Raw genomic sequence first — 49,095 nt, forward strand, 5'->3', positions numbered from 1 at the left:
AGCCTGTGGAGAGGAAGGCACTGGCTTGGGTCGTAAGACCCGAGTGAAACCAGCCTCTGTGAAGCAGGAAGCAATCGGTAGATTTAATCAGAAATGATTAGATTTGCGTAGGTATTGCAGAACGGTAATCGTTGAGGTTTCTCATGCTTCAAGCTCCACTGACCAAGGCCAAAAATTTCTTCAGATAAATCGGCTTTACTGGGCGATGCGCTGGCACTGGCAAAGTTTTGCCGTCCGCGCGGACGAACACGCAGTGGCTGGAGCCTTCGTGCCGCCAAATCAGTCAACGTAAATTTGGCATCCGTCGCTGAAGGACTGAAACCCAAAGAACAGCGCCTTATGGTGCATAAACGCCCCCAGTTCCCCAGACTGTGCTACATTGTTTGCCCATGTCGATAGCACGCGCTTTTTATTTTTGGTCTTATTTCTCTGTCCTGGGCGGATGAGAGAGCTAAGCGCGCAAGCACCTAGACCCTGTTCACACACCGCCGCCGCTGCAAAGCCCGGCGGTTTTTTGCTTTCAAAACCTTCACTTTGACTTACCCAAAGGACGAAAAACATGAGCCCCCAAACTACCCCTGCTACTGAACCTTGGTACCAACATGTCGAGAAAACCAGCCAAACCGACGACGAACGCATCAAGGACATCACCGTGCTACCCCCTCCCGAACACCTGATTCGCTTTTTCCCTATCCGGGGTACCAGTGTAGAAACGCTGGTAACGCAAACGCGCCAAAGCATCCACAACATCATGGCAGGCACCGATGACCGCCTGCTGGTCATTATTGGCCCTTGCTCCATCCACGACCCCGCTGCCGCGTTGGACTACGCTCGCCGCCTGCAAGCCGTGCGCGAGCAATACAAAGACACGCTAGAAATTGTGATGCGTGTCTATTTTGAAAAGCCCCGTACCACCGTGGGCTGGAAAGGACTCATCAACGACCCCTACTTGGACGACAGCTACCGCATTGACGAAGGTCTGCGTATGGCGCGCCAGTTGCTGATTGACATCAACCGCTTGGGCGTGCCCGCAGGTAGCGAGTTTCTGGACGTGATTTCGCCCCAATACATTGGCGATTTGATCAGCTGGGGCGCGATTGGCGCACGCACCACCGAAAGCCAAGTGCATCGCGAGTTGGCCTCGGGCTTATCGGCCCCGATTGGTTTCAAAAACGGCACCGACGGCAACATCCGTATTGCCACCGATGCCATCCAGTCGGCCAGCCGTAGCCACCATTTCTTGTCGGTACACAAAAACGGCCAAGTGGCGATTGTCGATACCGCTGGCAATCCCGACTGCCATGTCATTTTGCGTGGCGGTAAGGCCCCCAATTACGATGCCGCCAGCGTGGCCGCCGCCTGCAAAGACCTAGAAGCCGCCAAACTGCCCGCTACGTTGATGGTCGATTGCAGCCATGCCAACAGCAGCAAGCAGCACGAAAAGCAACGCGACGTGGCCCGCGATATTGCCGCGCAAATTGCGGGCGGTTCGCGCAGTGTGTTTGGCGTGATGATTGAGAGCCACATCAACCCCGGCGCGCAAAAGTTCACCCCCGGCAAAGACGACCCCTGCACCTTAGAGTACGGCAAGAGCATCACCGATGCCTGCTTGGGTTGGGATGATTCGGTGCAATCTTTGGCCGATTTGGCCGCTGCCGTGCAGGCGCGTCGTACCCGCTGATAGATGGGTTCAAGGGGTGTAAGCTGGTGTAAGCTAGAGGTGGCGCAAGCAGCGCCATCGGGCAGCGGAGACACTGCCCTTTCTCCTCTTGATTAGAAAGACAAATTCATGCACAGAGAAGTTACCGTCACCCTAGCGCAAAACCTAGAGTTTCGCTTCGACTTAGAACATGCCGAGCCGATGGCCAACGAAGAAGCCCGCCGCTGGCTGGATGACGAGTTCATTCGCCTAGAGTGTGAGCCGCTGCGCGCCAGCGGCAAAGTGTTGCTGGCCGACAAGGTCCTGACGGTGGCCACAGCAGCCGGTGCGCCGCTGCTGTCGGATGCCGTGTGGTTTGCCCAGTTTGCCCGCGCCACCTATGCTGTGTTGGTCAAGCCCATCATCCATGTGGATGTGCCGGCCATGACCATCAGCTACTAAAAAAGCGCTATTCAGCACCGTCTGCCAAGGCTTGCAGCAGCAGGCTGTGGATGCCGCCAAAAGCGCCATTGCTCATGCACAGAATGTAATCACCCGGCTGTGCTGCTTGGGTGATTTGCGCCACCAGTGTGGCAATATCGGGCGCGGTGTGTGCTTGTGCCCCTAAAGGGGCCAGCGCGGCAGCGGCATCCCAGTCTAGCCCGGCCGTGTGGCAAAACACTTGATTAGCGTTGGCAAGCGCCCAAGGCAATTGGGCCTTCATGGTGCCCAGTTTCATGGTGTTGCTGCGTGGCTCAAAGGCCACCAAAATGCGTGCCTGTGGGCCGACGCGCTGGCGCAGGCCGTCTAGCGTGGTTCGCATGGCGGTAGGGTGGTGGGCAAAATCATCGTAAACGGTGATGCCGCGCACCACGCCGCGCTGCTCCATGCGTCGGCGTACATTCTGAAAACTGCCCAAGGCTGCTGCCGCAGTCGCTGGAGTCACGCCCACATGCGCTGCTGCTGCAATGGCGGCCAAGGCATTGAGTTGGTTGTGTACCCCATCTAAGGCCCACTCGACCCGTGCCACCTGCTGGCCGCGCTGTAATACATCAAAGGCATGGGGTGGGCCTTCGGCCGTGAAATCACTCACCGCTGCGCCAAAACTGCTGGTGCTGCTCCAGCAGCCGGTATGCAGCACCCGGGCCAAGCTTTCTTCCAACCCATTGAATACCACTTGCCCAGAGGGTGGCACGGTACGCACCAGATGATGAAATTGGCGCTCAATGGCGGCCAAATCATCAAAAATGTCGGCATGGTCGAACTCTAGGTTGTTCAAAATGGCCGTGCGTGGCCGATAGTGAACAAACTTGCTGCGCTTGTCAAAAAAAGCGGTATCGTATTCATCCGCCTCTATCACAAACAAGGGTGCGCTGCCCAGGGGGCCAGGGCCGGGTTCGGGCCGGGTAGCTGCACCCAAACGGGCCGAAACGCCAAAATTGAGCGGCACCCCACCCACCAAAAACCCCGGTTGCAGACCGGCACATTCCAGCACCCATGCCAGCATGGAGGTGGTGGTGGTTTTGCCGTGCGTGCCCGCCACGGCCAGCACATGGCGGCCTTGCAAGACGTTTTCGGCCAACCACTGTGGTCCACTGGTGTAGGGCAGTCCGGCATCCAAAATGGCTTCCATCAGTGGGAACTTAGGGCTGCCATCGGCCAGCCGGGCGCGGCTGACCACATTGCCCACCACAAAGATGTCGGGTTTTAAGGCCAATTGCTCGCTGCCAAAGCCTTCCATCAACTCAATGCCCAAGGCGCGCAATTGCTCGCTCATGGGGGGATAAACGCCAGCATCGCAGCCGGTAACGCGGTGTCCGGCCTCGCGGGCCAATGCGGCTACGCCGCCCATAAAAGTGCCGCAAATGCCTAGGATGTGTATGTGCATGGGCGCAGATTCTACGGTTGCAGGCCACAATGCCGCTTGGAAGCCATACACCATGCAAAACACCCACCTTGCCACTGAAATTGCCCAAGCTGCCGCCCGTCTGGTGGTGGATGAGGGGCTGGACTACGGTCCAGCAAAGCGCCGCGCTGTACGTGATTTGGGCCTGCCAGCACGCACCGCCCTGCCCGATAACGACCTGCTAGAAGCTGCGGTGGCCGAGCATATCGCCCTGTTTTGCGCCGATACCCAACCACAAGAGTTGCGCGCCTTGCGCGAATTGGCCCTGCTGTGGATGGAGCGCTTGGCCGAGTTTCGCCCGCACTTGGCCGGGGCGGTGTGGCACGGCACAGCCACCCGCTTGTCGGATATTTACCTGTCTTTGTTTTGCGACGATTCCAAATCGGCTGAAATTTTGCTGATTAACCGGGGCGTGGATTACGATGCCCAGATGGTCAACGGCTTGCATGGCGAGCCGGTAGAGGCCCTGACCATCGGCCACCCGCTGCCCGAGTTGGAAATCGTGGTGGGGGTGCATCTGCTAATTTACGATTTAGATGATTTACGCGGTGCCTTGCGCCCTGACAGCCAAGGGCGCACACCACGCGGCCACACCGAGGCGCTGCGCCAGTTGCTGGCCAGCAGTGGTACAGCTACCAGCACAGCGCCATGAACCTGCCCACCACGGCCACCACGGCCACCACGGCCACCACGGCCACCACGGCCACCACGGCCAACGTCCCCGCTCCCAGCCCGTCGCGCCGCCTGCTGTTGGCTGGTGCTACTGCCAGCGTAGCCATCGCCGCTGGCGCTGGCTGGAGCTGGTGGCAAAGCCAGCGCCCCGCCACCGTGCCCGGCACGCCCGATGGCGTACCAGATTTTTGGGATAAAACTTTTGCCAGTTCTGCTGATGGTCAAACCGTGGCACTGCGCCAGTTTCAGCACCAACCGCTGCTGCTGAACTTTTGGGCTACTTGGTGTCCGCCTTGTGTGGCCGAAATGCCGCTATTGAATGCTTTTTTTCAGCAACAACGCGCCAAAGGCTGGCAAGTGCTGGGTATCGCCATCGACAAACCAGCGCCAGTGCGCCAATTCTTAGCCCGCCAGCCGGTGGATTTTCCGGTAGCACTGGCCAGCACAGAAGGTAGCAACTTGGCGCGCACGCTGGGCAATTTGGGCGGCGGCTTGCCCTTTACGCTGCTGCTCGATGCCCAAGGCCAAGTGCGACAACGTAAAATCGGCCAAGTGACGGCGCAGTTGCTACAAAGCTGGAGCAGCCTGCGCTAACACCTGACACTGGGGCACCTTAGAAGATGGCCTCTATTTACCTCAGATATACCAAAAAGACCGCAGTAGCGTGAAATTAGGGTAAATTCGCGCCCTGTTCAGTTTTTAGCTCTTGGAGCCTTGCATGGATTTGCGTAAACTCAAAACCCTGATTGACCTCGTTTCCGAGTCAAATGTGTCGGAACTGGAAATCACCGAGGCCGAAGGCAAAGTCCGCATCGTCAAAGGTGGCGGTGCGGTGATGCAGCAGTTTGTCGCCGCGCCCATGCAGGCGGCCACTGCTGCCCCGGTGTCGCCTGCTGCCGTGGCCGAATTGCCCGCCCCCACCGAGCCAACCGGCCACATCGTTAAATCACCGATGGTGGGCACGTTTTACCGCTCCTCCAGCCCCGGTGCCAAGCCCTTTGTCGAGTTGGGCAGCCAAGTCAAAGAGGGCGATACCGTCTGCATCATCGAGGCCATGAAAATTCTCAATGAGATTGAGGCCGATAAATCTGGCACCGTGACGCGCATTTTGGGTGAAAACGGCCAGGCGGTAGAGTACGGCCAGCCCCTGTTCGTCATTGAATAAAGCACTGCGATGCTCTCCGCTTTCGAGTCATCCGCTCCCAGAACACCCATGTTCAAAAAAATTCTAATCGCCAACCGTGGCGAAATCGCCCTGCGTATCCAGCGTGCTTGCCAAGAGCTGGGGGTCAAGGCGGTGATGGTCTATTCTGAAGCCGACCGCGATGCCAAATATGTCAAACTGGCCGAAGAGGCGGTTTGCATTGGTCCCGCCCCCTCGCCGCTCAGTTACTTGAATATGCCGGCCATTATTTCGGCGGCTGAAGTGACCGATGCCGAGGCGATTCACCCCGGTTATGGCTTTTTGTCCGAAAACGCTGATTTTGCCGAGCGGGTAGAAAAAAGCGGCTTCCAGTTCATTGGCCCCACGCCCGAGAATATCCGCACGATGGGCGATAAGGTCTCGGCCAAGCAGGCCATGATTCGTGCTGGCGTGCCCTGCGTGCCCGGCTCCGAGGGCGAGTTGCCCGACGATCCAGTGCAAATCAAGCGCATTGCCAAGGCCATTGGTTACCCGGTGATTATCAAAGCCGCTGGCGGTGGTGGTGGGCGCGGAATGCGCGTGGTACACACCGAGGCCGCACTGGTGAATGCCGTGCAGATGACCAAGGCCGAAGCCGGAGCTGCCTTTGGCAATCCGGCGGTGTATATGGAAAAATTTCTGCAAAACCCGCGCCATATTGAAATCCAAGTCATGGCCGACAAGCACCGCAACGCCGTTTATCTGGGCGAACGCGATTGCTCCATGCAGCGGCGCCACCAAAAGGTGATTGAGGAAGCCCCTGCGCCGGATATTTCGCGCCGCCTGATTGACCGCATTGGCGACCGCTGCGTCGCTGCTTGCAAAAAAATTGGTTACCGGGGTGCCGGTACCTTTGAGTTTTTGTACGAAGATGGCGAGTTCTACTTTATCGAGATGAACACGCGCGTGCAGGTAGAGCATCCCGTCACCGAGATGATTACCGGCGTGGACATTGTGCGTACCCAAATCATGGTAGCGGCGGGTGAGAAATTACCCTTCACCCAACGCCAAATCAACGCCCAATTGCGCGGCCACGCCATCGAGTGCCGCATCAACGCCGAAGATGCGTACAAATTCACGCCGTCGCCGGGACGCATCACCACTTGGCACGCGCCGGGTGGGCCGGGGGTGCGGGTGGACTCGCACGTCTATACCAACTACTATGTGCCGCCTAATTACGACTCGATGATTGGCAAAATCATTGTGCATGGCGACACGCGCGAGCAAGCCTTGGCGCGGATGCGTACCGCACTGGCCGAGACGGTGATTGAAGGCATTAACACCAACATCGCCTTGCACCGCGAGTTGATGGTCGATGCCAAGTTCATGGCCGGTGGTACCAACATCCACTACCTCGAAGAATGGCTCTCGCAGCGCCAGCGTTGAGCCTCTTGCCCTGATAGGGGCCTGCGCCAAGCACCGGGCGCGGGCCTGTTTTTTTTTGATTGCTGTGCCAAAGGCCCCCACCAGCCATGTATGAATTGAGTCTGATGAGCCCGCAAGACCGGGTCGAATCTTTGAGCGATGCGCTGGACGCACTCGATGCCCTGAGCGTCTCGGTAGAAGATGCCGATGCCCAAACCGATGCCGAGCAAGCCCTGTTTGGCGAACCCGGTATGCCACCGCCCCAAGACGGCTGGCAGCGTAGCCGCATTGTCGCCCTGTTTGCCAGCCAAGCCTTGGCCGAAGAGGCGCGCGATTTACTGCAAGCGCAAGAATTTTTTGACGGTTGTAGCGTGCTGGGTATCAGCCCCTTAGAAGACCAAGACTGGGTGCGCCTGACGCAAGCGCAATTTACCCCGGTGGACATCACCCCCGATTTTTGGATTGTGCCCACTTGGCACGAACCACCAGCCCAAGCCACGCGCACCATCCGCCTAGACCCCGGTTTGGCCTTTGGTACTGGCACGCACCCCACCACCCGTATGTGCCTGCGCTGGATTGCACGCCAGCCCGAAGGCAGTTTGGGCCGGGTGCTGGACTACGGTTGTGGTTCGGGCATTTTAGCGATTGGCGCGGCCAAGTTTGGTGCCCAAGACATTGACGCGGTGGACATTGACCTAGCGGCCGTAGAGTCCAGCCAGCAAAACGCCCATGCCAATGGCGTACAGATGCGTTCGGGCCTACCAGAATTGGCCCAAGGAAGCTACCAAACCGTGCTGGCCAACATTTTGGCCACGCCCCTGCGCGTGCTGGCCCCGCTGTTGTGCGCCCACGTGGCCGCTGGTGGCCATCTGGTGCTGGCTGGCATTTTAGAGCGCCAAGCCGACGAGCTGAAACAAGCCTATGCCCCCTATCTGCCGCTGCAAGTGGCCGATACCCAAGAGGGTTGGATTTTAATGACCGCACAACGCTAAAAGCGCCAGCACCGCCCGCCTACTCGCCACCGCCGATGAGCCAAATCACCCGTTGCCCATCTTGCACCACCTCGTTCAAGGTGGTTCCGGATCAACTTCGCATTTCCGAGGGCTGGGTGCGCTGCGGCCATTGTCAGCATGTATTTGATGCCACACTGCATCTGCAATCTGTACCGGCATCATCTGGTGCCAGCGCGGCCCCCAATATATCTGGCACTGCCATAGAAGAGGCAGCAGCACCAGCAGCAGCGGCTGTAAGCCCAGCGTCTTCTGCTGCTGCCAGTGCGGATCCTTGGGAAATACCACTGCCGCCGCCCCCAGCGCCCTCGACACCAGAAGATACGGCCACCGCTGCCTCCGAGGCACTCGATTTTGCGGCCCCTGAATTAGCGCTGGAACTAGACTTACCAGCAGCAGCCCGCCCCACGCCTGTGGCCATCCCTGCCAACTTGGCCGTGCCAGCAGCGCCGCCAGCCAGCCCCGATAGCGCGGCCAGCGTAGAACTCGATTGGCCCGAGCAAGCAGTGCCTGCGCCGATGGTGGCAGCCCCGGCAGTGGTAGCGCCACCCCCCCCTCCCCCGGCAGCACCAGCGATACCGGCGGCACCGGCACCGATTCCGGCCTCTAGCATCCCCACGGATATTGATTGGCCCGAACCCGCCTTAGAGCCAGAACCCGACCCAGCGGCCAGCACCGCACTGGCCAATGGCAGTGCCAGCGATGCCCCCGCAGAGCCGGTGATGCCCGAGTTAGACTTAACCCCCAGTTTGGCCCCTTTGCCCCAGCAGCCGCTGGCGGCCACGAGCAGCGATGAGCGCATTGAACCCAGTTGGTCTTCCGCTCCCCCTGCGGCCAGCCCCCCCCCGATAGCTGCCCTTGCTCCCTTCGATGAGGAGGATGCGCCCGTCCGCGCGCCGCTACCGCCCGCCGCCGCAATTCCAGCCGCAGCCGCCGCAGCAGCAGCCGACACCAGCGCCGATGCCTCCACCAGCGCTGCGCGCAAGCACCCCCATGAGCCGTCTTTTGTGCGCGCTGCACGGCGCCAAGCGCTGTGGCGTCAACCAGCGGTACGCCTAGGCTTGGCTTTGTTGGCTTTGTTGTTGTTACTGGCGCTCATCGGGCAAATTTTGCTGCACGACCGACACCGCCTAGCGGCCGCGCATCCCTCTTGGCGGCCCATGCTAGAGCTGCTGTGCGCCCCCTTGGATTGCAAGGTGCAGCTACACCGGCAAATTGGCGCGGTGGTGGTAGAAAGCTCCTCCTTCAATCGGGTGGATGGCGGTGTTTATCATTTTGCCGTCACGCTCAAAAATCGCTCGGACTTGGTGCTAGAAATGCCCGCCGTTGAGCTGACCCTGACCGATGCCAACGAACAGCCAGTGTTGCGGCGCGTATTCACCCCGCAGCAGCTAGGCGCAGGCCACACGCTGGCCGCCCATGCCGAATCCAGCTCTACCGTGCTGGTGCGTATTGCAGCCACCGGCAATGCACCGATGGCAGGTTATCGGGTGCTGGCGTTTTACCCTTGAGGGGGCTGTCCACACCAGCGTGGACCAGCGTGGCCGAGGACAAGATGGTAGCAGGCACGGCGATAGCTGGGGCCGCTTGCCAAGGTTGGCACAGCTCTCCAGATGGCCACAACTTACCGGGGCCAGCGCTGTGCCAGTGTATCGAACAGCCAAGCCACACACCAACACAGCCAGCCTGTCCAAAGGGTGTGGCTCATAAAGTGGGCACCGCGCGCTTGTTGCGCGAACCCCAGCACCAGCCCGGCCACCAAGCTGGCCACCAGCCAGTAGCGCGCTGCCTGAGGCTGGTGCGGGCGCAGGGCAAAAAAGCCGCCCAAAAAGGCAAACCCAGCACTGGCATGGCCTGCTGGAAAGCAACGTCCGACACCACCGTCCGCCGTGCCCCAAGCCCAGTGCGAGACATAGCGCGCCACGCCGCCAAACTCTTGCAAGTCCCACGGGCAGCTGGTGCTGCTGCTGTACTTGAACAGGTTAATTAGCAGCAAAGAGCATAAAACACTCAGCACCAGTTGTACCCGTTGCTGGCTGTGCAAGCGGCGCAAGACCCCAAAGGGCCACCAGATACCCACCGTCAACACCAGCAGCAGCAGCCAAGCGAAGCGGCGTGCGCCCTCGTGCATGATGTGGAGCAAAAACCAATGTTCGCGCAAGGCAAACCCATGCTGGCTGCCAAACGCATGTGCCAGCCAACGGTCTTGGCCAGAGGCATCCCACAGCACCAAGCCGAGCAGGGTGCCCAAAGTCAACAGGAGCAATGAACGGGTGTCAGAGCGTGGCGGCGCGTAGGCCAAGGCAGAAGTGTGCATGGCCTTGCACGATAAATGCTGCCACTTAACCGGGTCTTAACCAGCGACGGGACAGGTTTAGCCATCTGCAACCGCCTTTAGACCCTTTAGACCAAAATATCGAAATGCCGCTGCACCATGTCGGTCATCAGCTTGCGTGTGGCCGGTTCGTCTAGCCCTTGCAGCTGTTGGTGCAGTTGTGGTGCCAATGGGGTAAAGGTGTCCAGCACCAGCGGGTCAAAATGGCTGCCCCGGCCTTGCTGCAAAATCGCCATGACCTGCTCAAACGGTAAAGGCTCTTTGTAAGGGCGGCGCGAACTGAGGGCATCAAACACATCGGCCACCGCAAAAATGCGCGCTGACAGCGGAATGTTCTGCCCAGACAGCCCACGCGGATAGCCCGAGCCGTCCCATTTTTCGTGGTGGCTGCCCACCACAGCGCGTGCGCCATCGAGCCAGCCCGCCCCGGTGACAATGTCCTCCCCCAAGGCCACATGGGTACGCATAATCTCCATCTCGGCCTCGTCTAAGCGCCCCGGTTTGAGCAAGATGGCATCTGGGATGCCAATTTTGCCCGCGTCGTGCAAAAAGCTGCCCGCAATCAATGCTTGCATGGCCGCACCTTGCAAGCCTAGCACCTCGGCGGTGCGAGCCGCCAGCCAAGCGACACGGTAGTTGTGTGCGCCGGTGTCGGAGTCGCGTTTGGCAATCGCCCGGCCCAGCGCTTCCATCATGGCAATGTGCGAATCCAGCACCTGTTGTGCTTTGTCTTCGTTCTCTTTGGCCAGATGCACCACCACTGGATAAATTACCGCACCACACACCAAAGAGGCCAAGCACACCATCAAACTGACGATAAAGGCATCGGACAAAATTTGCTCGCGCTGCCATTCGGGGATGGTGCGTACCCCCTCAAAATAGCCAGTAATGGGGCCAGCGTCGGTTTCGCGCAGCGGCACAAACACGCGCATCACCCATTGGCCATTGGGCAGCGGCAGGCTTTCGTAAGAGGGCTGGGTGTAGCGTGGGGTGCCGTGGCGTGGCAGTTGAGACTCTACCAAATGCCCAGCTGGTGTGACCGACTCGGCCAGTTTGCGGCCATCGGGGCCATAAATTTCGGTAATTTCAAACAAGCCACCTGTGAGCAGTTGTGCTGCTTGTTGCGCTTGGGTTGCTGCTTGCGGCCCATCTAGGCGCACACTGCGGTGCGCGCTCAAGACGCGGCGCGATTCTTCTTGCGCGAAGGCCACCACCTCCTGCTCGGCGTTTTCACGCGAGACCAGCCAGGCCAGTGGACTGGCGCAGGCGGCCATCAAAAGCGTAACAGCGGCAATGCGCCCGGCGGTTTTGCGTTGGAATGTCTGCATGGGTTTCACCTTGGGGGAAGGGTATCACTATGCACCGCTGCGCTGAAGCCCATCTGAATGCCATAATCGCCCCTGTGAAGCACGCCAGACCGCCGCTGGTGCAATTTGGGAAACCAAGCACTGGAGGAACGTCCGGACTGCACAGGACAGCGTAGCAGCTAACGGCTGCCCACCGTAAGGTGAGGATTAGAGCAACAGAGACGAGTTCGGCGGGCGTACCGCAAGGTAAACCAGCCGAGGTGAAACGGGCAATCTCTACGCGCAGCAATACCAAGTAGGCCAGCGTTGATGTGGTTCCGCAGAGCTGGCGGGTAGGTAGCACCGAGCCGGGTGGGTAACCCCCGGCCCAGAGTAATGGCGGTCACATTGCGGCCTGCCGCAATGCACAGAATCCGGCTTACCGGCGTGCTTCACACTTTTTCCTTCAGCCACCGAATAGCGCGAGGGGCTCCATCCATTTGGGTTGGCCGCTTGCGGCCTAGAGGCAAAGCCGCCCCCATTGGCTGGAGGGGTAAGCGCGCCGCCAGCCGCAGGCTGGCTTCAGTCGTCCGGCCTGTCCTGCTGCTGGTGCCAGTCTTGAGTGCATTGAAGAACTCAGCCAGTGCCGCCGTAGGCGGCAACTGTGTAGCTTGCTTAATTGCATGATGAAGGTATAGTAACCAATTATGAGCGAAGCCCGCAACCTGCGCAAAACAACCTATCGGCTGTACCCAACGCCGAAGCAGGCCGTTGCGCTCGATGCCCTGCTGCGCTCACACCAGCAGCTTTACAACGCGGCCTTGGAGGAACGCATCAGCGCTTGGAGCAAGGCGGGCAAATCAATTTCTTATGCCGACCAGTGCAAGGGCCTGACGCTGCTGCGCCACGACCTGCCCGAGTGGGCTGATGCAGCTAACTGTTCTAGCCAGCAGATGACGCTGCGCCGCTTGGACAAAGCATTTGCTGCGTTCTTCAGGCGCATCAAGGCGGGCCAAACACCGGGCTTTCCGCGCTTCAAGTCGCTGGGGCGTTTTCCCGGCTTCAGCTTCAAAAGTCATGGTGATGGTTGGCGCTTCACACCCGAAGAAGGCTGGAGGCATGGCAGCCTGCGCCTATCGGGCGTGGGGCAAATCCGTGCCCGTGGTCAAGCCCGTCAGGGCGGCGATATTCGTGCCAGTGACATCCTGCACCGCGATGGCCGCTGGTATTTGTCACTGACCGTGGCCGTGGCCAGCCCAGAACGCACCCGGCAAGCCGATGGCGCACTGGCCTATGACTGGGGCGTGGAGAGATTCCTGTCGGGCGTAACGCACAGCGGCGAGCTGGAGAACATTGACAACCCGCGCTGGTGGCAACAGGAAAAGGAGCAGGCCATCCGGTTGCAGCAAGCTGTCTCAAGCAAGAGCAACAAGCGCTCTAACCGTAGAAAGAAGGCCGTGCGCCGCTTGGCCGCTGCTCGGGCCAAGGTAGCGCGCAAGCGGTTGGACTGGGCACACCAGCAAACGGCAGCGCTGGCAAACAAGTATGCCTTGGTAGCAACGGAAGAACTCACGCTCAAGAACATGACCCGCAGTGCTGCTGGCACTGTGGAAGAACCGGGCAAGCAGGTAGCGCAAAAGGCGGGCCTGAACCGGGAAATACTGGACACCGCTCCGGGGCTGTTCACTTCACTATTTCGCTACAAAGTGCTGGAAACTGGTGGCGAATGGGTGGATGCTCCAACCCGCAAGCTTAAACCCAGCCAGCGCTGCCCCCAGTGCTGGCATGTGGCCAAAAAGCAGCTCTCACAGCGAATGCACTGCTGCGAACAATGCGGGCACCAAGAGAACAGAGATACGGCTTCAGCGCGTGTAGTGTTGCGCTGGGCTTTGGAATCCATATCCGGTCAGGAACTGGCCGAGACGGGAGTTTATGGCTCCCGTGAAACTCCATCCTTTGCAACGCATAGGGTGGAGTAGTTCATTGGATATACACCATGCACCGCTGCCCCCCTTGCCTTGGGCCTTCCTGGTACGAACGGCCCCGTTCTCGCTTTGCCCGCTGGCTGCTGGCTTTGTCTATGGCCACCGCTGCTGCGTTTATCGTTGGCTTGCTCGCCCCAGCGCAGGCACAAATGCAGCCCAGTGTGGGTGCGGGCCGCAATTTTCCCCAAGCCGCTGTGCGTGGCAGTTTGGTGATTACCGGGCAAAACATGGCCGAAATCAACGGCAAGGAGATACGCATGGCCCCCGGAATGCGCCTGTTGAATGCAGAAAATGCCTTGGTGATGTTGCACACCGTTATCGGGCAAAAATTGACGGTCAATTATGTGATTGAACCCAGCACCGGCCTGTTATGGACGGCTTGGGTGCTGAGTCCCGCCGAGGCCGCCCAGAAACGCTAAGGCGCATAGTAGCGCCCGTATTTTTTCCGTTTGAAAGCCGTAGCGCCGCTAGGGCACGATGTTCCCCATGTCTAAAAAAGTCTTTATCAAAACCTTTGGCTGCCAGATGAACGAGTACGACTCGGACAAAATGGCCGATGTGCTGGGTGCGGCCCAAGGCTACGAAGCCACCGACAACCCCGAAGAAGCCGACCTGATTTTGTTCAACACCTGCTCGGTGCGCGAAAAAGCGCAAGAAAAAGTGTTCAGCGATTTGGGGCGCGTCAGGCACTTGAAGGAAAAAGGCGTGCTGATTGGCGTGGGCGGCTGTGTCGCCAGCCAAGAGGGCGAAGAAATCATCAAGCGCGCGCCCTATGTCGATGTGGTGTTTGGCCCACAAACCCTGCACCGCCTGCCCGAGTTGCTTTTGGCCCGTGCCGCCAAAGCCAAGCCGCAGGTAGATATTAGCTTTCCAGAGATTGAAAAGTTTGACCACCTACCCCCAGCGCGGGTAGAGGGGGCGAGCGCTTTTGTCTCGATTATGGAAGGCTGCTCCAAGTATTGCAGCTACTGCGTTGTGCCCTATACGCGGGGCGAAGAAGTGAGCCGCCCGCTGGACGATGTATTGCTAGAAATAGCCGGTTTGGCCGACCAAGGCGTGAAAGAAATCACCCTGTTGGGCCAGAACGTGAACGCTTACCGGGGTGCAATGGGCGACACCGCCGAGGTAGCCGACTTTGCCTTGCTGCTGGAATACGTGGCCGAAATTCCGGGCATGGAGCGCATCCGCTACACCACCAGCCACCCCAATGAGTTCACGCCGCGCCTGATTGAAGCCTACGCCAACATCCCGCAATTGGTCAGCCACCTGCATTTGCCAGTGCAGCACGGCAGCGACCGGATTTTGATGGCCATGAAGCGCGGTTACACCGCAATGGAATACAAAAGCACCGTGCGTAAGCTGCGTGCTATCCGCCCCGACATGGCCATGAGCAGCGACTTTATCGTTGGTTTTCCGGGCGAGACCGAAGATGACTTCCAAAAGATGATGAAGCTGATTGACGATGTGCGATTTGACAACAGTTTTAGCTTTATCTTCAGCCCACGCCCCGGCACGCCAGCGGCCAGCCTGCCCGACGACACGCCACACGATGTCAAACTGCGCCGCTTGCAACAACTGCAAGCGGTGATTAACCAAAACATCAAAGACATCAGCAATGAGCGCGTGGGCACGGTGCAGCGCTTGCTGGTAGAAGGCGTAAGCAAGCGCGATGCCACTGAACTGATGGGCCGCACCGAATGCAACCGGGTAGTCAACTTTCCGGGCCATGCGCGCCTGATGGGGCACATGGTGGACGTGCGTATCACCGAGGCCAAAACCTACACCCTGCGCGGTGAGGTGCTGCTGCACGACTAAAAGAGTAGATGTCGAGTCTAAAAGACTACACGCGAATGTACAGACCGTGTTCAACGCCTCCTTCAGCATCAAAACAATGTTTCACTACATCGTAGAAGCTGTTGTCGTTGTGTTCATAAAACCGAAATAGAGCGAACGCCACCAAGTCGGCTAACTGGATGAGTCTTGAAGCCTTGGAGTCAAGAAAAACGGGTACTTCTGCGTAATTTTTTGTACGACCCCAGCTATGTCCTTCGTACTTGAATTCGCGTGCAAGGGTTTGAATCCGATTCTCGGTGGAAGACTTGTCCAGCAAGATCAAGCCACGTTGGGCATCGTTGTGCTTGTTAAAGAGCCGTTTCAGGAATAAGTCGTAGCGACTTGTGAGCTGCTCAAATGCCAACTCAACTGGATCCTGACCTGCAACAGCAGCTTTTTTGATTACCGCTCCAAACAAGCGCACGTTTCTTGACGAGCGATCTGCCACACCCACTTGCAGCGCATCTTTGATGGCTTGAAATCTATCGTCTTTTGAATGGCGACGCCAAGCGCCATTACCGCTACGCATAGGTGAGCCATGTAATTCCACCGAATGGGGGTCTGTGGGCGCGAATCGTTGTGCTATGGCATTGAGCTGCTGTTCGACCCAATGAGCTTCTCGTTCAAACACGGAAACGCCAGCTAGGACAAAATACTGTTGACTTGGATCGCTTGCAGAGCCGGACTCATCTAGGTAAAGCAGATGCACGCTTCTCTCCAAAAATGAAACAGGCCGCTTGAGGCGGCCTGCAAAAATGGGTAAGCCAGGTGAGGTAAATCCTCAAAACACTAAAAAGGTAAGCGTCATCCCGACTCGACTACAACTCTATCACAGAAAAAGATGTGCCGTAAACCCTTCCGAGGCCAAAACCTACACCCTGCGCGGTGAGGTGCTGCTGCACGAGCGCGCCTAACCCCGCGCTGGCCCTTAGGCGGGCTGCTCTAGCCCGTCTTCAATCTGAAAGCGCCGCAACAGCAACCGTGAAGCTGGTGGCATGTCGCCGTTGGCCAGTTGCAGGCACTGGTCTAGGTGGCGCTCGGATGGAGCCAGCAAGCGGCGGTAGATTTCTTTGCACAGCAGGCGGGCTTGGCTGCCCGGCCAGTGGGCGGGTAGCAGCACGTCCGGCAGCTCGGGGTCACGCAATAAAAAACGCCGAAAATCGTGGATGAGCAGGATGCGCGCCAAACAGGCCAACTCCTCATTGACATGGTCGCTCGGGTCTTGGCGTAGGGCATCCAAAATGGGTTGGTAGCGCGCTACAAAGCCATCGTAAGCGCTGGCCAGTCCATCCAGATTCCAAGCCCGTTGCACCAAGCTGGCATCGTCGGCGCTGGGGCTAAGTTTGGGGTTCAGGGCGACCAGTGGCAGCAAGTGTGGCAGGACATCGGCCATGCCATCGGCGGCCAAAGCGTCCAAGGCGACATCCAACTCGGCACTGGGGTGGACAAAGCAGCCCGCGCCGGTATCGCCAAAACCTTGCCAATACAGCGCTTGGCGCAGGCGTTCGCGCTGGCGTGGTTCCAATTCACCCACCACCATGATGAGGCGCCAACGCCTATCCCATAAGGGCGGTTCGGCGGCGTAAATTTGGCGCGAGGCTTCTTCAAACCGGCGCTGGCCAGAGGGAGTGAGCCTGTAATCGGTGCGGCGGCCCACGGCTTCGGTTTGCAGCCATTCATCTTTTACCAGCCGAAACACCGTGGTGCGTACCAAGCGCTCGTTGATGTCCAGCGGTTGCAACAGCTTAATCAGGCTGCCCAGCCAAACCCGGCCACCACGCGGCAGGATGGCATCACCAAAAATCGAGGTGATGAGGGAGCTGGCTTGGACGCGGCTTTTCTGGCGAAAGTTCTCTAAAAGGGCCTCAATGGCTGCTTGTGATGCGGTGTGTTCTTGCATAGGTGCCTGATGGTAGCGCTGCGCCAGCGGTGCTGGGGGCGTGGCATGGAGTCTTTCGTGCAAAGTGATACATACAGAAGTGTTTTGTCTCGGTCTGTGTAAGCCTCTAGGCGCTAAATTGTTTACCATTTTTTAAAAAATTTGGCTTGTCTTCTGGGCAACAGAATAGCGCCGTATGGGGAAAATTTGGCCAATTTCTGCGCTAAATCAAACCATTTTGGGGCTTCGGAGCAATTTTTGCGAACTTTTTTCTAGGGATTACCCTTGTTTTTGCCCTAAAACGAGATACAAAAACCAGAAAAAATTGCAATTTGGGTATCATGACGGTCGCGCACAACGATGCTGCGCCAGACACTTTTTTCCGCCCCCTGCCGGGCAGCGCCAATGCCTGCCTTTTCAGAATCCATTACGGAGACACCACCTATGCTGTTGCCGCTACACGGTCGCCACGCCTGCGCGATGCCTGGGAGAGATGACTGATGCTCGCCGAATTTTTACAATTTTTGTTCTCGGGTATCACCGTCGGAGCCACCTACGCCTTGGCGGCGTTGGGCTTTACGCTGATTTACAACGCCAGCAATGTGATTAACTTTGCCCAAGGCGAGTTCATCATGCTGGGTGGCATGTTGGCGGTGTTGTTTGCCCAAGCGGGCCTGCCGATGCCGGTGGTGCTGTTGCTGGCGATTGCCATTCCGGCAGTGGTGGGCGTGGTGATGGAAAAGGTGGCGATTGAGCCTATCAAGGGTGCCGAGACGGTCTCGCTCATCATCGTCACGATTGGTGCTTCGTTGGTGATTCGCGGCCTGATTCAAGTCTGGTTGGGCAAGGGCACGCACAGCTTGCCCGCCTTCTCGGGCGATGAGCCACTGCAAATTTTGGGTGCTACGCTGCTGCCACAAAGTCTGTGGGTGCTGGGTGTCACGGCGGTGGTGGTGGTGTGCCTGTGGTACTTCTTTAACCGCACCCTGACCGGCAAGGCCATGCTGGCCACTTCGTTCAACCGCACGGCTGCCGAGTTGGTCGGTATCAACACCAATTGGGTGCTGTTCATGAGCTTTGCGATGGCCGCTGGTTTGGGCGCGTTGGGCGGCATTCTCATCACCCCCATCACCATGACCTCCTATGACGTGGGCATCATGCTCGGCCTCAAGGGCTTTGTGGCCGTGGTGGTCGGTGGCTTGGGCAATGGCTTGGGCGCGGTGGTCGGTGGCTTGTTGGTGGGCGTACTGGAGGCGATGGGCGCGGGCTATATCTCCTCGGCCTACAAAGATGCGATGCCGTTTGTGCTGATTTTGTTGGTGCTGTTCTTCATGCCGCGCGGTTTGTTCGGTGGCAAATCGACCGATCGGGTGTAAGTATGCAAAAAAGTTCTGCTATCGGTCTGGGCCTGTTGGTGGCCGTGTTGCTGGTGCTGCCGTGGGTGGTGCCCAACAGTTATTACATGGATTTGGTGATTCGCATTGGCATTAACGCCATCATCGTGATTGGCCTGAACCTGCTGATTGGCTTTGCTGGCCAAATCAGTATGGGCCATGCCGGATTTTTGGGCATTGGCGCTTACGCCTCGGCGGTGTTGCCTACGCATTTTGCTTGGCACCCCTTGCTGGCGATGGCTGCCGGTGCGGCCTTCACCGCCTTGATTGCTGGTTTGGTGGCCCGGCCCATTTTCAAGCTCAAGGGCAACTATTTGGCGATGGCCACCTTGGGGTTGGGCATCATCATCAACATTGTGCTACGCAATGAAGCCCAATGGACGGGCGGCCCCGATGGCATGGCCGTGCCTGCGATGTCGGTGTTTGGTTTTGAACTCAGCAGCGATAAACATTGGTACTGGGTGGTGGCGGCCATGTTGGCCTTCAGTGTTTGGGCTTCGCTCAATATGATTGATTCACCGTTTGGCCGCGCGCTGCGTGCGCTGCATGGCTCTGAAGTGGCCTCGCAGGTGGTGGGCGTGAACATTGTGCGCTACAAAGTGACGATTTTTGTCATGTCGGCCGCCTTTGCCAGCATCATGGGCAGCATCACCGCGCATTACATGGCTTTTGTGACACCCAATTTTGCTGATTTTTTCCATTCGGTCGAGTTGGTGACGATGGTGGTGGTGGGCGGTATGGCCTCGGTGTTTGGCTCCATCATTGGGGCGGTGCTGCTCACGGCCTTGCCCCAAGCTTTGGCTACCTTTGAGGGCTGGGAAACCGTGGTTTTTGGCGCCGTGCTGATGCTGTGCATGATTTTCCTGCCCAAGGGCCTGGTGCCCACGCTGGCGGCTAAATTTGGCAAGGGAGACTGAACATGGCCCTGCTAGAAGTCAAAGACCTGTCTATCCACTTTGGTGGTGTCAAGGCGGTGCAAAACGTCTCGTTCAATATTGATGCGGGCATTGTGTATGCGGTGATTGGCCCCAACGGTGCGGGCAAGACCACGCTGTTCAACCTGATTACCGGGGTTTATAAACCCACCACGGGTGAGATTCGTTTGGATGGCGAGCCTATCCACGGCAAATCGCCCAACGAGTTGGCCGAACGCGGTGTGGCGCGCACCTTCCAAAACCTGCAAATCTGCATGAACATGAGCGCCATCGAGAACGTGATGGTGGGCGCACATTTGCGCCTAGACCGCAACTTGTTCAAAGCGGCACTGCGCTGGCCCAGCCTACGCAAGCGCGACCGCGAATTGCGCGAAGAGGCCGCCGAGCTGATGCGCTTTGTTGGCCTAGAAAGCTACATCAACGCCCGCGCCGACACCATGTCTTACGGCGTACTCAAGCGCTTAGAAATTGCCCGTGCGCTGGCCATGAAGCCACGCATGATTTTTTTGGATGAGCCAGCTGCTGGCCTGAACCCGAAAGAAACCATCGAAGTGGACCAGCTGGTGCGTAAGGTGGCCGACTCGGGCATCACTGTGGTGCTGGTAGAGCATGACATGAAGATGGTGATGAACCTGTCTGACCGCATTTTGGTGTTGGATTACGGCAAAAAATTGGCCGAAGGCACTGGCGCAGAGGTGCGTAAGAACCCCGATGTGATTGCTGCCTACCTCGGTGGCCACGGCTAAAACGAAAGCAGGAAAAATGGAAACACTGCGTATCATTACCGAAGAGCATCGGAGCTTCTGGCGCATGGCGATTGCGCTAGAGCAGGTGGCCGATGATTTGGATGCGGGCAAGCCGGTGGACCCGGCCTTCTTTCAGGCCGCGTTTGAATACATCGAAAAGTTTGCCGACCACGCGCACCACCGCAAAGAAGACGATTGCCTGTTCCCGCTGATGCGCCAGCGCTCCGCCGATGCGGTGCCCTTGGTCGAGGCGCTGGAAGAAGACCACCGCCAAGCCATCGTCCACTTGGAAGCGATGCGCCAAGCCTTCGCCCAAGTGAAAGCTGGCCAGCCACCGGGCGCTTTGGTGCAATCCTTGCGCGACTATTGCAAGCGGCTGAAAAACCACATCCACACCGAAGAATCCAAGGCGCTGCCCTTGGCACGCAAAATTCTGACGGCAGAAGATTGGCAGAAGATTGATGCCCGCTTCCAAGAAAACAACGACCCGCTGTTTGGCCCCGAGGCCCAAGCCGAGTTCCAAGAGCTGTACCACCGCGTGGTCAGTTTGGCCCCTGAGTCGATAGGCTTGGGCGCGCACAGCGGCGGCGTATTAAAAACCCCCATGCCCGCCAGCGGCGGCGATGTGCTGCTCAAAGTCACAGGCTTAGAGAGCAGCTATGGCCGTATCAAGGCGCTCAAGGGGCTGAATTTAGAAATCCACCGGGGCGAAACCGTCGCGCTGGTGGGGGCCAACGGTGCGGGCAAAACCACTTTCCTGCGTACCTTGTCGGGCGTACAACCAATGGGCGCGGGGCAAATTTGGTTTGATGGCGAAGACATCTCCAAAGTGCGCGCTGACCAGCGGATGCGCCGGGGTATTTGCCAAAGCCCAGAAGGGCGCCAAGTGTTTGGCCCACTGGCGATTGAGGACAACCTGCTGCTGGGTGCTTACACCCAGCCCAAGCAGCAAGTACCCGAAGACTTGGAAAAAGTCTATGCCATGTTTCCGATTTTGAAAGAAAAGCGCAAGCTGCCCGCTGGCACTTTGTCGGGCGGGCAGCAGCAAATGCTGGCGATTGGCCGCGCCCTGATGGGCCGCCCCAAGCTGCTGCTGCTGGATGAGCCGTCGATGGGTTTGGCCCCGCTGCTGGTGCAAGAAGTGTTCAACGTGGTCAAGGCGCTCAAGGCGCAGGGCATGACCATCATCTTGGCCGAACAAAACGCTTTTGCCGCACTGGCGCTGGCCGACCGGGGCTATGTGCTAGAGACGGGCGAAATCACCCTGACCGGCACCGGCCAAGACCTCATCCATAACGAGCAGGTGCGCGCTGCCTACCTGGGTATGTGACATAAAAATTTATTTTTTGCCCTAGATGTTTATCGTATTAAGGTTTTCCCTCTAAGCAAAATCTTTTTTTAAGTGATACACTTTTTTCTGTTGCCGTGAAAACTGTGTGTTGCTTGTCGTCGAGCAAAGCAGCGCTGGCTTCGCTGTTTTGCCTGCAAGTTTCAGCCGTATCTCTTTGGAAAAAGCATGTCCCATCCTTTGTTTGAACAACACCGCGCCACCCTCGATGGTGCTTTGCAAGCCATTGCCACCCGTGGCTACTGGTCGCCCTACACTGAGATGCCCAGCCCCAAAGCCTATGGCGAGACGGCTGCTGAAGAGGGCAAGCGTGCTTACGAAGCCCATTTGGGCCAAAATTTTGAACTCAACCAACCCGGCCAAGATGGCTGGACGGGCAACGAGGTTTCGCCTTACGCCGGTGCCTTGAACGTGCGCTACCCGCTGTGCGACCACGAAGCCCTGATTGATGCCGGTTTGGCCGCCATGAAAGGCTGGCAAGCCGTGGGCGCCGCAGGCCGCACCAGCATTTGCTTGGAAATTCTGGCGCGTCTGAACCGCCAAAGCTTTGAAATCGGCCACGCCGTGATGATGACCACCGGCCAAGGCTGGATGATGGCCTTCCAAGCCGGTGCCCCCCATGCCCAAGACCGTGGCTTAGAGGCGGTGGCCTACGCTTGGCGCGAACAAAGTTTTGTCCCGGCCGAAGCCACTTGGGAAAAGCCCCAAGGCAAAAATCCCGCCTTGGTGATGAAGAAGCATTTTGAAGTGGTAGGCCGTGGCGTTGGTTTGGTGGTCGGTTGCGGCACCTTCCCCACTTGGAACACCTATCCGGGCGTATTTGCCACGCTGGCCACCGGCAATGCCGTCATCATCAAGCCGCACAGCAATTCCATTTTGCCCGCTGCCATTACCGTGCGTACCATCCGTGCCGTGCTGGCGGAAAACGGCATCGACCCCAACTTGGTCACCTTGTGCGTGACGGACAAGCGCAGCACCACCCAAGCCTTGGCCACACACCCCAGCGTTAAATCGGTGGACTTTACCGGCAGCAATGTGTTTGGTCAGTGGCTGATTGACAACTGCAAGCAAGCCCAAGTCTATGCCGAGCTGGCCGGTGTGAACAACATCGTCATTGACTCGACCAACGCTTACAAAGCCATGTTGGGCAACTTGGCGTTCACGCTGTCGCTGTATTCCGGTCAAATGTGTACCACCTCGCAGGCTATTTTTGTGCCCGCTGGCGGTATCGACACCGACGAAGGCCACAAAACTTACGACGAAGTGTGCGCCGATTTGGGTAAGGCCATTACCCGCTTCCTGTCCAAGCCCGAAGTCGCCTTTGCGGTGCTGGGCGCGATGCAATCTGATGCCACCACCGAGCGCGTGGCCTATGCCAACAGTGGCGAATTGGGCACCGTAGTGCTGGCTTCGCAAAACCTGAGCAACCCCGACTTCCCCGCCGCCCAAGTGCGTACCCCCGTGCTGCTGGCTTGCGATGCGTCGGACGAAGCCGCCTACATGGAAGAGCGCTTTGGCCCCATCAGCTTTGTCGTCAAGGTGGCCGATACCGCCGCCGGTATCGCCCTGTCGGAGCGCGTGGTGCGCGAGCATGGCGCTTTGACGGTGGGTCTGTATTCCACGCGCCAAGAAGTGATTGACGCGATGACCGAAGCCACTTGGCGCGGCAAGGTGGCGCTGTCTATCAACCTGACCAGCGGCGTGTTCGTCAACCAGTCCAGCGCCTTCTCGGATTACCACGGCACCGGCGGCAACCCAGCCGCCAACGCCTCGTATGCGGATTCGGCCTTTGTCGCCAACCGCTTCCGCGTGGTGCAACGCCGTTACCACGTTTAAGGAGTCGCAGCGATGGCTTATCAACATATTCTGTTCGAGGTCAGCGAGAGCGGCATGGCCCGCCTGACGCTGAACCGTCCGGACAAAATGAACAGCTTTAACGCGGCCATGCACGCCGAGTTGCGCGATGCCTTAGACAGTATCCAAACCAACCCCGCCGTGCGCGTGTTGGTACTGACCGGCGCAGGCCGGGGCTTCTGTGCGGGCCAAGACCTGGCCGATGCCGAAGTGCGCTTTGTGCCCGGCGAAACCCCGCCCGATTTGGGCGATGTGGTCGAGCGCCATTACAAGCCACTCATCCTGCGTTTGGCCAACTTGCGCGTGCCGACCGTGGCGGCTGTCAATGGCGTAGCTGCTGGCGCTGGGGCCAGCTTGGCGCTGGCTTGCGATATGGTGATTGCCAGCCAAGTAGCCTCGTTCATGTTGCCGTTTGCCAAGATTGGCCTGATTCCTGATACCGCCTGCTCTTGGTTGGTGCCGCAACGCATTGGTCATGCCCGTGCTTTGGGCTTGGCCATGATGGGGAACAAATTGCCCGCGGCCAAGGCTGCCGAGTGGGGCCTGATTTGGGAAGCCGTGGCTGAGGATGCCTTTGCCGAAAATGTGCAAAAGCTGGCCGAACAACTGGCCGCCATGCCCACCAAGGCCTTGGTGCGTACCCGCCAAGCCATGCAAGCGGCACAAACCAACACGCTAGAGCAACAACTCACGCTCGAAGGCATGTTGATGCGCGAAATGGGCCGCAGCAGCGACTATGTCGAAGGCGTGGCCGCCTTCTTGGAAAAGCGTGCTCCACGCTTTACCGGAGCATGAGCATGGCCGTGAATGCACTTCCCCTGTCCGCTGTGGTAGCGGTGATTGGCACCGGCGCAATGGGTGCGGGCATTGCCCAAGTGGCTGCTGTTGCTGGCCACCCGGTGCGCTTGTTAGACAACCGCCCCGGTGCGGCGCAACAAGCCGTCGAGGGTATCCGCGCCCAACTGAACAAGCTGGCCGACAAAGGCAAGATGACAGCCGATGCAGCCCGCGCTGCTGGTGAGCGCCTCCAAGCAGTGGAGAGCGTAGCCCAATTGGCCGATGCTGGTTTGGTGGTCGAGGCGATTGTCGAAAACCTCGAAGTCAAGCGCGCCCTGTTCCGTGATTTGGAAGCCGTGGTGGGTGCACATTGCATTTTTGGTACCAACACCTCGTCTATTTCTGTCACCGCCATTGGCGCTGGTTTGCAAAATGCCGGTCGTTTGGCTGGGCTGCACTTCTTCAATCCAGCCCCGTTGATGGCGCTGGTCGAGGTAGTGTCCGGCTTGGCTACCGAGCCTGCGGTGGCCGAGACGCTGTTTGCCACCGCCGCCGCGTGGGGCAAAACGCCAGTACATGCCAAATCAACCCCCGGCTTCATCGTGAACCGGGTGGCGCGTCCGTTCTACGCCGAAGGTTTGCGTCTGGTACACGAGGGTGCCGCTGATTGCGCCACCATCGATGCCGTGGTGCGTGAGGCCGGTGGTTTCCGCATGGGGCCATTTGAACTGATGGACATGATTGGCCACGATGTCAACTTTGCCGTTACCCGTTCGGTCTGGAATGCTTTCTTTAACGACCAGCGTTTCTTGCCCTCGCTGATTCAGCAAGAGTTGGTCGATGCGGGTTTCTTGGGGCGCAAAACAGGCCGGGGTTTTTACAGCTATGCCGCTGGCGCTGAACGCCCCGCCGCACAAACCGCTGCTGCTTGCACCGCACCAGCGCAAATCACGGTGTATGGCAACACGGCGCTGGCGCAAGCCTTGGCCAGCCGCTTGCAAGCTGCTGGGCTTGCCTTCAGCCAAGCTGCCGAGGCTGCCGATGGCCGCGTGGCCGAAGCTGCCGAGGCGGTGTTGTACCAAACCGATGGCCGCACTGCCACCCAGCGCGCCCAAGCCAGCGGCGTTGCCAACACCGTGTTGGTCGATTTGGCCTTGGACTATGGCAAAGCCACCCGCTTGGCCGTGGCCGTAGCCCGCCAAACCTCCAGCGTGGCACGCGATGCCGCAGTCGGTTTGCTGCAAGCCGCTGGTTGGGCGGTGTCGCAGTTCAACGATGTGCCCGGTTTGGCGGTGATGCGTACCGTGGCCATGTTGGCCAACGAGGCCGCCGATGCCGTCAACCAAGGCGTGTGCGATGTGCGCGGTGCCGATGCCGCCATGCGCTTGGGTGTCAATTACCCCTGCGGCCCGTTGGCTTGGGCCGATGCGGTGGGCGTGGCACAAATCCATGCCGTCCTGAAGAATTTAGGCCAGTTCTACGGTGAAGACCGCTACCGCGTCTCGCCGCTGATTCAGCAAGCCGTTTATGCCGGAAGCACCCTCCATGTCTGAAGTTGATACCTCTGCCTTGACCCCCCAAGAATTGGCTACGGCCGCCAGCGATGCCATGTGGCAGCGCGATGCTACCGCCCAAGCCTTGGGCATGGAGCGTCTCTCGGTCACGCCGGGCCAAGCTACCCTGCGTATGGCGGTGCGCCCCGATATGGTCAATGGCCACCACATTTGCCACGGTGGGATGATTTTTGCGCTGGCCGATACCGCCTTTGCCTATTCCTGCAATAGCTACAACCTCAACACCGTGGCCTCGGCCTGCCATATTGATTTTCTCTCGCCAGCGCGTGAGGGTGATGTGCTTGAAGCCGTGGCCGTAGAGCGCTCCGCTGCCGGTCGCACCGGCGTTTATGACGTCACCGTGAGCGTCGTAGGTGGAAAAACCGTAGCGCTGTTCCGTGGCAAGAGTTACCGTATCAAAGGCGAAGTGACTGCCAGCTTTGCCACACAAGATTGAGCGCCAGCGCCATCTTGCAGCCCCTTTTGTAAAAAATTCTGGATGAAAGAGACCAATCCATGACCGTCAAGCAACCCGCTCCAGGTGATTTGGAACCCATCGAAACCGCCAGCCGTGATGAAATCTCTGCGCTGCAACTCGAACGCCTGAAATGGTCGGTGCGCCACACCTACGACAACGTGGCCCCTTACCGTGAAAAGTGCCTGGCCAAGGGCGTACACCCCGATGACCTGAAGACGCTGGCCGATTTGGCCAAGTTCCCCTTCATGACCAAGTTGGACTTGCGCGACCACTACCCGTTTGGCCTGTTTGCCGTGCCGCGCCAAAAAATTGCTCGTCTGCACGCCTCCAGCGGCACCACTGGCAAATCCATTGTGGTGGGTTACACCCGGCAAGATGCCGACAACTGGGCCGACTTGGCTGCCCGCTCTTTGCGTGCTGCCGGTGTACGCCCCGGTGATATGGTGCAGAACTCCTATGGCTACGGTATGTTTACCGGCGGTTTGGGCGCCCACTTTGGTATTGAACGCTTGGGTTGCACCGCCGTGCCTATGTCTGGTGGCCAAACCGAAAAGCAAGTCCAGCAAATCATGGACTTCAAGCCCGATGCCATCATGGTTACGCCCTCGTACTCGCTGGTGATTGCCGAAGAGTTTGAACGCCAAGGCATCAAGCCCGAAGAAATCTCGCTCAAAGTGGGTATTTTTGGTGCCGAGCCTTGGGGCGAAGGGATGCGCGCCGAAATTGAGAAAAAACTCGGCATTGACGCTATCGACATCTACGGCCTGACCGAAGTGATGGGGCCGGGCGTGGCCTGCGAGTGCATCGAGACCAAAGACGGCCCGGTGATTTGGGAAGACCATTTCTACCCCGAAATCATCAACCCCGACACCGGCGAAGTGTTGCCCGATGGTGAACTGGGCGAACTGGTGTTTACCTCGCTGACCAAAGAAGCCTTCCCCGTTATCCGCTACCGCACGCGCGATTTGACCCGCCTGTTGCCACCCACAGCGCGTTCGTTCCGCCGTATGGGCAAGATTACCGGTCGTTCGGACGACATGCTGATTGTGCGCGGTGTCAACGTTTTCCCCACCCAAGTGGAAGAGCAAATCCTGCGTGACAACCGTTTGTCGGGCAACTACCAAATCCACCTGAGCCGCGACGGCCACTTGGACAACGTAGAAATCCGCTGCGAACTGCAACAAAGCCTGAGCGGCCAACTCAGCCCAGCTGACATCCAACAGGTCGCCAAAGAGCTGCAACACCATATCAAGACCATCGTTGGCATCTCGACCAAGGTGAACGTGTTTGAGGCCAATGCCTTGCCGCGCACCCTGACCGGCAAAGCCCGCCGTGTGTTCGACGAGCGTCCTAAGCAAGCCTGAGGAGAAACTGCATGACCCAAGCCTTTATTTGCGACGCTATCCGCACCCCCATTGGCCGTTACGGTGGCGCACTGTCTTCGGTGCGTGCCGATGATTTGGGCGCTGTTCCGCTCAAGGCGCTGATGGAGCGCAACCCCCAAGTGGACTGGCCCGCTGTGGATGACATCATCTACGGCTGTGCCAACCAAGCCGGTGAAGACAACCGCAACGTGGCGCGCATGTCTGGCCTGTTGGCTGGCCTGCCGGTGCAAGTGCCCGGCACCACCGTCAACCGCCTGTGCGGCTCTGGTATGGATGCCATTGGTTTGGCTGCCCGCTCTATCAAGGCCGGTGAAGCCAGTTTGATGGTTGCTGGTGGCGTGGAAAGCATGAGCCGCGCCCCCTTCGTCATGCCCAAGGCCGATAGCGCTTTCAGCCGTAGCAACGTGGTCTATGACACCACCATCGGCTGGCGCTTTCCCAATCCCTTGATGAAGAAGCTCTACGACACCCACTCGATGCCGCAAACGGCCGACAACGTGGCCGCAGAGTTCCAAATTGGCCGTGCCGACCAAGATGCCTTTGCCTTGCGTTCACAACAACGTTGGGGCGCTGCCAACGCCGCTGGTCGTTTTGCCGATGAGTTGGTGTCCGTCACCATCCCGCGCAAAAAGGGCGACCCGCTGGTCGTGACCACCGACGAGCATCCGCGCCCCGAAACCACGCTAGAGATGCTGGCCAAGCTCAAAGGTGTGAACGGCCCCGATTTGAGCGTGACTGCTGGCAATGCCTCGGGTGTGAACGATGGCGCTTGCGCCCTGCTGTTGGCCTCCGAAGATGCGGCAAAGCGTTATGGCTTGACCCCACGCGCCCGTGTGGTCGGCATGGCGACGGCGGGCCTGGCTCCGCGCATCATGGGCTTTGGCCCGGCTCCGGCAGTCCGCAAAGTGCTGGCACAAACCGGCCTGACGCTGGCGCAAATGGACGTAATTGAGCTGAATGAAGCTTTTGCCGCCCAAGCCTTGGCGGTGTTGCGTGATTTGGGCTTGCCCGACGATGCCGCCCACGTCAACCCCAACGGCGGCGCGATTGCAATGGGCCACCCGCTGGGTATGAGTGGCGCCCGTTTGGTCACCACCGCCAGTTACGAACTCGCCCGCCGGGGTGGCCGCTACGCACTTTGCACCATGTGCATTGGCGTGGGCCAAGGTATTGCAATGGTTATCGAGCGCGTTTGAGCGTTATAAACAAAAGCTTATTCACTAGGAGACAAAGTAATGAAATTTCAACTCAAGCAAATCGCCATCGGCGCTACGCTGGCTCTGGGTGCTTTGATGGCACAGGCGGCTGACCCGATCAAAATCGGTGCCGTGCTGTCCGTTACCGGCCCCGCGGCCTTCTTGGGTGACCCTGAGCTGAAAACCCTGCAAATGTACGTCGAAGACCTGAACAAAAAGGGCGGCGTGTTGGGGCGTCAGTTGGAACTGGTGCATTACGACGATGGCAGCGATGCCAACAAGGCCAACGGCTTCACCAAGCGCCTGATTGACAACGACAAGGTCGATGTCGTGATTGGCGGCACCACCACCGGTGCCACCATGTCGATGGTGCCGCTGGTCATGAAGGCCGAAGTGCCCTTTATCTCCTTGGCTGGTGCCGTGGTGATTACGGAGCCGGTCAAGAAATGGGTGTTCAAGACCCCCCACACCGACCGCATGGCTGCTGAAAAAGTGTTTGAAGACATGAAAAAGCGCAACCTGACCAAGGTAGCGCTGCTGTCGGAAACTTCCGGTTTTGGCCAGTCGGGCAAAAAAGAAACCGAAGCTGTGGCCGCTAAATACGGCATTACTTTGGTGGCCAACGAAACCTACGGCCCCAAAGACACCGACATGAGTCCCCAGCTGACCAAAATCAAGAACACAGCCGGTGTGCAAGCTGTGTTTGTGTTTGGTTTGGGCCAAGGGCCAGCTATCGTGACCAAGAACTACAAGCAGTTGGGTGTGAACCTGCCGCTGTACCAATCGCACGGTGTGGCCTCGGACGAGTTCCTGAAGCTGGCTGGCCCAGCAGCTGAAGGTGTGCGCCTGCCCTCGCCAGCCCAGTTGATTCCGGAGCAACTGCCCGCCAGCGACCCCCAAAAGCCCGTGGTAGCGGCTTACGACTTGGCCTACAAAACGCGCTACAAGTCTGACGTATCCACCTTTGGCGGTTACGCCTACGACGCTTTGATGCTGACGGTAGATGCCATGAAGCGTGCCAATGGCACCGACAAGGCCAAGGTGCGCGATGCCCTCGAAGCCACCAAAGGCTTTGTGGCCACCAGCGGCACCTTCAATATGTCGGCCACCGACCACATGGGCCTGAACCTGACCGCCTTCCGCCTGTTGGAAGTCAAGGATGGCAAATGGAGCCTGTTGCAGCAATAAACCCCTGAAAAATTTTGACCACGAGCCACCTTCACCATGTACCAAACCCTGAGCATTGAGCGCCAAGACCGCGTCGCCACCATCTGGATGGACCGTCCCGATGTGTTCAACGCCTTTGACGAACAACTGATTACCGACTTGGGCGCGGCCTGCGCCGAACTGGATGCCGATGCCTCGGTGCGCGTGGTGGTGTTGGCTGGCCGTGGCAAGCATTTTTCAGCCGGTGCCGATTTGAACTGGATGAAGCGCGCATCGGCCTTCACCGAGGAAGAAAACCGCGCCGATGCGCGCAAGTTTGCCCACATGTTGCGCGCCTTGTCGGGCATGTCCAAGCCCACCGTAGCCCGCGTACAAGGGGCTGCTTTGGGCGGCGGCACCGGCTTGGCCGCCGCTTGCGATATGGCCGTGGCCAGCAGTGATGCCAGCTTTGCCACCTCCGAAGTCAAGTTCGGCATCATCCCGGCGGTGATTAGCCCCTATGTGCTGCGCGCCATTGGGCCGCGCCATGCACTGCGCTACTTCCAAAGTGGCGAGCGCTTCTCGGCCCAGCGCGCCTTGGCGATGGGCTTGGTAACCGAAGTATGCGAGCGCGAGCAGTTGGATACCACCATCGCCGCCCTGATTGAGCCGCTGATTGTGGGCGCACCACTGGCCCAAAAAGCCGCCAAAGATTTGATTGCTGCCGTCGCTGGCCACCCGATTGACGATGCCGTCAGCGAAGAAACCGCCCAGCGCATTGCCCGCCAGCGTGCCACCAGCGAAGCCAAAGACGGCATCAGCGCTTTTTTAGAAAAGCGCACGCCCGCTTGGTTGCTCTGATTTTTTCCCCACCGTATTGGCCTCAACCTTCAAGGAGTTAATCGCCATGTACACGCAATCGTTCAGTGTGCCGGATGAGCCCGGCCAAAAACACATCAAAGCTGTGGCACCTGCCGAGCCAGCAGAATTGATGGCCAAATTTGATGCGCGCATCGATTCCGATGGCCGCATCGAGCCGCAAGACTGGATGCCCGATGCCTACCGCAAAACGCTGGTACGCCAAATCAGCCAGCACGCCCACAGCGAAATCGTGGGGATGCTGCCCGAAGGCAACTGGATTAGCCGCGCCCCCAGCTTGAAGCGCAAAGCCATTTTGATTGCCAAGGTGCAAGACGAAGGCGGTCACGGCCAGTACCTGTACAGCGCTGCCGAAACCTTGGGCGTGAGCCGCGCCGATTTGCTGGATGCCCTGCATTCGGGCAAGGCCAAATACAGCTCCATCTTCAACTACCCCACGCTCAATTGGGCCGACGTAGGCACGATTGGCTGGCTGGTCGATGGCGCTGCCATCATGAACCAAGTGCCGCTGTGCCGCTGCTCTTATGGCCCTTACTCGCGCGCCATGATTCGCGTGTGCAAGGAAGAATCGTTCCACCAACGCCAAGGCTACGAAGCCCTGCTGGTGATGATGAAGGGCACCGACGAGCAAAAAGCGATGGTGCAAGATGCCGTCAACCGTTACTGGTGGAAGTGCTTGGCCATGTTTGGCCCGCCCGATGCCGACAGCCCGCACAGCGCGCAAGCCATGCGTTGGGGTATCAAGCGTGTCTCTAACGATGACCTGCGCCAAAAATTTATCGATGCCACTGTGCCTCAGGCCAAGGTATTGGGTGTCACCCTGCCCGACCCCGACCTGAAGTGGAATGAAGAACGTGGTCACTACGACTACGGCCAAATCGATTGGGACGAATTCTGGAACACGGTCAACGGCAACGGCCCGTGCAACAAAGAGCGTCTCTCGACCCGCGTGAAAGCGCACAACGACGGCCAATGGGTGCGCGATGCCGCCCTGGCCCACGCCCGTAAACAGCAACAACGCGCAATGAAGGAAGCAGCATGAGCACCCCCGCACTGAAAGATTGGCCCCTGTGGGAAGTTTTTGTTCGCAGCAAGCAAGGCTTGGACCACAAGCACTGCGGTAGCCTGCACGCCTCGGACCCTCAGCACGCGCTGCAAATGGCACGCGACATGTACACCCGCCGCCAAGAAGGCGTGAGCATCTGGGTGATTCCTTCGGCCCAAATCACAGCCAGCAACCCCGACGACAAGGGCGAGCTGTTTGACCCAGCGGCTGACAAAATCTACCGCCACCCGACCTTCTACGAAATTCCCGAAGAAGTGGGGCACATGTAATCATGAGCGCAACCGCCAACTACCTGTTGCACTTGGCCGATAACGCCGTAGTGCTGGGCCAGCGCAACGCCGAATGGTGCGGCCACGGCCCCGTGATTGAGGAAGACATTGCGCTGGCCAACGTCAGCTTGGACTTGATTGGCCAAGCGCGCTTGCTCTACCAGCAGGCCGCGAAAGAACTGGGTGGTGATGCCACCGAGGACAAGCTGGCCTACTTCCGCAATGAACCCGATTTCCGCAACTACACCCTGCTGGAACTGCCGCACCACAGCGCCTTGGTGGGTTACGCCAAGACCGATATGGACTATGGCACCACCATCGTGCGTAACTTCCTCTACAGCGCCTTGATGGTGCTGGTCTGGGAAGCCTTGCAGCAGTCCAAAGACGAGCAATTGGCCGCGATTGCTGCCAAATCGCTCAAAGAGGTGCGCTACCACCTGCGCCACTCGCGCGACTGGCTGATTCGTTTGGGCGATGGCACCGACGAATCGCACGCCCGCGTGCAAGCCGCATTGGACCACCTGATGCCCTACACCCAAGAGTTCTGGATTGACAGCAGCATCGAAAGCGCTGCCGTCGCCGCCGGTGTGGGCGTCCATGTGGCCAGCTTGCGCGCACAATGGGATGCTTTGGTCGATGATGCTTTGGCCCAAGCCACCCTCAAGCGTTCTTCCGCCGATGGCTACGTCACCCAAGGTAAGAACGGCCTACACTCTGAGCATCTGGGCTTCTTGCTCACCGAGATGCAAAGTTTGGCCCGCGCCCATCCTAACGCTACCTGGTAAAACACCATGAACACCGTTGTCACCCCCGCCGATGCCATACAGGCAGCTTGGGCTGCCCTAGAAACCTTGGCCGACCCGGAAATTCCGGTAGTGTCGCTGCGTGAACTGGGCATCCTGCGCGATGTGCGTCAGGGTGCCGACGGGCTGGAGGTGGTTATCACCCCCACTTACAGCGGCTGCCCCGCGATGGGCCAGATTGAAGACGATGTGAATGCCACCCTGCAAGCTGCTGGCTTGCAGGCCAAGGTCGTCACACAATTGGCCCCCGCTTGGACCACCGACTGGATGACCGAGATTGCCAAAGAAAAGCTGCGCGCCTATGGCATTGCACCGCCGGGCCACAGCTGCACCCCAGGGCGCGAAGCGGGCGAGAGCGTGTTGCGTTTTGTGCGCGGAGCGGCTGAGTCCGCCCCCGCTGTGCCCTGCCCCCATTGTGGTTCTAGCCACACCGTAGAGTCTTCGCATTTTGGCTCTACCGCTTGCAAAGCGCTGTACAAATGCCTAGATTGCCAAGAACCGTTTGATTATTTCAAACCGTATTAACACCTTATCACCACCCGGAAACGCCAGCATGTCTGCCCCCCATTTCCATGAACTCAAGGTCAAGCGCGTCAGCCCGGAAGCGGCTGGTGCGGTGGCCATCACCTTTGACATCCCGGCCAATCTGCGCGAGGCTTTTGCGTTCGAGCCAGGCCAATTTTTAACCTTGCGCGCCACCATCAACGGCCAAGATGTGCGCCGCAACTACTCTATCAGCAGCCCGCGTAGCCGCCTGACGCAAAAGGGCGAGATTGAAGTCGGTATCCGTGCGGTAGAAAACGGCCTGTTTTCCAACTGGGCTACCACGGCTATCAAGGCAGGCGATAGCCTCAACGTCATGACCCCCGATGGTCGCTTTGTGGTCAAGAAGCAGCGCGCCATCCACCGCGTCGGTTTTGCTGGTGGTTCGGGCATTACCCCGATTTTGTCGATTGCCGCCACCACGCTAGAAGAGCAACCCGAGTCCAAGTTCACCTTGGTCTATGGCAACCGCAACATGGCCACCGTCATGTTCAACGAAGCGCTGCAAGACCTGAAAGACCGCTTTGCTGGTCGCTTCACCATGATTCACATCTTGTCGAGCCAAGCGCAAGAAGTGGACTTGCTGCAAGGCTTGATTGATGGCGATAAAGTGCGCGCCCTGATTGCCGCGTTCTTGCCCGTCAAGAGCATGGACGAAGTGTTCATTTGCGGCCCCGAGCCGATGATGGATGCGGTGGAAAAAACCCTGGTCGAGTCCGGTGTGCCTGCCAACCGCGTCTACAGCGAGCGCTTCAGCGCTGGTGCCCCTGCCGGTGCCCAAGTGGTGAGCATTGATGCGCCCAAAGCCTCGGCTGCGCGCACGGTGCAACTGACGATTGTGGTGGACGGCACCGAACACCACATGACGATGGCCTCGACCGAGCGCGTGTTGGATGTAGGCTTAGATGCCGGGCTGGATTTGTCGTTCTCGTGCAAAGCCGGTGTCTGCTGCACCTGCCGCGCCAAGGTGCTGTGTGGCTCCGTCACGATGGACAAAAACTACACCCTAGAGGCCGACGAAATCGCCCAAGGCTTTGTTTTGAGCTGCCAAGCCCGCCCCACCAGCGAGCAAGTCACCATCAGCTTTGACGAGCGTTAAGCCGGTTTTGCGACCTCAGGGCGTTTGCGCCACCTCAAAAAAGCCCAAAAAGCCGACCTCGTGTCGGTTTTTTGCCCTTCTCAAGGCTTGACCGGCGTTGGTGCTGGCACCCGCGTGGTGCGTACCGTCTCGCCGGTGATGGGGTGCAGGTAGCTTTCGACCACCGTGCCTTGGGCATCGACGGCATAAAACTCGTGGCAATTACCGCTAGAGACTTTGTATTTCACCAGCACATAATCTTGCGCCCGAAAACGCTCGCGCGCTTGCGCTTCGGATGTCCATTGCGCGCGTGGGGCGTTGGTACAAAACACTTTTTCTTTCGGGGCGCTGGCTTGGGCCGGCATGGCCGCCAGCAGCGTGCCAGCGCATAACAGCGCAGCCCAAGCCTTGCCGCGCAAGTTCAGAAAAGACCAAACAGGAGAAGAATGCTGTGTCATGCCAGCTAATGTAGGCCAGATAGATGAATAGTGCCTTAAATTGAGTGGAAGTCTAGGCCGTGGTACGCTTGCCGCCAAGGCATCAACCGGTGGCAAAGATAGACGTGACAGGTACGCCACCACAGCGCCGAAGGCTGTGCTTTCTGCGCTTTACCGCCCCGGCATCGGTGCCGAGGTTTCACGCGCAAACGGATGAGCAGCACGCGCTTTTTGACAGGCATTACCACCACCGGCACGCCCCATTTGGGCAATTTTGTCGGTTCAATCCGCCCAGCAGTGGCGGCCAGCCATCGCCCCGGTGTCGAGAGTTTTTACTTTCTGGCCGATTACCACGCCCTTATCAAATGTGAGGACCCGCAGCGCATCCAGCGCTCTACGCTGGAAATTGCCGCCAGTTGGTTGGCGGCGGGCCTGAACCCGGAGCAGGTGACGTTTTACCGCCAGTCGGATATTCCTGAAATCCCCGAGCTGACTTGGTTGCTTACCTGCGTCACGGGCAAGGGCCTGCTCAACCGTGCCCATGCCTACAAAGCCGCTCAAGACAAAAATGCCGCCGTTGGGCGCGAGCAAGACGATGGTGTCACGGCCGGTTTGTTCATGTACCCGGTGTTGATGGGGGCCGACATTCTGATGTTCAAGGCCAACAAGGTGCCGGTGGGGCGCGACCAAATCCAGCACATCGAAATGGCGCGCGACATGGCCAGCAGTTTCAACCACCTGTATGGCGAGCATTTTGTGCTGCCCGAAGCGGTAGTCGATGACAACGTTGCCACTTTGCCCGGCTTGGATGGGCGCAAAATGAGCAAAAGCTACGACAACACGATTCCGCTGTTTTCGTCGCGCGCGCAGTTGCAAAAACTGATTGGTGGCCTGCTGACCGATTCGCGCCTGCCGGGCGAACCGAAGGAAGTAGAAGGTTCGGCCTTGTTCCAAATCTACCAAGCCTTTGCCACCGAGGCCGAGACCGCCGCACTGCGCCAAGCCTATGCCGATGGCATTGCCTGGGGCGATGCGAAAAAACTGCTGCTAGAGCGCGTGGACCAAGTGATTGCCCCGATGCGGGCCGAGTATGAAACATTGATTGCAGACCCTGCACGCATGGAGCGCACCTTGCTGGCCGGAGCCGAGCGCGCCCGCGCGCTGGCTACGCCCTTTATCCGTGAACTGCGCCACGCCGTGGGCCTGCGTAGCTTGGTGCAAGTCGCCAGCGCTGCACCCACCAAGGCAGCCAAAGTGGCCAAGCCTGCGTTTAAGCAATACCGCGACACCGAAGGGCAGTTTTACTTCAAACTGCTGGCGGCTGATGGCCGTTTGTTGTTGCAAAGCACCGGCTTTGCCGCGCCCAAAGAGGCTGGCCAAACCATTGCACGCTTGCAACAGCAGGGTGAAGCCGCATTAGCCGATGTAGCAGCCCAACTGGCCCCAGTGGAGGGCATTACGGTCCAAGACGTGGCAGCGGCTTTGCAAGCCTTGCGCGCCGACGATTGAGCCAGTTCAGGGCGTTGCGTCTTGGAGCAGGGCGCGCAACTCTGCCAAGGCTTGGCGCAAGCTGGCCGGAAGCAGTGCAGGTGGCGCAGGTGGTGTTGTTGCGGGTGTTGCCGTCTCAGTGGCCCCAGCAGCCAGCGTTTGCACCCATTGCAGTTGTTGCGGCAACGTGACTTGGTGCAGGTCGGCATGGGTTTGCACCCATTGCCGCGCCTGTGCGCCCAAGCGCTGGCGCTGTGCGCTATTGGCCAGCAAGTCGGCCACCGTGTGTGCCAAAGCAGCGCTATCAAAAAAATCTAGCAATAAACCGTTATGGCCGTGTTGTAGCACTTCGCGCACGGGTGCGGTGTCGCTGCCGACGATGGCGCAACCGACGCTCATGGCCTCTAGCAAGCTGCGGCCCAGCACAAATGGATAACTCCAATAGACATGCACGCTCGACAGCTGCAACAGGCCGACCAAGCTGGCATGGGGCACCCGCCCAACAAAACGCACCCGCGCCCAATCCTCTGGGGCTAGGCGCGGTTGTAACGCTTGCACCAGCAACTCGCGCCAGCTTTGGCCGTTGTCGGGGCGCGGGCCATAACCGCCATCGCTGCCCCCAGCGATGAGGATGTGCGCTTGGGGGCGCAAGCGCAACAATTGCGGCAGGCAGCGCATAAAAATATGAAAGCCCCGGCAAGGCTCCAGCGTGCGGCTGGCAAAGGTGACGACTTCTTGGGCGCGGCTTAACACCAAGCGCTCATTGAGTGTCAGGCTGATGTCGGGCTTGGGGGCCAGGGCTTGGGTGTCGATGCCGTCCCGAATCACGCTGATGTGCTGTTGTGGCGACAAGGCCGCGCTAAAGCTATCGGCTTGCCATTGCGTCGGGCTGAAGGCGGCATCCATTTCTTGCCAATGCAGCCAGTGCGGTAGGTTTTTTAGGCGCAAGGCTGCACCCGTCAGGGGGCCGGGGGCCGGAAACTCGGGGTCAAAACCGGCAGCGATGCTCTCGGGGCGGTAAAACAGCTCGGCATACAGGCCCAGCTTGGCCTGTGGCCAGATTTCTTTCAAAAACAGGCTGTCACCCCAAGCCGGGTGCGCGATGATGACATCGGGCGCAAAGCCCTGTGCCTGTAATTGCAGCGCGGCTTGGCAAGCGGCTTCGGCGCGCAGGGTTTGGCGCTCCAGGTCTTGCAACCACGGGTGCAATGGGGTGGCTGCTGTGCGTGGCGTGGGGCAAGCTACCAAAGTTACGCCCTGCCACGAAGTGGCCACAGGCTCGGGCTGGGCTGCCACCAAGGCCAGTACGGTATGGGCGGCATCGGCGGCTAAATGGGCGGCTAATGCCGCAAACGGCCCCGGAAAATAGGGGTGAACGAACAGTATCTTCATCAACCGGGGCTGTGGGTGTGTTTAAGCATCCACCGTCAATAATTTGCGAATCGGGGCGGGCAGGCCCAAGTGGGGCCATTGTTCCGCGCTAAACCAGTTGCCACTCGCAGTGTCAAGGGCTTCGGTGTTTGCCAGTGTGGCCCGCACCGGGTGCAGGTGTAAATCGCGGTGCGTGAGTACATGCAAGAAGGCGGGCAGGTGTTCTACCGTGCGTGCTTGTGGTAACGCTGGGTGCTGTGCGACAGCAGCGGCGGACTCATGCACTGGCAAGCAATACAAGCCAGCCCAAATGCCTTGGTTGGGGCGCTGCTGCAAATACACCCGTCCTTGGGCATCTTGCAACCACAGCAACCACCACGATTGGGCTTGGCGCTGCAATTTGCGTGTTTTGACGGGGTAGTTTTCGGGCGCGCCTTGGGCCAAGGCCACGCATTCGCGGCTCAAGGGGCAGAGCAGGCAACTGGGTTTGCGTACTGAGCATACCGTGGCACCCAAATCCATCAGCCCTTGGGTATAGCGTGGCATGGCCATATCCAACTGCTGGGTCGGCAACAGGGTTTGGGCGGCATCCCACAATTGGCGCTCGTGCGCGGCCACGGCCAAATCGGCGGCAAAACCCAGTGCCCGCGTTAAAACGCGGCGCACATTGGCATCCAAAATCGGCACGCGCTCGGCAAAGCAAAAAGCTGCAATCGCTCCGGCAGTGGAGCGCCCTATGCCCGGTAACTCTGCCAACTGGGCCGCAGTGCGTGGAAACTGCCCCCCATGCTCTGCCAATACCACTTGGGCGCAGCGGTGTAAATTGCGCGCCCGACTGTAATAGCCCAAACCACTCCATAGCGCCAACACCTCGTCTTGCGAAGCGGCGGCCAAAGCGGCTACGTTGGGGAAACGGGCTAAAAAGCGCTCGTAGTAAGCCAGCACGGTGCTGACTTGGGTTTGCTGCAACATGATTTCGGACAACCAAACGCGGTACGGGTCGCGCGTTTGTTGCCAAGGCAGGTGCTGGCGGCCATGCTCGGCCTGCCAAGCCACTACCTTATCGGCCAAACTGCTCATGCAGGGGCCAGCGCGGTTGCGCTTTCTGCCGCTGCTGCCTCAGTGGCAGCACCCGACAGTGCCAGCAATTGCTGGGTGTGTGCTTGCAAGCGTTGCTCTAATTGGGCCAAGGTGGCCTCGCTTTCTTCGATTTCGGTGATGCGCTCGACCAAGCCACTGGCGGCCGATTGGATGCGGTCCACGGCCTCGATGCGGCGGGTAAAACTGCGCCGCCGCTCGCGCAGTTGGGCATCTAATTGGGCGGTAGCGGTTTTGCTCCACAGCTCTAAATCATTGGCTGCCGATTCAAACACCGCGCGCACGCGCATGAACAGCGCCCGGCCCAAGCGTTCGGCAAAATCAGGGTTGGCCAATTTGAGGGCATTGCCCAAACTCAGGTATTGCAGGTGGCTTTCTTGGATACGCGATAAATCGGTGGCAAACTGCTCCATGCGCGGTGCTGGCGGTACTTGCAGCGAGAAGCCAAACTCGGAATTGAGCTGGCTGAAGGTGCCCCCTAACATGGCTTGGATTTCGGTGGCGGCAGCTTGGGCGGCGTCTAAGGTGGCGCACAGGTGTTCAAAGGTTTGCGCGTATTGCTTGCGTACCCCCAGCTTCAGGCCCTTTTGCTGCAAGGCATCGACCAAAGCACGCATCTGCTCTTTCAATGCTTTGGCCCCCAATTGCTGAAACACATCTTGTAACAATTTCAGGTGTACGGTACGCACTGCCTGTATTTTGGCCGCGCTGAAATTGAACTCGGTTTGCTCTTGTTCAATCCGGCTCCGCATCGACTCAATCACCGAGGCATTTTTGCCACGCAAACTGCGTAGCTCTAGCATTTGGTCATCTAAATCACGGCGGCGGATGTTGAACACGCGGCCCATTTCGGTGTTCAGATTGGCCACTCCAGCCGCCACTGCCGCACGCAAAATGGTTTGCCGTTGCCCCATGATGCCGTGGGCCAAGGCGGCCTCTAGGGTGGGCAAGCCGCTGGCTTGCAGCAAGGCATCATCGTTGGTAATTTTGGCCAACAAGCCTTTTTGTGCCGATACCGGCAACACTTGGCTGGTGGCCACGCCCAGCAATTGGGCCGAGGTAGCACATTGGCGCTGCAATTGCTCCCGCACCAGCTCTGGGGTGTTGAGGGCATCCCACAGGGTGTCAATCTTGTTCAGCACCACCAGCCGGGCATCGTTGCTGCCTTGCGGATTGGCCAGATGCTCGCGCCAAATCGCCAAATCGGAGCGCGTCACGCCGGTATCGGCCCCCAAAATAAACACCACCGCATGGGCCTGCGGAATTAAATTGACCGTCAGTTCTGGCTCGGCCCCGACGGCATTGAGGCCGGGGGTGTCCAAAATCACCAGCCCATCTTTGAGCAGCGGGTGCGGCATGTTGATGATGGCGTGGCGCCACATCGGCACTTCTACTTGGCCTTGGGCATCGGGGGCGGGGTTGTCTTCGGGCAGCTCGTCGTTCCAAAAGCCCAAGGCTTGGGCATCTTGTACCGATACCTTGCGTACTTGGGCCACTTTCTCGATGGCGGCTGCAATTTGGTCGGCGTTGTGGATGTCCAGCGGCAGCATGACCCAAGTGTCGCGCTTGAGCCGCCACTCGCTCAGGCTTAACGCTTGCAAACGGGTGTCAATCGGCAACAAGCGCAAAGTGGGCGGCTCGGTGCTATCGTAGCCAAGCTCGGTGGGGCACATGGTGGTGCGCCCCGGACTGGCTGGCATGATGCGTCGCCCATACTTGGCAAAAAAGATGGCGTTAATCAGCTCGGATTTACCGCGCGAAAACTCGGCCACAAAGGCCACCATGATTTTGTCGGAGCGTACTTGAGCCTCTAGCCGTTGTAGGCGCTCTTGCGCGGCGGCATCCATCAGCTCATGGGCGTTCATCCATTGCGCCAGCTGCTTCAACTGCTGGGCAAATGCACGCCGCCAGTGGCCATGCTGCTCAAACTGGTCGTTGAATGAAGATCCCACTTTATTCCTGGAGATTAAAAAGCTGTCTGCACCAGACAGCGGCAAAAAATTTAGCCATGTTGGCAACTAGGACAGTAATAACTGCTGCGCTGCCCTTGGCGCACCATGCACACCGGGGTAGCGCAAGTATGACAGGGCTGGCCCGCGCGTCCGTAAACTTGGGCCTGTTGTTGAAAATGGCCGCTTTGGCCATCGGCATTGCTAAAGTTACGCAAGGTGCTGCCGCCGGTTTCTAGTGCTTGGTTGAGTACTTGCACAATGGCACTGTGCAGGCGTTGCACCCGTTGCGGGCTGACATCGCATGCGGCCACCGTGGGCAAAATACCGGCCAAAAACAGGGCCTCGCTGGCATAAATGTTACCGACACCCACCACGACTTTACCCGCCAGCAACACTTGTTTGATGTCACTGCGGCTGTTTTTTAGCCCTTGTTGGAATGCTGCCACGCTGAAATCTTCTGACAGCGGCTCTAGCCCCCAATGGCCCAGCAGTTTGCGTGCTATCGGGTCTTGCTCATCGCGGGCATAGACCACAGCCCCAAAACGGCGCGGGTCGTGCAGGCGCAATATACCTTGCGTGGTGTGCAAATCAAAATGGTCATGCACGCCGGGCGGTGGCAAGCTGGCCGCAAAGCGCAAGCTACCCGACATGCCCAAGTGCAGCAGCAACAAGCCACGGTCTAAATCTATCAGCAGGTATTTGCCGCGTCGGCGCACCGCCAACACCTGTTGGCCGACCAAATTTTCGGGCGCACAACCCAAAGGCCAACGCAAAGGCTTGCCCAAGCGGGCCGCCACAATGTGCGCTTGGGCAATAGCCGACGCAAAGCTGCGCCGCGTAACTTCTACCTCTGGCAATTCAGGCATCTCGAACCACTTGTAAGCAATGTTGGAGCTTCGATTATTATGGTTCATGGCCTCCTGTATCCATCGTTTTTTATTTTCTGCACTTGTTGCTGCTTTTACTAGCTCCGCCCAGCTGGCGTTGGCTGGCCCGGCGGTGCCCAAATCGCCTTCGGCGAGCGCACAGCAGCGCCAAGCGCTGCAAGAGCTGCGACGGCCAATGCTGGATGCAGAAACTTTTTACGAAATTTTATTGGGCGAAATGACCACCCGCAGTGGCGACCCCGCCACCGGCTTTGCCCTGATGCTAGAGGCGGCACGCAACAGCGAGGACGAAAAACTCTACCAACGCGCGGCCAATATTGCACTGCAAGCGCGCTCGGGCGAGTCGGCCTTGATTGCCGCACGCGCTTGGCAACAAGCCTGGCCCGAATCGGTCGAGGCCAACCGCTACGTGCTGCAAATTTTGGTGGCCCTCAACCGGGTGCGTGATTCCATCCCGGCCCTGACACAAGAATTGGCCAACACCCCCGCCGCCAGCCAAGCCAGTGCCTTGCTGGCGCTGCCCACTCTGTACCGGCGCATCCCTGATAAGCCCTTGCTACTGGGTTTGGTAGAGCCGGTGCTGGCACCGTATTTGGCGCAGGAGCATACCGCCGTGGCAGCATGGGCCGCCTTAGGCCGCCTGCGCTTGCAAGCCGAAGACCTGTCTGGCGCAGTGCAAGCCGTGCAACAAGCCCAAAAACTGGCCCCAGACGATGAGGCTACCGCCCTGCTGGCGCTGGAATTGTTAGAGCGCGGCGAGCTGGCTGCTGGCGCGCTGGTGGATGTTTATTTTGCCCAGCCCCAAGCCAGCGCTCCGCTGCGCTTGGCCTATACGCGCTGGCTATTGGCCACCCAGCGCCATGCCGATGCCCAAGCGCAATTGAACACCCTGACCAGCCAAACCCCAGACCAATCCGAGGCTTGGTTTTTGTTGGCGGCAGTAGCATTGCAAAACAACCAATTGCCCGAGGCCGAAGCAGCGCTAGAAAAATTCATGGCCCTGACGGCCAGCACCGAAGCTGCCGACAACAAGCTTAACAAAAGCCTGACCCAAGCCTATCTGCTGCACGCCCAAATCGCCGAAAAACGCGGCCAGTACCACCAAGCCGATGCGTGGCTCAACCGAATTCAGCACCCCGAAGACCGCTTTATCGCCCAAACCCAACGCGCGGCCTTGTTGGCGCGCCAAGGCAAATTGCCCCAAGCCCGCGCTTTGCTGCGCCAACTGCCCACGCAAAACGCGCAAGAAGAGCAGCTCAAGCTGCAAGCCGAAGTCCAATTGCTGCGCGATGCCAAACAATACGCCCCGGCCTACGAAATCCAAGCCCAACTGGCCGCGCTAGACCCGGACAACAACGAACTCCTCTACGACCACGCCATGCTGGCCGACAAACTGGGGCGTTTGGACGAAATGGAGCGCCTGCTGCGCCAAATTATCGAGCGCCAGCCCGATTTTCAGCACGCTTACAACGCCTTGGGCTACTCCTTGGCCGACCGGGGCCTGCGCCTCAAAGAAGCCAAAGCCCTGATAGAAACCGCCCTCAGTCATGCCCCCAATGACCCCTTCATCATCGACAGCTTGGGCTGGGTGCATTTTCGGCTAGGCGAACACACCGAAGCCCTGCGCCTACTCGAATCGGCCTTTGCCCGCCGCCCCGATGCCGAAATTGCCGCCCATTTGGGCGAAGTGCTTTGGACGATGAAGCAACCCGAGCGCGCCCGTGCCATCTGGCAACAGGGCTTGCGCCTGCAAGGCGATAACGAAACCCTGCTCAAAACCCTGCGCCGCTTTGGCGTGCGCCCCTGATGGCAGCGCTGGCGGCTTTCTCTGCGGTGTGGCCGCGTCGGCTGTTGTGCTGCGGCGCAGTGGCTACGGCGCTGGTTTTGTCCGGCTGCGCCCAGCCCCCCAGCCCCCCCGCCTTGCCCGATGCCGCACTACACACCGTTTGGCATGGCCGTTTGGCGGTGCAAGTGCAAGACCAGCCTTCGCGCTCCTTCATTGCCGCCTTCGACTTGCAAGGCAACGCCCACAGCGGCAGCTTGCAACTGAGCAGCCCCTTGGGCAGCACGCTGGCGCAACTGCATTGGAATCCCCAAGGGGCGCAACTCAACACCGGCGAGCGCACCGAACAAGCCGACTCTATCGAGGCACTGCTAGAACGCGGCACCGGTGCCGCCATTCCGGTCACGGCACTGTTTGATTGGCTCTCGGGCTTGCCCACGCCGGTAGAAGGTTGGAGTACCGATTTGAGCGCCATCGCCCAAGGCCGCCTCAATGCCACACGCTGGCACCCCGAGCCACAAACCTCCTTGCGTATCACTTTTGAGCGCTAAATTCTCAGTCCATGCAAGCCCTGTACGATGTTCCGGCCCCGGCCAAACTCAACCTGTTTTTGCACATCACAGGCCGCCGCGCCGATGGCTACCACCTGTTGCAGTCGGCGTTTATGCTGATAGATTGGTGCGACACCCTGCATTTTGAGCTGCGCCCCGATGGCCACATCAGTCGCGAAGACCTGAACACCCCGCTGCCACAAGATGATTTAATTGTGCGTGCGGCCAAAGCCCTGCAAAGGGCCACCGGCTGCCCTTTGGGTGCCCACATCGGCATCCACAAAAGCATTCCGGCCCAAGCGGGCATGGGCGGTGGCTCCTCCGATGCCGCCAGCACCTTGCTGGCCCTCAACCAACTGTGGCAACTTCACTTGGACCGTGCCAGCCTAAGCCGCATTGGCTTGCAACTGGGTGCCGACGTGCCCTTCTTTTTGTGCGGCCACGGTGCAGCGTGGGTAGAGGGTATCGGTGAACACATCACCCCACTGACTGGCGCACAGGCCCTGCCTGCGGCCCAGTTTGCCGTAGTCAAGCCAGCCGCTGGGTTGGAAACCCCGGCCATCTTTGCCTCTGCGCTGTTGCAGCGTGACACCGCTCCCGTCAGTATTGAGCAGTTTTGTACCGCGCCCTACCAGTTTGGGCGCAACGATTTGCAGCCCGTGGCCGAACAACTCTGCCCTGACGTGAAAAAAGTCGTTGATTGGTTGGAGGAGCAGCAATTACATGCTATAATGACGGGGTCGGGTAGTGCTGTATTTGCGCGGCTATCACATACCCAGCCTCTGGCCAGCCACCCTAGCGCTTGGCAAAGCAAAAAATGTGAAAATCTGATGACTCATCCTGTTGGCAGTTGGGTTTCAGGTATATAATTTAAGGCTTGCTGAATAACGTTCAGTAAACCTGTGTAGGGGAGTCGCCAAGCTGGTTAAGGCACCGGATTTTGATTCCGGCATGCGAAGGTTCGAATCCTTCTTCCCCTGCCAAATTCGCCTCAATGCAGGCAACAAACTTCAGCTCAATTGCTGGGTCGCTCATGCAAGCCAATCCTCTCGATTTCATGGTTTTCACTGGCAATGCCAATCCTGGTATGGCCGCTGACATCGCCAAGCACCTTGGCACCACTTTGGGGGCCGCTGATGTCAGTCGCTTCTCCGATGGTGAAGTCACCGTAGAAATCAAAGAAAACGTTCGTGCCCGTGATGTGTTCGTGGTGCAATCCACCTGCGCGCCCACGAATGAAAACCTCATGGAACTGCTGATTATGGTCGATGCGCTCAAACGCGCCTCAGCCGAACGTATCAGCGCCGTCATTCCTTATTTTGGTTACGCCCGCCAAGACCGCCGTCCGCGTTCTACCCGCGTGCCGATTTCGGCCAAAGTAGTGGCCAATCTGTTGCAAACCGTGGGCGTGGCCCGTGTGCTCACGATGGATTTGCACGCCGACCAAATTCAAGGCTTCTTCGACATTCCGGTCGATAACATCTATGCCTCGCCCATTTTGCTGGGTGATTTGCGCCAAAAGCAATACGAAAACCTGATTGTGGTCTCGCCCGATGTGGGCGGCGTAGTGCGCGCCCGTGCTTTGGCCAAACAATTGGGCTGTGACTTGGCCATTATTGACAAGCGCCGTCCCAAGGCCAATGTGTCCGAAGTCATGCACGTGATTGGCGAAATCGAAGGCCGTAACTGCGTCATCATGGACGACATGATTGACACCGCTGGTACGCTGGTCAAAGCGGCCGAAGTGCTCAAAGCGCGCGGTGCCAAGAGTGTCTATGCCTACTGTACCCATCCCATTTTCTCTGGCCCCGCCATTGAACGCATCACGGGTTCGGCACTGGATGAAGTGGTCGTGACCAACACCATCCCCCTGAGCGCTGCCGCCAGCGCTTGCAGCAAAATCCGCCAGCTTTCCGTGGCACCGCTGATTGGCGAGACCATCCAGCGCATTGCCAACGGAGACTCGGTGATGAGTTTGTTCTCAGACCAGAACGACCAGTTCTGATTCTGGCAAAAAGCCTGGCCCTCTCCTGCATTGGCGAGGGCCTTTTTACAACCGAAGGTGACACTGGTCGCGGTGCGCCTTTCACGGAGAAATTTTATGAACATCGTCGCTTTTGAGCGCGCCATGCAAGGCACGGGTGCGAGCCGCCGTCTGCGTAATTCTGGCCGTACCCCCGGCATCATCTACGGTGGCGAAGCCCAGCCCCAAGCCATCGAAGTGGACCACAATGGTCTGTGGCACACCCTGAAGAAAGAAGCCTTCCACTCCAGCGTGCTGGACATGGACTTGGGCGGCCAAACTATCAAAGTGGTGCTGCGTAATGTGCAATACCACCCCTACAAGCAACAAGTGTTGCACATTGACTTCCAGCGCGTCGATGCCAAGACCAAGCTGCACCTGAAGGTGCCCGTCCATTATGTGGGTGCAGACGAATCGGCAGCTGTCAAGGTCGATCATTGCACCGTCAACATCGTGGTCAACGAACTCGATGTTACCTGTATGCCTTCGGACTTGCCCGAGTTCATCTCGGTTGATTTGAGCGAGCTGAAGAAGGGTGCCACCTTGCACCTGAAGGATGTCAAGTTCCCCCGTGGCGTGACACCTGTGACCCGTGGCAGCCAGAACAACCCCGCGCTGGTTTCTATGGTGGCCCCCGTCATCGTGGTGGACACACCCGTGGTGGCTGCTGCACCCGCCAAGGGCAAGGGCAAGGGCAAGAAGTAATTTTTGCTCTGTGGTGGCAGCACCTGCTGCCGCTGTCTTGTATAACGGCCCACCGCGTGTGGGCCGTTTGCTTTTTGGTCGTGTTGACATCCTCTCTGGGGTGAACCCCTCTTGGCCTAGAGACTTCCAGTTTTGGAACTCTGCGGCCAAATTGTCTGGGTTGCTCCCTTGGCTTTGTAACAGTTGGCGTAAGGCATGGGTAACGAACGTGGCCAACTGCTCTCCCCCCTTTGGCTGATGATGTGTGCGAACGCCTGAAGGGCTGCTTTAGCGGTGAACAGATGTGCGTTGGCAGGGGCGGAAATCATCTCAAACGTGCGGCGCGTCTCGTTGGAAATGGTTTTTTGTGGACGAGCGTGCTTGCGGCACGCGCGAACACTTCCCCCCGGAAGTCCGGTAACGTGGCGACCGACGTGATGCTGGTGTTTGGTAATCGGCATGGAGCTACCCTTCTGTCCTGCGTGTTACATCATTTTGATGATGCTTCAGTTTGGAATGTAGTGGGAATCTCTTATCCTACTACGCATCGTTGCGCTTTGGGGGCGGCTGGGTAGCCTCGTAGTTGGGTTGCGTGCAACCCGCCTTACCCCTCCGGGGGGAGCGGTTTTCGTTGTCTCTGATTTCTGTATATTTTGTGTACCATTGCTTGTGAATTTTCGCCTTAAAGCTAAAATTTAAACATGCACCAAATCATCCACTACCTCGATCAAACTGAGCGAGACCTGTACCAAGACTGGCTCAATGCTTTGCGTGATCGGGTGGCTAAGGTGGCAATCATCAAGCGTGTGGCCCGTATGGAAGTGGGCTTGTTTGGTGATTGCAAGCCGCTACGCGAAGGCGTTTGGGAACTCAGGGTCGATGTAGGAGCTGGGTATCGTGTGTACTATGCCCATGTCGGTAACACACTTATCCTACTCACGAGTGGCGGCGACAAAAAGTCGCAGAGCCGCGACATTGACCGTGCTATCAAGTTGTTAAAGGATTGGGAGAAGCGAAATGGCTAAAACATATCGAACCCACGAAGAGGCCACCGTCGAAATGTTCTGCAAAGATCCGGCATTGGCTGCCGATTACCTCAATGCAGTACTAGAAGACGGCGATGAGACTGACCTGATGTTGGCGCTACGTGCCCTAAGTAAGGCATTTGGCGGTGTGCAGGAGGTAGCGCGCCAGGCGGATGTTAATGCCCACACTTTGTACCGTACCCTTTCTGAGAAGGGGAATCCCGAACTCAAAACGTTGTCTGCTATTTTAAAAGCGATGGGTATGCGCTTGGCCATTCAGCCATTAAACATACATAGCCAGCGTCACGCACACGCCTAACAAAAACGGGAAAAATAACTTTCGTAGGTAGGGTTGCGCGCAACCCTATGTTTGGTTCATTTAAAATTTTGTCCGATTTACTGAATGGGTATATTCATGTTAAATATCAAAAAATCGCTAAAAAAAGCAAATCTGATTTTTACTTTTTTGGTTGTTCATGCCTGTGCCAGTAGTGCCTTTACAGCCCCAGCGCTTACAGGTATCATGTTGTCCACCACTGTCTGGAATGCAGCCACCGATACTACTAATACCACGGTTAAAGTCAGCCCACAGCCCGCTGTAGCAGCGCTGCCTGTCTGCACCGCCAACTCAACCAATTTATTGACAGTTGGCCCTGCGTCTGCTACAGAAGCGCAGTTTATCATTAATCCTGCTGCTGTCACAGAAAATACTACAGTGACTATTGTTTGTGGAGGAAAAATGGCATCTTTAGTGCTGCAGCCAGCAGTGCTTCCTGCCCAAATAAAAGACCTTTTTTATAGAACAAATTCTGATGGAAACATGAATATTTATTTCCAGTTGGCCCGCTCAACTAGCGAAATTATAGGGAAAACCAAGACCAGTTTTTGGGTGGCTGCCTAGGTGTCTGCTACTTTCTCTCCATTTTATTATGAGGATTCATGGTTCTTCTTAACTCCTGATGGATGGAGTACGTTAATTACATCGAGTCCACAATCAGTAGCCTATAAAATCAACCAAATTCCTGAAAAATTAACCTACTTCACAATTCCTACTGAAACACCAGAAGCTGATTTTAGATATCTTAATATAAAAATCGGTGGTGGTAAAATTTCAAATGTTTTCAATTTTTTTTTGTTTTTAAAATTATTAACTTCTAAATAAAAGATTTAAATTATACTTTCGTATAAAAAGATGAGTGACAAGGTTGTGAAATTCATCGGATTTAGAGAAAGACAAAGTTTTTCTAGTGTAG

50 protein-coding genes, 1 tRNA gene, 1 other RNA gene and 1 pseudogene are annotated in these 49,095 nt (G+C 58.3%); 41 read left to right on the forward strand and 12 right to left on the reverse strand.

Annotated elements, in window-relative coordinates:
* Positions 1-279 precede the first annotated feature (279 nt).
* Entirely contained in the window at positions 280-561 is a 282-nt protein-coding gene (locus PHX60_RS13055) for a hypothetical protein (RefSeq protein WP_300078490.1), read from the reverse strand.
* Between PHX60_RS13055 and PHX60_RS13060 the strand changes: the two genes are divergently transcribed.
* Both PHX60_RS13060 and PHX60_RS13065 read left to right on the forward strand, forming a co-directional pair.
* Positions 560-1,681: a 3-deoxy-7-phosphoheptulonate synthase gene (locus PHX60_RS13060; protein WP_300078492.1), complete on the forward strand. Its 1,122-nt coding sequence runs from the start codon at positions 560-562 to the stop codon at positions 1,679-1,681. The two genes, PHX60_RS13055 and PHX60_RS13060, sit on opposite strands and share 2 nt — an antisense overlap.
* A 108-nt stretch (positions 1,682-1,789) precedes the next feature.
* Complete coding sequence (locus PHX60_RS13065) at positions 1,790-2,101, forward strand: hypothetical protein (RefSeq protein WP_300078495.1); 312 nt, start codon at positions 1,790-1,792, stop codon at positions 2,099-2,101.
* A gap of 7 nt (positions 2,102-2,108) precedes the next feature.
* Here PHX60_RS13065 and mpl read toward each other — a convergent pair whose 3' ends face one another.
* The gene (mpl, locus tag PHX60_RS13070; protein ID WP_300078497.1) at positions 2,109-3,527 is read right to left on the reverse strand and encodes a UDP-N-acetylmuramate:L-alanyl-gamma-D-glutamyl-meso-diaminopimelate ligase; all 1,419 of its coding nucleotides are present in this window, start codon (positions 3,525-3,527) and stop codon (positions 2,109-2,111) included.
* A 52-nt stretch (positions 3,528-3,579) separates the two neighbouring features.
* On the opposite strand from mpl, the gene PHX60_RS13075 reads away from it, so the two are divergent.
* The 6 genes from PHX60_RS13075 (at position 3,580) to PHX60_RS13100 (ending at position 9,286) form a co-directional block, all read left to right on the forward strand.
* Positions 3,580-4,197, forward strand: coding sequence for a hypothetical protein (locus tag PHX60_RS13075; RefSeq protein ID WP_300078593.1), 618 nt, complete (start codon positions 3,580-3,582; stop codon positions 4,195-4,197).
* Entirely contained in the window at positions 4,194-4,811 is a 618-nt protein-coding gene (locus PHX60_RS13080) for a TlpA disulfide reductase family protein (protein WP_300078499.1), read from the forward strand. Before PHX60_RS13075 ends, PHX60_RS13080 begins: the two co-directional genes overlap by 4 nt.
* A 124-nt stretch (positions 4,812-4,935) precedes the next feature.
* A complete protein-coding gene (accB, locus tag PHX60_RS13085) occupies positions 4,936-5,382 on the forward strand; it encodes an acetyl-CoA carboxylase biotin carboxyl carrier protein (protein ID WP_300078501.1) in 447 nt (148 codons plus the stop codon).
* 48 nt (positions 5,383-5,430) lie between these two features.
* On the forward strand, positions 5,431-6,786 hold the full coding sequence (accC, locus tag PHX60_RS13090; RefSeq protein ID WP_300078504.1) for an acetyl-CoA carboxylase biotin carboxylase subunit: 1,356 nt from the start codon (positions 5,431-5,433) through the stop codon (positions 6,784-6,786).
* A gap of 86 nt (positions 6,787-6,872) precedes the next feature.
* Complete coding sequence (gene prmA / locus PHX60_RS13095) at positions 6,873-7,757, forward strand: 50S ribosomal protein L11 methyltransferase (protein ID WP_300078508.1); 885 nt, start codon at positions 6,873-6,875, stop codon at positions 7,755-7,757.
* A gap of 35 nt (positions 7,758-7,792) precedes the next feature.
* Positions 7,793-9,286: a zinc-ribbon and DUF3426 domain-containing protein gene (locus tag PHX60_RS13100; protein ID WP_300078510.1), complete on the forward strand. Its 1,494-nt coding sequence runs from the start codon at positions 7,793-7,795 to the stop codon at positions 9,284-9,286.
* 113 nt (positions 9,287-9,399) lie between these two features.
* Here the strand turns inward: PHX60_RS13100 and PHX60_RS13105 are convergent, their stop codons facing one another.
* On the reverse strand, positions 9,400-10,092 hold the full coding sequence (locus tag PHX60_RS13105; protein ID WP_300078513.1) for a phosphatase PAP2 family protein: 693 nt from the start codon (positions 10,090-10,092) through the stop codon (positions 9,400-9,402).
* A gap of 86 nt (positions 10,093-10,178) precedes the next feature.
* Positions 10,179-11,438 (reverse strand): HD domain-containing phosphohydrolase, encoded by a 1,260-nt coding sequence (locus PHX60_RS13110; protein ID WP_300078516.1) that lies wholly within the window; start codon positions 11,436-11,438, stop codon positions 10,179-10,181.
* 76 nt (positions 11,439-11,514) lie between these two features.
* On the opposite strand from PHX60_RS13110, the gene rnpB reads away from it, so the two are divergent.
* From rnpB to miaB, 4 genes are all read left to right on the forward strand, one after another.
* Positions 11,515-11,854: RNase P RNA component class A (rnpB, locus tag PHX60_RS13115), an RNA gene on the forward strand.
* A 249-nt stretch (positions 11,855-12,103) separates the two neighbouring features.
* Positions 12,104-13,375, forward strand: a complete 1,272-nt coding sequence (locus PHX60_RS13120) for a transposase (RefSeq protein ID WP_300078519.1) — start codon at positions 12,104-12,106, stop codon at positions 13,373-13,375.
* A 101-nt stretch (positions 13,376-13,476) separates the two neighbouring features.
* Complete coding sequence (locus PHX60_RS13125) at positions 13,477-13,800, forward strand: hypothetical protein (RefSeq protein WP_300078522.1); 324 nt, start codon at positions 13,477-13,479, stop codon at positions 13,798-13,800.
* 67 nt (positions 13,801-13,867) lie between these two features.
* Complete coding sequence (miaB, locus tag PHX60_RS13130) at positions 13,868-15,196, forward strand: tRNA (N6-isopentenyl adenosine(37)-C2)-methylthiotransferase MiaB (protein WP_300078524.1); 1,329 nt, start codon at positions 13,868-13,870, stop codon at positions 15,194-15,196.
* Positions 15,197-15,221: 25 nt separating this feature from the next.
* Here the strand turns inward: miaB and PHX60_RS13135 are convergent, their stop codons facing one another.
* The 3 genes from PHX60_RS13135 to PHX60_RS13145 form a co-directional block, all read right to left on the reverse strand.
* On the reverse strand, positions 15,222-15,923 hold the full coding sequence (locus PHX60_RS13135; protein WP_300078526.1) for a DUF3800 domain-containing protein: 702 nt from the start codon (positions 15,921-15,923) through the stop codon (positions 15,222-15,224).
* A 219-nt stretch (positions 15,924-16,142) separates the two neighbouring features.
* Positions 16,143-17,177 carry a phenylacetic acid degradation operon negative regulatory protein PaaX gene (gene paaX / locus PHX60_RS13140; RefSeq protein ID WP_300078529.1) on the reverse strand — a complete coding sequence of 345 codons (1,035 nt, stop codon included), beginning with the start codon at positions 17,175-17,177 and terminating at the stop codon, positions 16,143-16,145.
* A 212-nt stretch (positions 17,178-17,389) separates the two neighbouring features.
* Complete coding sequence (locus PHX60_RS13145) at positions 17,390-17,521, reverse strand: hypothetical protein (RefSeq protein ID WP_300078531.1); 132 nt, start codon at positions 17,519-17,521, stop codon at positions 17,390-17,392.
* 72 nt (positions 17,522-17,593) lie between these two features.
* On the opposite strand from PHX60_RS13145, the gene PHX60_RS13150 reads away from it, so the two are divergent.
* The 18 genes and pseudogenes from PHX60_RS13150 (at position 17,594) to PHX60_RS13235 (ending at position 34,564) form a co-directional block, all read left to right on the forward strand.
* Positions 17,594-18,469: a branched-chain amino acid ABC transporter permease gene (locus tag PHX60_RS13150; RefSeq protein ID WP_300078532.1), complete on the forward strand. Its 876-nt coding sequence runs from the start codon at positions 17,594-17,596 to the stop codon at positions 18,467-18,469.
* Positions 18,470-18,471: 2 nt separating this feature from the next.
* Positions 18,472-19,404: a branched-chain amino acid ABC transporter permease gene (locus tag PHX60_RS13155; protein ID WP_300078534.1), complete on the forward strand. Its 933-nt coding sequence runs from the start codon at positions 18,472-18,474 to the stop codon at positions 19,402-19,404.
* A gap of 2 nt (positions 19,405-19,406) precedes the next feature.
* Positions 19,407-20,168 (forward strand): ABC transporter ATP-binding protein, encoded by a 762-nt coding sequence (locus PHX60_RS13160; RefSeq protein ID WP_300078536.1) that lies wholly within the window; start codon positions 19,407-19,409, stop codon positions 20,166-20,168.
* A gap of 16 nt (positions 20,169-20,184) precedes the next feature.
* A pseudogene (locus PHX60_RS13165) lies at positions 20,185-20,580 on the forward strand (hemerythrin domain-containing protein); the annotation flags it as partial.
* A 192-nt stretch (positions 20,581-20,772) separates the two neighbouring features.
* Positions 20,773-21,498, forward strand: coding sequence for an ABC transporter ATP-binding protein (locus PHX60_RS13170; protein ID WP_366144389.1), 726 nt, complete (start codon positions 20,773-20,775; stop codon positions 21,496-21,498).
* Between the two features lie 186 nt (positions 21,499-21,684).
* A complete protein-coding gene (paaN, locus tag PHX60_RS13175; protein WP_300078538.1) occupies positions 21,685-23,352 on the forward strand; it encodes a phenylacetic acid degradation protein PaaN in 1,668 nt (555 codons plus the stop codon).
* Between the two features lie 12 nt (positions 23,353-23,364).
* Positions 23,365-24,165 (forward strand): 2-(1,2-epoxy-1,2-dihydrophenyl)acetyl-CoA isomerase PaaG, encoded by an 801-nt coding sequence (gene paaG / locus PHX60_RS13180; RefSeq protein ID WP_300078540.1) that lies wholly within the window; start codon positions 23,365-23,367, stop codon positions 24,163-24,165.
* Between the two features lie 2 nt (positions 24,166-24,167).
* Positions 24,168-25,700, forward strand: coding sequence for a 3-hydroxyacyl-CoA dehydrogenase PaaH (gene paaH, locus PHX60_RS13185; protein ID WP_300078543.1), 1,533 nt, complete (start codon positions 24,168-24,170; stop codon positions 25,698-25,700).
* A complete protein-coding gene (paaI, locus tag PHX60_RS13190) occupies positions 25,693-26,157 on the forward strand; it encodes a hydroxyphenylacetyl-CoA thioesterase PaaI (protein WP_300078545.1) in 465 nt (154 codons plus the stop codon). Before paaH ends, paaI begins: the two co-directional genes overlap by 8 nt.
* Positions 26,158-26,216: 59 nt before the next feature.
* Complete coding sequence (gene paaK, locus PHX60_RS13195) at positions 26,217-27,542, forward strand: phenylacetate--CoA ligase PaaK (protein WP_300078547.1); 1,326 nt, start codon at positions 26,217-26,219, stop codon at positions 27,540-27,542.
* A gap of 11 nt (positions 27,543-27,553) precedes the next feature.
* The gene (pcaF, locus tag PHX60_RS13200) at positions 27,554-28,759 is read left to right on the forward strand and encodes a 3-oxoadipyl-CoA thiolase (RefSeq protein WP_300078548.1); all 1,206 of its coding nucleotides are present in this window, start codon (positions 27,554-27,556) and stop codon (positions 28,757-28,759) included.
* 39 nt (positions 28,760-28,798) lie between these two features.
* Positions 28,799-29,947, forward strand: coding sequence for an ABC transporter substrate-binding protein (locus PHX60_RS13205; protein WP_300078550.1), 1,149 nt, complete (start codon positions 28,799-28,801; stop codon positions 29,945-29,947).
* Positions 29,948-29,983: 36 nt separating this feature from the next.
* Entirely contained in the window at positions 29,984-30,766 is a 783-nt protein-coding gene (locus tag PHX60_RS13210; protein ID WP_300078552.1) for an enoyl-CoA hydratase/isomerase family protein, read from the forward strand.
* Positions 30,767-30,812: 46 nt separating this feature from the next.
* Positions 30,813-31,826: a 1,2-phenylacetyl-CoA epoxidase subunit PaaA gene (gene paaA, locus PHX60_RS13215; RefSeq protein ID WP_300078554.1), complete on the forward strand. Its 1,014-nt coding sequence runs from the start codon at positions 30,813-30,815 to the stop codon at positions 31,824-31,826.
* A complete protein-coding gene (gene paaB / locus PHX60_RS13220) occupies positions 31,823-32,119 on the forward strand; it encodes a 1,2-phenylacetyl-CoA epoxidase subunit PaaB (protein ID WP_300078556.1) in 297 nt (98 codons plus the stop codon). Before paaA ends, paaB begins: the two co-directional genes overlap by 4 nt.
* Before the next feature lie 2 nt (positions 32,120-32,121).
* The gene (gene paaC / locus PHX60_RS13225) at positions 32,122-32,904 is read left to right on the forward strand and encodes a 1,2-phenylacetyl-CoA epoxidase subunit PaaC (RefSeq protein WP_300078558.1); all 783 of its coding nucleotides are present in this window, start codon (positions 32,122-32,124) and stop codon (positions 32,902-32,904) included.
* Positions 32,905-32,910: 6 nt separating this feature from the next.
* Positions 32,911-33,447 carry a 1,2-phenylacetyl-CoA epoxidase subunit PaaD gene (gene paaD, locus PHX60_RS13230; RefSeq protein ID WP_300078560.1) on the forward strand — a complete coding sequence of 179 codons (537 nt, stop codon included), beginning with the start codon at positions 32,911-32,913 and terminating at the stop codon, positions 33,445-33,447.
* Positions 33,448-33,475: 28 nt separating this feature from the next.
* A complete protein-coding gene (locus tag PHX60_RS13235) occupies positions 33,476-34,564 on the forward strand; it encodes a 2Fe-2S iron-sulfur cluster-binding protein (protein WP_300078562.1) in 1,089 nt (362 codons plus the stop codon).
* An 80-nt stretch (positions 34,565-34,644) separates the two neighbouring features.
* On the opposite strand, the gene PHX60_RS13240 is transcribed toward PHX60_RS13235, so the two are convergent.
* Positions 34,645-35,001 carry a PepSY domain-containing protein gene (locus PHX60_RS13240; RefSeq protein ID WP_300078564.1) on the reverse strand — a complete coding sequence of 119 codons (357 nt, stop codon included), beginning with the start codon at positions 34,999-35,001 and terminating at the stop codon, positions 34,645-34,647.
* A 192-nt stretch (positions 35,002-35,193) separates the two neighbouring features.
* On the opposite strand from PHX60_RS13240, the gene PHX60_RS13245 reads away from it, so the two are divergent.
* Entirely contained in the window at positions 35,194-36,489 is a 1,296-nt protein-coding gene (locus PHX60_RS13245; RefSeq protein ID WP_300078566.1) for a tryptophan--tRNA ligase, read from the forward strand.
* Positions 36,490-36,495: 6 nt separating this feature from the next.
* On the opposite strand, the gene PHX60_RS13250 is transcribed toward PHX60_RS13245, so the two are convergent.
* The 4 genes from PHX60_RS13250 to mutM are packed head-to-tail and all read right to left on the reverse strand — an operon-like array spanning position 36,496 to position 41,755.
* Complete coding sequence (locus tag PHX60_RS13250; RefSeq protein ID WP_300078568.1) at positions 36,496-37,860, reverse strand: glycosyltransferase; 1,365 nt, start codon at positions 37,858-37,860, stop codon at positions 36,496-36,498.
* 21 nt (positions 37,861-37,881) lie between these two features.
* Entirely contained in the window at positions 37,882-38,919 is a 1,038-nt protein-coding gene (gene mutY / locus PHX60_RS13255) for an A/G-specific adenine glycosylase (RefSeq protein WP_300078570.1), read from the reverse strand.
* Entirely contained in the window at positions 38,916-40,889 is a 1,974-nt protein-coding gene (locus PHX60_RS13260) for a dynamin family protein (RefSeq protein ID WP_300078573.1), read from the reverse strand. The genes mutY and PHX60_RS13260 overlap by 4 nt, the downstream gene beginning before the upstream one ends.
* 50 nt (positions 40,890-40,939) lie before the next feature.
* The gene (gene mutM / locus PHX60_RS13265; protein ID WP_300078597.1) at positions 40,940-41,755 is read right to left on the reverse strand and encodes a bifunctional DNA-formamidopyrimidine glycosylase/DNA-(apurinic or apyrimidinic site) lyase; all 816 of its coding nucleotides are present in this window, start codon (positions 41,753-41,755) and stop codon (positions 40,940-40,942) included.
* Positions 41,756-41,888: 133 nt separating this feature from the next.
* On the opposite strand from mutM, the gene PHX60_RS13270 reads away from it, so the two are divergent.
* From PHX60_RS13270 to PHX60_RS13315, 10 genes are all read left to right on the forward strand, one after another.
* The gene (locus PHX60_RS13270) at positions 41,889-43,583 is read left to right on the forward strand and encodes a tetratricopeptide repeat protein (protein ID WP_300078574.1); all 1,695 of its coding nucleotides are present in this window, start codon (positions 41,889-41,891) and stop codon (positions 43,581-43,583) included.
* Positions 43,583-44,110: an outer membrane lipoprotein LolB gene (locus PHX60_RS13275; protein WP_300078576.1), complete on the forward strand. Its 528-nt coding sequence runs from the start codon at positions 43,583-43,585 to the stop codon at positions 44,108-44,110. Before PHX60_RS13270 ends, PHX60_RS13275 begins: the two co-directional genes overlap by 1 nt.
* A gap of 11 nt (positions 44,111-44,121) precedes the next feature.
* On the forward strand, positions 44,122-44,979 hold the full coding sequence (gene ispE / locus PHX60_RS13280) for a 4-(cytidine 5'-diphospho)-2-C-methyl-D-erythritol kinase (protein ID WP_300078578.1): 858 nt from the start codon (positions 44,122-44,124) through the stop codon (positions 44,977-44,979).
* A gap of 37 nt (positions 44,980-45,016) precedes the next feature.
* Positions 45,017-45,093: transfer RNA gene (locus PHX60_RS13285), tRNA-Gln, on the forward strand.
* A gap of 50 nt (positions 45,094-45,143) precedes the next feature.
* The gene (locus PHX60_RS13290) at positions 45,144-46,115 is read left to right on the forward strand and encodes a ribose-phosphate pyrophosphokinase (RefSeq protein ID WP_300078580.1); all 972 of its coding nucleotides are present in this window, start codon (positions 45,144-45,146) and stop codon (positions 46,113-46,115) included.
* 96 nt (positions 46,116-46,211) lie between these two features.
* Positions 46,212-46,838 (forward strand): 50S ribosomal protein L25/general stress protein Ctc, encoded by a 627-nt coding sequence (locus tag PHX60_RS13295; protein WP_300078582.1) that lies wholly within the window; start codon positions 46,212-46,214, stop codon positions 46,836-46,838.
* A gap of 680 nt (positions 46,839-47,518) precedes the next feature.
* Entirely contained in the window at positions 47,519-47,842 is a 324-nt protein-coding gene (locus tag PHX60_RS13300) for a type II toxin-antitoxin system RelE/ParE family toxin (RefSeq protein WP_300078584.1), read from the forward strand.
* A complete protein-coding gene (locus PHX60_RS13305; RefSeq protein WP_300078587.1) occupies positions 47,835-48,161 on the forward strand; it encodes an addiction module antidote protein in 327 nt (108 codons plus the stop codon). The genes PHX60_RS13300 and PHX60_RS13305 overlap by 8 nt, the downstream gene beginning before the upstream one ends.
* Before the next feature lie 96 nt (positions 48,162-48,257).
* Positions 48,258-48,743 (forward strand): hypothetical protein, encoded by a 486-nt coding sequence (locus tag PHX60_RS13310; protein ID WP_300078589.1) that lies wholly within the window; start codon positions 48,258-48,260, stop codon positions 48,741-48,743.
* Complete coding sequence (locus tag PHX60_RS13315) at positions 48,744-49,004, forward strand: hypothetical protein (protein ID WP_300078591.1); 261 nt, start codon at positions 48,744-48,746, stop codon at positions 49,002-49,004.
* Positions 49,005-49,095 lie beyond the last annotated feature (91 nt).

Origin of the sequence: Giesbergeria sp. (assembly GCF_028686475.1) — a bacterium.
Lineage (GTDB): Bacteria > Pseudomonadota > Gammaproteobacteria > Burkholderiales > Burkholderiaceae_C > Simplicispira.

Excerpts from the sequence above, each read along its gene's own strand:
- paaC (WP_300078558.1), top strand. The coding sequence starts at position 32,122 with ATGAGCGCAACCGCCAACTACCTGTTGCACTTGGCCGATAACGCCGTA.
- PHX60_RS13240 (WP_300078564.1), bottom strand. The coding sequence starts at position 35,001 with ATGACACAGCATTCTTCTCCTGTTTGGTCTTTTCTGAACTTGCGCGGC.
- PHX60_RS13145 (WP_300078531.1), bottom strand. The coding sequence starts at position 17,521 with ATGGATTCTGAAAAGGCAGGCATTGGCGCTGCCCGGCAGGGGGCGGAA.
- PHX60_RS13295 (WP_300078582.1), top strand. The coding sequence starts at position 46,212 with ATGAACATCGTCGCTTTTGAGCGCGCCATGCAAGGCACGGGTGCGAGC.
- PHX60_RS13275 (WP_300078576.1), top strand. The coding sequence starts at position 43,583 with ATGGCAGCGCTGGCGGCTTTCTCTGCGGTGTGGCCGCGTCGGCTGTTG.
- PHX60_RS13290 (WP_300078580.1), top strand. The coding sequence starts at position 45,144 with ATGCAAGCCAATCCTCTCGATTTCATGGTTTTCACTGGCAATGCCAAT.
- PHX60_RS13310 (WP_300078589.1), top strand. The coding sequence starts at position 48,258 with ATGTTAAATATCAAAAAATCGCTAAAAAAAGCAAATCTGATTTTTACT.
- PHX60_RS13105 (WP_300078513.1), bottom strand. The coding sequence starts at position 10,092 with ATGCACACTTCTGCCTTGGCCTACGCGCCGCCACGCTCTGACACCCGT.
- paaG (WP_300078540.1), top strand. The coding sequence starts at position 23,365 with ATGGCTTATCAACATATTCTGTTCGAGGTCAGCGAGAGCGGCATGGCC.
- PHX60_RS13300 (WP_300078584.1), top strand. The coding sequence starts at position 47,519 with ATGCACCAAATCATCCACTACCTCGATCAAACTGAGCGAGACCTGTAC.
- pcaF (WP_300078548.1), top strand. The coding sequence starts at position 27,554 with ATGACCCAAGCCTTTATTTGCGACGCTATCCGCACCCCCATTGGCCGT.
- PHX60_RS13155 (WP_300078534.1), top strand. The coding sequence starts at position 18,472 with ATGCAAAAAAGTTCTGCTATCGGTCTGGGCCTGTTGGTGGCCGTGTTG.
- paaI (WP_300078545.1), top strand. The coding sequence starts at position 25,693 with ATGTCTGAAGTTGATACCTCTGCCTTGACCCCCCAAGAATTGGCTACG.
- PHX60_RS13250 (WP_300078568.1), bottom strand. The coding sequence starts at position 37,860 with ATGAAGATACTGTTCGTTCACCCCTATTTTCCGGGGCCGTTTGCGGCA.
- PHX60_RS13120 (WP_300078519.1), top strand. The coding sequence starts at position 12,104 with ATGAGCGAAGCCCGCAACCTGCGCAAAACAACCTATCGGCTGTACCCA.
- PHX60_RS13110 (WP_300078516.1), bottom strand. The coding sequence starts at position 11,438 with ATGCAGACATTCCAACGCAAAACCGCCGGGCGCATTGCCGCTGTTACG.
- PHX60_RS13235 (WP_300078562.1), top strand. The coding sequence starts at position 33,476 with ATGTCTGCCCCCCATTTCCATGAACTCAAGGTCAAGCGCGTCAGCCCG.
- mutM (WP_300078597.1), bottom strand. The coding sequence starts at position 41,755 with ATGCCTGAATTGCCAGAGGTAGAAGTTACGCGGCGCAGCTTTGCGTCG.
- PHX60_RS13100 (WP_300078510.1), top strand. The coding sequence starts at position 7,793 with ATGAGCCAAATCACCCGTTGCCCATCTTGCACCACCTCGTTCAAGGTG.
- PHX60_RS13245 (WP_300078566.1), top strand. The coding sequence starts at position 35,194 with ATGAGCAGCACGCGCTTTTTGACAGGCATTACCACCACCGGCACGCCC.
- PHX60_RS13305 (WP_300078587.1), top strand. The coding sequence starts at position 47,835 with ATGGCTAAAACATATCGAACCCACGAAGAGGCCACCGTCGAAATGTTC.
- paaN (WP_300078538.1), top strand. The coding sequence starts at position 21,685 with ATGTCCCATCCTTTGTTTGAACAACACCGCGCCACCCTCGATGGTGCT.
- prmA (WP_300078508.1), top strand. The coding sequence starts at position 6,873 with ATGTATGAATTGAGTCTGATGAGCCCGCAAGACCGGGTCGAATCTTTG.
- PHX60_RS13080 (WP_300078499.1), top strand. The coding sequence starts at position 4,194 with ATGAACCTGCCCACCACGGCCACCACGGCCACCACGGCCACCACGGCC.
- paaK (WP_300078547.1), top strand. The coding sequence starts at position 26,217 with ATGACCGTCAAGCAACCCGCTCCAGGTGATTTGGAACCCATCGAAACC.
- PHX60_RS13210 (WP_300078552.1), top strand. The coding sequence starts at position 29,984 with ATGTACCAAACCCTGAGCATTGAGCGCCAAGACCGCGTCGCCACCATC.
- ispE (WP_300078578.1), top strand. The coding sequence starts at position 44,122 with ATGCAAGCCCTGTACGATGTTCCGGCCCCGGCCAAACTCAACCTGTTT.
- accB (WP_300078501.1), top strand. The coding sequence starts at position 4,936 with ATGGATTTGCGTAAACTCAAAACCCTGATTGACCTCGTTTCCGAGTCA.
- PHX60_RS13075 (WP_300078593.1), top strand. The coding sequence starts at position 3,580 with ATGCAAAACACCCACCTTGCCACTGAAATTGCCCAAGCTGCCGCCCGT.
- accC (WP_300078504.1), top strand. The coding sequence starts at position 5,431 with ATGTTCAAAAAAATTCTAATCGCCAACCGTGGCGAAATCGCCCTGCGT.
- PHX60_RS13170 (WP_366144389.1), top strand. The coding sequence starts at position 20,773 with ATGCCCGCCAGCGGCGGCGATGTGCTGCTCAAAGTCACAGGCTTAGAG.
- PHX60_RS13205 (WP_300078550.1), top strand. The coding sequence starts at position 28,799 with ATGAAATTTCAACTCAAGCAAATCGCCATCGGCGCTACGCTGGCTCTG.
- mutY (WP_300078570.1), bottom strand. The coding sequence starts at position 38,919 with ATGAGCAGTTTGGCCGATAAGGTAGTGGCTTGGCAGGCCGAGCATGGC.
- paaA (WP_300078554.1), top strand. The coding sequence starts at position 30,813 with ATGTACACGCAATCGTTCAGTGTGCCGGATGAGCCCGGCCAAAAACAC.
- paaB (WP_300078556.1), top strand. The coding sequence starts at position 31,823 with ATGAGCACCCCCGCACTGAAAGATTGGCCCCTGTGGGAAGTTTTTGTT.
- paaH (WP_300078543.1), top strand. The coding sequence starts at position 24,168 with ATGGCCGTGAATGCACTTCCCCTGTCCGCTGTGGTAGCGGTGATTGGC.
- PHX60_RS13060 (WP_300078492.1), top strand. The coding sequence starts at position 560 with ATGAGCCCCCAAACTACCCCTGCTACTGAACCTTGGTACCAACATGTC.
- PHX60_RS13160 (WP_300078536.1), top strand. The coding sequence starts at position 19,407 with ATGGCCCTGCTAGAAGTCAAAGACCTGTCTATCCACTTTGGTGGTGTC.
- PHX60_RS13150 (WP_300078532.1), top strand. The coding sequence starts at position 17,594 with ATGCTCGCCGAATTTTTACAATTTTTGTTCTCGGGTATCACCGTCGGA.
- mpl (WP_300078497.1), bottom strand. The coding sequence starts at position 3,527 with ATGCACATACACATCCTAGGCATTTGCGGCACTTTTATGGGCGGCGTA.
- PHX60_RS13065 (WP_300078495.1), top strand. The coding sequence starts at position 1,790 with ATGCACAGAGAAGTTACCGTCACCCTAGCGCAAAACCTAGAGTTTCGC.
- paaD (WP_300078560.1), top strand. The coding sequence starts at position 32,911 with ATGAACACCGTTGTCACCCCCGCCGATGCCATACAGGCAGCTTGGGCT.
- miaB (WP_300078524.1), top strand. The coding sequence starts at position 13,868 with ATGTCTAAAAAAGTCTTTATCAAAACCTTTGGCTGCCAGATGAACGAG.
- PHX60_RS13055 (WP_300078490.1), bottom strand. The coding sequence starts at position 561 with ATGTTTTTCGTCCTTTGGGTAAGTCAAAGTGAAGGTTTTGAAAGCAAA.
- PHX60_RS13125 (WP_300078522.1), top strand. The coding sequence starts at position 13,477 with ATGGCCACCGCTGCTGCGTTTATCGTTGGCTTGCTCGCCCCAGCGCAG.